Raw genomic sequence first — 57,671 nt, forward strand, 5'->3', positions numbered from 1 at the left:
AGTTGGGGCTTTGCCCCTGCAAGAGTAGGACGCCGCCAGGCATTTTTAATACATATTTATAAATAAGGTTTGTTATCTTATTTATATGACTATAAAAATTTTCAACCTATTCCACAGTAGCTCAGTGGTAGAGCTATCGGCTGTTAACCGATCGGTCGTAGGTTCGAATCCTACCTGTGGAGCCATTTTTATGCTTCCATAGCTCAGTCGGTAGAGCACCACCATGGTAAGGTGGGGGTCAGCGGTTCAAGTCCGCTTGGAAGCTCTCTTAAAAACCTTGATATACAAGGGATTAAATAAAGAACACCACTTTTGATTAGTGGTGTTCTTTTGTTTTGATACGAATTTGATACGAATGGGTTTTGGTCTTGATTGAACACAAACAATAAAGTTATTTAATTTTAAAAGCTCAAATAAGCATAACCTCGTTCTAAATCCCAATATCACTTACACCAAGACAAACAGTGTCAAGTCTTTCAAACAAACCCATTTATTACAACCTCCCAATAAATTCTGCTATTTACTTCGACAAAAATCCACCATTACCTTGTATTCCACATAATGGCCCTATTGTCCAACATTGATGATAATTCTTATTCAGGAAATACGCCCTATTATTGCATAAAATAATTAGCTACATTCATGATGAGTGCATTTCTTTTTTTGTAATTACCATTTCAATCAAAATCGCAGTAAATGACATTTTCCCCATACCAATAGCTGTATATTTAAAATCTGTATTTCCGCCACTCATAAAAAGAGCGTTTATCATAATAACTGCCACTAATATCGCCATTCCCAGCTGGATCATGATTTTATTATTTGAGTGTTTTCTTTTAAAAAACTGAGTTTTAGTAGCAGTTAAAAACAGTATTACAGTTAATGCTGCAAGTAAAATAATCATTCCTTTTCACCTCACTTTAATCCTCTAAATAGCCCCTTATATGTAATTTTGAGGCGATTCTTATTAGTTAATCGCGCCCTCTTCCAGAAGATCTTTATGTAAGATATTAAACTCCAAACTGTTTTAAATGATGGTCAAGGTGCTTGTATATTCCTTTTCCCCATTGCTCAGAAGTAAGTTTGCCGAAAAAAGGATGTGGATGAGTCGTACACTTCTCTGGACCATTATTTTGGAAAGTTATAATTTTTTGTTTCAGTTTTTCCTTCTCCGTTTCGAATTCTTTTTCATCTACAATCAAAATGGTCGGAATTGTGGACATATTTTGGGCTAATGGCTTGTCGTTATAAAAAATTGGTTTCACAAAGTTTCCTATTAATATCCCTAACCAACCTCTTGCAGGAAAAGAATTTCCCATTGCAATGTCTTGAAAGGATGAGCAATGTGCTAGCATTTGGGCGACATCCATTTTCCCCCATTGCTGTTTTGAATTTGGGCTTAATTTGTCAATACGGTTTAAGATTTCCTCTGAATGCAATTGATTAAAAATATTTTTCATTTGTGCACCTCCATTTACAAATCTACCTCTACACCATCACAAAAAATCCATTTATTCTATTCTGCCTCTTTAGACAGCAAATTTTTTCAAAATCTTATAGCAACAATAACATAATAATCCAATTTTGTTCGTAACCTTATTCCATTAAATGGCACGATTGCGTAACATCTTCATTAAAAGAAAAGTCTTTATTGTGACTTAACAACATCTTACTGAATTCATTGACTGTATCTTTTTGTAAATTTGGTAATAGGTGACTGTACGTATCGAGTGTTATACGCACATTAGCATGTCCTTGTTTTAGTGTTAAGCTAGCGTGTGATGACGAAGGTCATGGAATCTTATTTTTTTATTTTAGCTTTATCAATAATATTGTAAAAAGATCTCATTAAATTTCTTAGGGACAGAGGTGTACCAGTACTTGTTCCAACGACTAAATCATTTTCAGTATTATATATTCCTTATTCATCACCATTTCCTCTTTTTGGATCACTCGGTTCTTTAATACCTGAGAAAGTGTATTGGTATCTATAGAAATTCTCCTATTACCTGAGTAAGTTTTTGCACCTGTACTTAGTTCTTGACCTTTATGGGATAATGTCTGAACAATTGTTTCATATTCAGTATCGATATCCTTCCATCGTAATCCAAGTATTTCACCTTGTCTCACCCTGTTGTTAGTGCAAGGAGGAAAGCATGGTAATAATGTGAATTCTTAGCTTTATCTAGAAATTTATTGATTTCATCTTGATTCCATACCTCAACTTCCTTTTTAACAACTTTTGGTGCGTCTACTAGCGAAGCAGGATTCTTATTAATCATTCCCCATTTAAAAGCCTTAGTTAATGAATTGTTAATGATGGAATGAATTTTACGTAAATTTTCAGAAGATAACTTGTTATGTTCTTTTATATCATTATGCAGGGATTGGATATCTCTAGGAGTAATTTTCTGTAGTTCAATATCTCCAAGTTGATTAACTATGAATTTATCTACTAAATATTTATAGTTAAAGTAAGTATTCTTTTTTACATTTGTTTTTTTGTCTTGGATCCAACTATCCATAAAACCACTATATAAAGTTTTTGAAGGTCCGATATATGTTCCTTTATTCATTGAATCCATAGCTTCAACCATTGCGGATTCAGCTTCTTTTTTAGTATTAAATCCAAGTTTTAATTTCTTTTTGTGTTTATTACTCTCTTTGTAGCTGAATGAGTAATACCATTTGTTCATTTCCTTCTTAATATCTAGTAACCACATAGAATCCCCCAATACAAAAAATAGCAAAATGAATCATCCATCCACGTTATTCCCTCAATTATATAGGTATATTACCTGTTAAAAAATAAACGCTCAGATCTAGTTTGAATAAATAGACCTGGTCTATCACGAACTTCAAAGAATAATCCCCCAATACAAAACCCAACAAAAATATAGGAAAATGAAATAATAGATACAATAAATCTTTTAAGATGAGAGGTGATGAATACATAAAAGATAGATTTAGTTTACGATTATATCGACCACTAGAAGATACTTTACCTTAACCTCTATGAAACTACTTAGAATAGTATTTTCCACTTTAAAACGCATAGGAGTTGAAAGCACATGAAAAAATTGTTCCTAATTTTATTGATGTTCATTTTACTTTTAAGTGGTTTTGTATCCCCTGTTAGTGCAAAGTTCGATCTATCTACAGAAAATCAAAATCCTGCCAAAAAATTGGATGCAGCAATTTCTAATGATTTATACAACCAAAAGGATGGTGCTGCGGATACAATCTATAACAACGAATTTGAAACCATTGATTCGAATGAAAGTGTTCGTGTAATAATTGAAGCGGACATTAACAAAAAATCAAGAACAACACCTGAGGTACAGGTAGAACGATTAAAACAAGCATTAACGGAAAAGAAAAAGAGTGCTTCACAAATCATCCATACATTTTCCAAAGGGTTTTATGGATTCAGTATGGAAATGACGAGGAAACAAGCGAAGAAAATTCAGGATATGGATGGGGTCAAAGATATACGTATTGCTCAAACCTATGAACATATGGATGTTGAAAGTAATAAACTAGTAGAAGCTATGAAGGTATGGCAGGAATACAATTATACTGGAGACGGTATGGTTGTTGCTGTGGTAGATTCAGGAATCGATTATGAGCATGCGTCGTTGAAGCTTTCTGAAGAAGGAAGGGAAGAGGCGAGGTACAACGAAGATAACATCCAATCTACACTTGATGAAACAAAGGTTGAAGATGTATGGTACAACAGTAAGGTACCTACTGGATATGACTGGGCAGACCAAGATACTGAAGTCACTCCTGCCAGTGATTCTCATGGTACGCACGTTGCCGGGATTGTAGGAGCGTTTGACGAATCCGGAGATAACGCAATCGGCGTCGCACCGGATGTACAATTAATAGCAGAGAAAGTATTTTCGGATAGTCTTGGAATTGCTTATGATGATGATATTGCTGCAGGAATCTATCATGCTGTTGAAGTGGGTGCGGATGTCATTAATTTAAGCTTAGGAACCGGTGCAGGTTCGGTCAATTCTGAGAACCCTGTTCAACGTGCGGTAGAATATGCAACGGACCAAGGAGTACTGGTTGTCGCTGCTGCAGGAAATGCTTCTTACAGCACAGAACATAGCTTAACGCAAAGACCACAGCTGCCTTTAGCTGATAATCCAGATATTGGACTAGTAGGTGCACCAGGTGTCACTCCTTCTGCTCTTCAGGTCGCTTCTTCAGAGAACGATAAAATGAAAGTGGACGCCTTACTATTAAACGATGGCAGTAAGCTGGGGTATCAAACCCAATACACCTCCCAAAAATTAGTGGACGAATTAGAAGCAGGGAAAGAATATGAACTTATCTTTACCGGTGAAGGATTCGGTGATGATCTGGATGGATTGGACTTAGAAGGGAAGATAGCTGTGGCCCAGCCCAATCAGTCCTATTCTATTTATTCACCGTTACAGCGAGAGACAAAAGACAAGGGGGGAGTAGCTGTATTGATGGCCCCGCCTAATAATTATCCTGCCTATTCTCAATTGCGCTTTTCTCAAAATACGATCCCAGCAGTAACCTTGGATCATAACACATCTGCACAATTGATCGAACGACTGAAAAATGGGGAGAAAATAAAGGCCAAAGTGATAGATGATCGAATCTGGGTCGAAAACCCTGTAACCGAACCGATGTCGGATTTCTCATCTTACGGATCGCCAACCGACTTGAGCTTCAAACCTGAAGTTACAGCACCTGGGGGACAAATCAGTTCTACCGTGTTGAATAGCCAATATGAAACTATGAGCGGAACCTCTATGGCTAGCCCGCATGTAGCAGCTGGTGGTGCTCTCTTACTCGAGAAATATTATGAAGATTTGAACTTACCTAAAAATGAAGCAAGCGTTTTAAAGGCTAAGACAGCATTGATGAACACGTCACAGATCTTAACAAACCCAAATCATGATAACACACCATACTCGCCTAGACGCCAAGGCTCCGGATTGATGAAAATCGGCCAAGCGATTCAAACATCTTATATTGTTAAGCATGTTGGTGCCCCTGCTGAGAAGGCAGCATCCGTTGCATTGAAAGAAGTTGATCGCAGCTTCGATTTCACCTTAGACGTAGAACCGTTAGCAAAGAAACGTGAAAAGGCGAACCATCAATACAATATCGTCGTCGATGTATTAACAGATGAAACAGCTAAAAAAACGGAGAATGGAGTAGAGCGTGAATACTTAACATTAAACTCAATCCCGGTTGAAGATGCTATTGTGAAAATTAATGGAAAAAAAGTACAAGGCAATAAAAAATTTCAGTACAAACCAAAACGGGATGACGAAGTTACCATTTCTGTTGAACTTCCGGAAGAATTGAGTGAAAACCGTTTCGTCGAAGGGTTTGTACGATTTGTACCTAAGGGGAGTTCAGTCAAAGATTTAACCATTTTAACCGTTCCTTTCATGGGCTTCTATGGGGAGTGGGATTCCCTTGATAATATTGATAAAAGCCCCATCAATGGGGACGCATATTTAGGGTATACGGTATTATGGAATGATATGCTATCTCTCCCATTAGGTTACGATGCTGCTACGGATAGTTTTAACGAAAAGGCTGTCGGGTATTCGCCAGATGCGATCCCGAACGGAATTCTACCTTCGTTCACATCCTTTCGGAATTTAAAAGAGATGTCTCTGAAAATTGAAGATGAAGAAGGAAACACCATCTCCCATGTATCAGATTTCAGTGAATACTCAGCCGATGGACAACCTTTAGAGTTCAAGAAAAACATTATGAGTCAAGGAGATTACTATTACAAATTTGATGGGGTATTCTGGAGCGGGAAAGACGATGAAGGAAATACCCTTCCAAACGGGAAATATTACTATGTTTACCAAAGTGTATTAGATTATGAAGGCGCGGAACCACAGAAAACGAAAATTCCGTTCTATATTGATTCTGCTGAACCAGAAGTTGACAACATTCAGTTCAAAAAACAAGAGGACGGCACTTACAAAATTACTTGGGATGTTAAAGAAGAAGGAAGCGGTTATCTAGGAAGTTTCTTATGGATAAATGGAGAACTCAAAAAAGTGGACCAAGGAGTGACAGAATTCATTTCTGAAGTTGAACCTGAAACGGTTATGATCTCCGCTATCGATAACCTCCGAAATGTAGGAGTTGGCTACAAAGGTGATGAAGACCAGCTTACAATCGATCCATTCGTGAACTTTATGAACATCAGGGGAACTAATGTCAATGAAAACACCCCAGCGAAAATACTTATATTTGGTTATCAACGAATGGATTGGCATATTGAAATTTCTAACTCAGATGGAGATGTCATCGAATACGTCGATATTAAAAATGAGCATTCTATTTATAATTTGGAATGGTATGCTGGCCCTGAATATCAGGATGGAAACTATTATGTAACGGTAACGGGGACTGACGAAAAAGGGTTATCATTGACATCTGAACCTAAGAAAATAACAGTTAAACATTAATCCGCAAACGAGACCCAGACACAATAAAATAGGTATTAACTTAACGCGACTCCCGCGGAAAGCAAAGTGTTTTGATGGATCTAATAGTACCTGTTATTTGTAAATAAATAATCCGAACTGATTCGAGAGGAATCGTTCGGATTATTATTTTTGAAGATATTTTTGTCTCAGTCTCGTCATTTCTAATGGAAACTATGTTACGCTATTAAAAATACTATTTTCAGACACATAAACGGACGCCCCAATATTCCGCAGTGTGGGTTTTACGAGGAGACTTTGGCATTTATCCAAGGAATGGTCTGCGCTCCAGAAAAATATGGGATTTCTCTATAAGTGAAAGGTGCCTATTATGGCACCTTTAGCTTTTTCACGTATTTTCACGATTTTTAGTTTATTCTACCACTGACTGGTTTTAAACCCATCTTATCCAAATAATAGTTAAGATCTTTTTTCCCGATCGTTTCCATAGGAGATTTTCCTTTTGGAGCATCGGGACCTTTAGCCAAGAAATTCTTTTCAATGAAGCGAACATCTGTCTCATTAATAACACCATCTTGGTTCACATCATAGGTCTGTTTTTTAGGATCCTCTTCCCCATAGTATTTGGCAATGTCTTTTACATCTTTTATGTCAATAAAGCTGTCCTCATTGACATCTCCTGCAAGGTTCAACTTAGATCCTGGTTTGATGAATTTACCATAATAGTTTCCATCCAATTCATATCCAGATAGGAACGAAATATAGGATTTTAAATGACCTGGAACGTCTACTACTGCCTGATATTCTTTACCATCTGCAGGTACACCTAAAATGGTGTAGTTCCCCCTAGCATCAATTGTACCTTTGTATTTTTCTCCATTTGGAGATACTGCATAAACTTTTGCACCAATCTCTTGTGCTACTCCATTAGGTAAACGAGAGGATTCCGACAAAAATGCTTCTGGTTTGATATACCCATCTATTTCTGAATGATAAGAATGAAAGTCAAATTTAGATGTACTATAGTATGGAAGGGATACAGCCTCTGTTTGACCATCTTTCGTATAATTAGAAGCTGTTACTTCAAATTTGTCATAGTTGTAGTACCAATGATCATTGATAACTTTAAATGTAATATCAAGTAACGGCATATCACCATCCAAACCAGTGAATGATTCTCCTTCTATTGTAGTAGTCTCTAATTCAACAGAGCCAAGGTAATCACTGTCATTCACTTTTGGAGCTAGAAGCGTCCCCTCAAGATTCCTTTCTTCTAAATAATCTTTGAATGTCTCATTAAGTTCCGCGTTTTCAAACAAATATTGATCCGTTTTGAATTCAACGTTATATTTTCCAGAGGTAAGGTGTTTCACATTGTTTACACTCAATGTCATGGTTATTGTATCGCCCAATTTTACTTCTTCTTTATTGTAATCAGATGTAAGATATTCCGTTCCTTTTTTCATGAAAATATATCGTTGATAATTCACATTCAATGCAATATCTGATGCTGCCAACGAAACCCGTATAGGTTCATCTTCAATATCAGAAGCTTCAATTCCAAAATCTGCATTCCCTTCACTATCGACTGCCGGGAAACAACAGCCGAAGTACTCTCGATCCCCTTGAGAAAAATAAAATTTGTTTGAAGACTGATCGTAATCAAATCCTTGTGATTGCAATAGGTCTATTGCATCATCCTGGATGGTGCCATGTATCCAATAAGCCTTCTGTCCATATTCTTCAGTGTACATATCTTCATTTAACTCATATACACCAGGGGCCGTATCAAATTTCACTTCAGGCTGGGTATTATCCATAACAAACGGTGTGTCGATCGTATAAGAATTATTGCTTCCGTCATACCCGATAAATTCTAATAAATACTTCCCTTCAGGTAGATCAATCGGTTGGTTTGATATCGGATTGTCGCGATCTTGAGTAAATGGGTAAACTTTTCCACTAAACACGCCTGGTATATAATACCTGAAACCAGCCTCAGCCTCATTATCTTTCACGGAAGCAACAAAGCCAATCGCCGCTCCAGTTTGTCCGTCTTTCACAATAATATCAATCCTGCTCATCGGACTTTTCATTTGGAAAGCTGCTGTAAGCTGTGGGTTATAATGCTGCCATTTTGGTGTGTTATTTGCTAATGAAGGTCGGTCCGTTTCTAAATATTCGAACCCCTTTTCTGAAATGTAAATGGCAAACGGGACCTGATAGGCTTCATGTTGATCATTCGTGTTTTCAAAGTGAATGTAACCTTCATAACGTCCTGTTTCAGCGTTTTTAGGTACAGTGATTTTTGGCGTTACTTCTTCCGAACTCTCTCCATTAACAATGATATTTTCAGGTATTTCTAAATCAATTCCATTCCCCTCTGAATCTTCAATGTCTTCACGTTCCCCGTGGTACTCTACTTTCACTCTGAAGGTCTGGTCCTTTTTGTTATCATTTTCGATGATGATGTTCCCTTGATCCTCAATCTTTTCTCCTACTTTGTAATGAGTCCCAAAGGAAAGAGAAGCTGTTTCTTCTTCAATTTCTACCTCTTCACCATTTTCATCAAAGTTTTCTGTTGTATCCATCACTTTAACGGATACGTCTGCATGGACAGCATTATAGGCATCCACACGACCTGCACCTTGTTCATAAACCGAAGTATTCCCCTTTAAGTCTTCAGACGTATTCATCAAAGCCGCTTTTACATCAAATGGTGAATAATCGTTATGCTCTTGCAGAATTAATGCTGCTACCCCGGCCACATGAGGAGTCGCCATTGAAGTTCCTTGCATGCGGGTATAGGCTGTAGAGTAATCTTCTCCTTCTTCAGGACTGTGAATATATTCAGGAATGGTGGAGAAAATCGCCACACCAGGAGCCATTACATCAGGCTTAATATCATAGCTTTCACTGACTGGACCGCGTGAACTAAACTCTGCGAGATGATCCCCTTCCGTTTCCGTAGCATCTAGTTCACCAAAAGTAAGAGATACCTGATCCCCAAGTTCCTTTAAGCGCTCACCATCCGTCTTTGTCATACGGAAAGAGGGGATGTAATCGATTCCTCGCCCTAAGTAAGCGGGAATTTCACCCTCGGCGTTATTGTAGATGATGGCCGCCTCAGCCCCTGCTTCTTTTGCATGCATGATTTTATCAGCAAAAGGGATGGTTCCCCGTTCGACAAGGGCAATTTTCCCGTTGAAGTCTTTTCCTTCAAAATCAGAAGCATAACCTAGCCCGGCAGATACTACTGGTATAGACTGATGCTGAAGATCCATTAAATCATATGAAAAGTTGTTACCAAGTAACAGGATGTTTTCAAATGTTTGATCATTGGCTTTTATGGTTACGAATGTTGGAATATCCATTGCAAAATCACTAGCTCCAACTGTGATCCCCAAAGCTGCTGTTCCTGGAGAACTGAGCGTTTTTTCATCTGGACCACTGTTTCCAGCTGCCACTACTGTAACTACTCCTGAAAGCATCGCATTGTTAACAGCTACAGACGTCGGATATAAAGGGTCATTTGCTACTGCTCCCAAGGAGAGGTTCATCACATCCATTTGGTCAGCGATGGCTCGATCTATTCCCGCCAATATACCTGATGTCTCTCCAAATCCATAGGGGCCGAGCACTCGATAACTATACAAATCCACATCAGGGGCCACTCCTTTGACCGCATAATCTACGGCATTGTTTTTCTGTTCCCCTGCAATTGTTCCTGCGACATGTGTTCCATGCTCCGTATAGTAAGCGGTTCCCGAATTTGGATTCGTCTCAGGCAAGCCAGAGTCCTTCCAATCCTCGTAAGTGGTTTCCATGGGGTCACTATCGTTGTCTATAAAATCATACCCTCCACTATACGCATCCTGTAAATCAGGATGATGATAATCGATTCCTGTGTCGAGCACACCAACTTTTACGCCTTTACCAGTTATTTGTTCTTTGTGAAGTTTGTCCACGTTTATTTGTGGAATACTATCCATCATTTTGGATTCGGATTCAGCCTCAACCTCTTCATTTGGAGGGAGAGGCAGTTGAACCACTCCGTCCTTCCAAACACGTTTGACCACTCCAGAATCAAAAAGAGCTTCAATCTTATTCCCAGGAATAGTCATCGCTACCCCCGCCATAGCTAATCGATATTCTTTCTTTATTTCCGCATTCGTTAATTGTTGACTGTTATTTTTCGTTTTTTTCAATGATTTTAAGTGTTCTTTGAATAGATTATGAGCTTTCTCTACATTTCTTGACGCTTCTTTCTTTGATAAGCGCGACCCTTTTGACGCTTTCTTCATCAATTCAACCTTAGCTGGTTCTTGCTTGAATTCAACGATAACATCAACCAACTTTTCATTAGTTGTGTTGATGTTGGGAGCTATTTTAAAGGTAGGTTTTGCTTCTATCTGTTTCAAAGCCTCTCTTTGTTCTGGCGTAAGGTCCACTAGAATATCTTCTGCCTTTTTCACGGTTGTCAATTCAGATGTACCTTGAGCCATTGTTGATATTGGATTTGTTGATGATCCCAATAGACAAGCTGATAAGACGACCATCATCATTTTACTGAAACGTTTTCTCTTCATAGCTTTCCTCCTTTGAGCTATCTATATTTATGAAATGGACATAACTAAATTCTAAAATAGACTGATAAGAATGTTAATTGGGAAAATTTTAACTGCCAAATGTGATATCTTTTTTTTCCATATCTTGAAATGATATAGGAGATGCTTGTCAATAATAAAATCATAAGAAAACTTGGGAAAATTCAAAGAAAGTCTTTCATACATCTTACATTTGCTTTCCAAAGTTAAAACTCAACTTTTTTAATAGATCATTAGATTGTTGTAAAAAATAATTTGATAGAACTAGATTCCCTCCTTTTTTGTAAAATTCTGCTATTCTTTCGGAGTAGGTTATTGCCAAGTATAAATCATGCTCTTTCATAACTGGAAGGGCATGCTCTGTTATATAATCAACGAGTCTATTAAAATCCTTTTGCGCTTCTAAATATAACACTTTTAATTCAATATATTTCGTACTCTGGTGGTCCTTAAAATCTTTGAGGGCTCTTTGTAATAAAATGGTAGTTCGTTCGTATTCCTCCAGCTTGAGTAAAACATATGCTACTTCAGCTACGGTATTGTAATAATTGACCGTAGACTTGTCTTTCATTTCAAGGGAGCGCGTAAAGAATTTCAAAGCCTTTTGAAGATCCCCTTTTTTCTTATAGAGTAACCCGTAATTATGTAGTGCGCTTGCCTCAGTCGTATGATCCTTTAGCATTCTCGCATCGATCAATGAAGTCTGAAGCATCGACTCTGCGCGTTCCAAATCGTTAATGTGAATTAGGTTGGAGGAAAGACCTAGTTTAACATGCAAGATTCGTAAAATATTCCCTGTATTTTGGAAGATATTTAACGCTTTATAAGAATAGTGGAGAGACAATGTAAAGTGTTTTAAGAGCCCAAGATTAGCTGCTTTGTAATAGAAAAAATCGGTAACTGTATCACTATAAAGCTCAGCCTTATCCTCGATTTCATCCATTATGGCGATCGCTTGTCTGTGTTGCCGTTCCTTACTGTAGTAAATAGCTTGAAAAAAATTCCACAAGAATAGCTCAAACGAAGAAAACTTAGCCTTATACTTTTTCAGTTCTTGGGAAGCAGCCACAAATTCAGATGTATGATTTCTTAATAATAAGAAACGTGACATGTAAAGCTCATAAAGATAAACCATTTCCGTATATTGGATGAACGCTTTATGGCTAATAAGTACTTGATAGAGTTCATTGGCATTTTCTATATGCAATCTCTCCATTGCTTCATTAAATTGAGACAGTTGTTTCTTTAAAAACTGCGTCTTCTTATTTTCCTCTTCAATGGTTACATCCAGCCTTTTACAGAGTAGTTCTAATGTTTCAAGATTTCCTTCTTTGGAACTGTTTTCAATTTTACTTAAATGTGTTGTAGAGCAAATCCCTTCGCAGAGTTGTTCTTGTGTTTTCTTTTGTTTTTTTCGATGATAAAAAATAATCTTACCTATATTCATTACCATTCCCCCTTTAGGATTTTACTACAGTATCATCGTAAATGTAATAACGAAGAAGGTGTTAATGTTGGTGGAAGAAATTGCGAAATATGCCAGGCAAGTAATTGAAATAAACGAGAAAAATGATCAATCGAAAAGATACTTCTAAAATCATTATAAAAGAAAAAGCGCAAGAAAACTTTTACAAGATACTATACAATGAAAATAAATAAACAGTAAACCCGACTGACTATTAAGAAAGTCGGGTTTGTTCTACAGTTTCTTTTGTGTTATCCATCAGCATAGTTCTAAATAAGAAAATAGCCTCTCCCTTTACAAAAATATCTAACATTTGATGCGGTGTTTATATACTATAATAAACCTATATTAATTTGTTATATGTAAAAATTCGGAATTATATTGAAATAATTACCTTTTTATGAGATCATTCTATGTAAATAAATAGGAGAGGGAGATTTCATGAAAAAAGTTTATTCCATTTTAACTATTATGGCGATTTTATTATCATTTTCAGTAAATCAAGCATTTGCATCAACAAAAACTGAAAATGAATTAAACCAAGAGAAAATGTTAGCAGAATTAGATAATTTTGAAGAAATTCAAGATAAAAATAGCCTTGATGAGCTAAAATCAAAATTCGATGAATTTTCCACGACTTTAGAGATTGACAATAATTTATTCAAGTATGATAATGCAAAAGCATACAATGTTAAAGAATCCAATATTAAAGCTTTAACTATTCCAGTGACTGATGGGGAAAATTATAATGAAATTAGTAATATCTCCGTTTATTTTGATAGTAATGGAGAAGTATTACATTATACAGAGTTATACGTATCTAAATCTGATAAAGGTACATTTGAAATTGAACTACTACTAAACGGTAAAGTCCAAGCACAAAAAATTACAGATGAAAAATTTACAACTGCTAAAGAATACCAAGAAAAACATGGTGGAGAAATTCAACCAATGGGTGTAAACTGGGATAATTTCTTAGAATGTATGGGTATAACAGGGATAGCAGCTGGTTTCATTTCTTCCGTCTGTGGCTTTGCTTGTGCCCTTACCGCTGGAACTGCTTGTATAGTATGCGCAGCAGGCGTATTAGGGTTTAATTCTGGCGCTATTGGAGGTTGTTTAGCAGGAAGTTGGGAATAATAATAAATAAGTGGGTGAAATAAATGGAATTTATAGTATCAGCCGTATTAATCTTAATGATGATTTCCATTGGAGTTATTTCTAGAAGAAATAAACAAAAGAACAAAATTGCCGCAGCATATTTATTCTTAGTTGTAGCATCTACTTCCCTAGCTGTATACTTTAATAATATGTATTCTTTAGTATTATATGGGCTGGCTTTATTATCAAGCCTACTTGCATTTGTATTTGCTCTTAAAATGAAAAAAAATTATAGTACTCAATAGTGAATGTAATAAAACCTCACTCTACATTAGTAGAGTGAGGTTTTAGTATAACTATAAATAGTGAACATTGGAAAGTTTCTTTAAGTAAACCTTACATAAGTCCGATTAGCAGTAATGTACAAACCACTGTAAATATAGTCACCTCTATAAAGAAACTAATCAAATTGTGTCTGAACAATTAGATGATATTCTCCAATTAAATGCCATTAAAAACAAGTAAAAAAACATCAAAATATCCTAATAGAAACAGTCATGACTCCTAAGATACTACCCAATTGGTGTACAAGGTTCACTAAGGAGGATATAGTCAAGTTGAGCATAATAGTTTTATTATATTATCCCATGAAAAAAGGCTTTTGTTTATTTCACAAAAGCCTTTCCCTTTATTATTTAATCTTCATTATTTGTACGAATATATTCAAATGAATAAATATGCGTTTTTGTTAAATCAATAACTTCCTCTATAAATTCTTCTTGAGTTTCCTTGAAACCATTTAGAATCCAATTGTTGAACCGAATCCGATGAAACGCTTTGGAAAACCAGAAGAAGTGGGGTACTTGGTTGCATTTTTATTGTCTAATCAAGCTAGTTTTATTAATGCGGCTGTTGTTCCTATTGATGGAGGTCAATCGTATAAATATTAAAGATAAATTGAAGTAATATCAAGAACTCCCTATCTGTAAAAGATGGGGAGTTTTTTCTTAAGCTCAAAACTGGTTATCTTTTAATGTAAATGGCTTATTGGAATCATATAAGAGCTTATTCTCATACATTTCTAACCTATGGCATGCGAAGTCATACTCTACGTTAAATAATTCCATCATTTGATAAGGGGAAACCATGCCAATTTGTTGTAACATGAATGTTGGTATGCATAAATGATAGCTAAAATATTTTGCCTGCCATTCTTGCAGCTCAACAAATAAGTGAGGCATATGTTCTTGTCTTCCTGCGTGCCAAAGATTGTGAGCAATTTCATGAGTGAATTCCTGCCACTGTGTTTGTTTATTCTTGGTTTTATTTAAGAAAATCAAGTTTCTACCACCTTTACAAACACTTTCGCTGCTGAATTCCCAAAAATAAACGGAGATACCCAAGGTATTGGAGAGGGTTTTTATTTTTAATTCATGCGGTGTATGAATGCCTACTTCTGTTAAAAGACGCCTAATATAGTCTTCCGTTCTTGAGTAAATAATCATTGCTTCCCCCCTTTTAAAAGAATGTGTGTTCTTATTTCGTTAAAATTAATGGTGTACATTCATGTACACCGAAAGATAGATACATATTATGTCAATATTCTTCTTTAAATGCTTCCCAAATCCGTTTGAGGCGACGAAGATCTTCTTCGTTATTCTTTGGTAATTCCTTGTACCACCTTTCCAGTGATGGATCATTACGGAAGGCTGCAAATGCTTCTTCTTCGGATAATGTTGGCTGATCCGACCTTCCTAATAGAAAATCCGTAGTAACTCCTAATTTCGTCGCAAATCTGTCTAGTTTGTGGTCTTTAATGGATCGCTCTCCCAATTCAATTCGATTCATCACGCTAACATTTAAGCCAACTTGTTTGGCTAATTCACGCTGACTCCAATTTTGGTCTTCTCTTAATTCAATGATTCTCTTTCCTATATCCACGCAAACTCCGCTTTCTATGTAACAGTTACATCGTAACATTATTTCTAAAAGAGAAAAAAGTTCTGCTTAAAATGCAAGAACAGAATTTGACATTTCTATTTTAGCAATGTAATATGAGAACAAACGTTCTATAAGAAATATATGGTAATTGTAAAGGAGGGATGTCAATGAACAAAAATCATACAGACAATCATGATATTTGTTGGATTGTGAATGAATATCGAAATGATCAACGTACCGGTGCTTTATCTCCGATCGTTAGAAGTGATTATGCTCAATTACTTTTTGATAAGGGGGCTGGTTTTCATGAACAAAGAAGAAATCGAGAGCATCTTGAGGGATTACAATTGGATGATAAAAGAAATTAATAGGCAGCATGCTATAGTAAGTAATGGTGTAGAAACTAGAATGGTGGCTAAATCTGGAATTGAATCAACCCTTCCTCGTGCTAGAGGAGGTGTGAGTGATCCGGTTGCTAAAGAAGTCATTCGGAGAGAGAGGAAATATGCGTGGATCACGAAACTTGAACAGAAAGTTATCTATATTCAAGAGCGGTTATCTGCTATTGATGACCCTGAAGAGATAGCGGTATTAGAATGCATCCTAGATGGGATGACAATAACAGCAATTAGTAAATATATGGGATTACCGAGGAAGCGAATATATAACATCAAACGATCAATTATTTACAAGCTTTCCCAATTTACACAGACTCCCGAACATATGTAAAACTAGGAAAGGTAGATATAGAATACAGTTCAATGAAACAAGCTCCATGCCCATAACAACCGCTCTTGTCCGAAATGACATTAAACTAATAATTGTACGAATAAATTAGTAGTCGTAAATGCGTCCATACGTAATTTAGGGCTTTTTTTAATGGGGGTGAAAGAATAATGCTTTTGTAAACTATCAATTTGGTATTGTGATGATTCTTAATCCTCTTTAACCAATTTTGTCAGATAAGGAGGGGGAGTCGTTGAAAGAAAAGGTATCCTGGGAAGAAATAATCCAACAGGATATAGATGTAATTAAAACAGAGCAGAATGATCTAAAGCAAAGCATAAACGAATTAAAGCTCAAAGACCTAGAGCATGATAAAGAGATATTTGCGCTACGTCAGACATTAAATGAAATAAAGGAAGATACGAAATGGATTAGGAGAATGGTCACAAAGGCAATCGTGTCAGCTGTTGTTACTGGGCTGATCGGTGGTTCCTTAGCATTGTTTTTCACAAGTGTCTTTCAAGGAGGTTAAATGATGGACAAGGCTACATGGGTGCGTACCATAGTTTTGCTTTTGGCGTTAATAAACCAATTTCTTATCGCCTTTAACCTACATCCCATACCGGGCAGCCAAGAGAGGTGGGGAGAGGTCATTTCCTTGCTATTCACGGCAGTTGCAAGCGGATGGGCATGGTTTAAAAACAACTATGTAACTGTTAAGGGAAAGCAGCAACAACAAGTATTAAAACAATCAAAACTTATTTCGTAGTCAAACGGCTAGTTCACTTGGACAAGCCGTTTTTCTATATAAAAATACTAATTGGAGGAGATACTATGACAAAATTATTTATTGATGCAGGACATGGCGGCTCTGATCCAGGAGCTGTAGGGAATGGTTTACAAGAAAAGAACGTTACATTAGCTATTGCACTAAAACTAAGAGATATTTTAAATAGTGATTATGAGGGTCACTCTGTGATGCTATCCCGAACGACTGACCAGACGTTATCCCTAGATCAACGAACAGCAATGGCAAATAGTTGGGGGGCAGATTATCTTGTTTCCGTTCATATAAATGCTGGTGGGGGGACAGGATTTGAATCGTATACGTTTAATGGTAACTACGAAGGAAAGGAAGAAACAAATCGGTTACGTCGTTTGGTGCATCATGCGATAGTGGCTGAAACGGATTTTAGAGACCGTGGCATAAAAGAAGCAAATTTTCATATGTTGAGAGAATCAGCAATGCCAGCTGTGCTCACAGAAAATGGGTTCATTGATAATACTTCGGATGCTGCGGCATTAAAAAGTGATACCTTTCTTACAGCAATAGCCCGTGGACATGCAGTTGGGCTCGCTAACGCATTTGGTCTAGTAGAATCTACCAATGACAATGAGAAATTTGTTGAAGTGTTAGTAGATTCCCTTTGGACCTATCATACAGCGAATTGGGGTGATAAAGCAGTAGTAGTTAATCAAGGAGATGTTTTTACTGTCATTCAGGACAGGTTCCCAGTAGATGGCGGGTATATGTATCAGATTAAAAGTGGTTTATATATTACGGCGAATCCTAGTTATGTTCGCTATTACACGAGATAATTTATTGCCCCCACAGCAACGTGGGGGCTATTTTTTAGTTTTATCCTCTGGCTCGAAATATAGATCCAATCCCTTTAATTGTTCCCGTGTTGCTTTTATTTTTGCTAAATGCTGATATCGGTAAGTGTTTTGTTGTTTAATTGCTTTATGACGCCACCATAAAAATTTTAAATAGATAGGGTGCAAGAAAAACAGCTGTTTCGATGGCTGGGTTAACCTTTCCAAGTGTTTATAGTCATACGATTTTCGTCCCCTATGAACATTGCTTGCCAAATATTTATGGCCGAAAAAATCCATATAAACGAGCATATATTGAACATCATGTTCGAAACTCTCCTCTTTCGTAATGGTAAATTCTATTGCTGTATCAGGTTGTATTTCTCGTTCTGGTTTAGACATATAATATTGTGTTCGATTGTTTACGTCTTTTTCTTTTAATAATAAGAAGGAATCAATGCATACACCATTACCAAGGTTCTTTACTGTAATATTAAAGCGGCTTTCATCCATCTGATTAGATTGTCTCAATTTATTACTAGTTATTGTAATTACGGGTGCATGATTTGCTTGAAACTGCAAACGTGCTAAATATAGTGTGAGTAGTGAAATGGGATACAAGATAATGCTAATCAATTCAGTAGTTCCTAGATCTTGATTTTTCACACTGAAATAGAATAAAGCAGTTATCACACAAATTAAGATGAGTAATTTGAAAACTTGTATCACCCCATATTATATATATCATGCGAGAACAGGAAATATGTTCCAAAATGAAAAGGCTGTTGCCTATTCTTTCTTACAGCAAAAGCGCTTATCTTTTATTGGTATCCGTAGCCTAGATAATAATAATTAGGGTAGGGTTGCATGTATCCATATTGTGGAACAGTATACGGATAATTTGTATTAGTTTCAGGGTAATATGGCTGGGAATAACCTTGATGGTCTTCTCTTTCTCTTGTGCATTCATCCGTTGGTCCAATAATAACGGATTCGTTAATAGGAGCGATTGCTTCCTTCCAAGTTTCAGGATCTAAGCAATACGTATGTGCCATGATTTCAACAGGCGTTTTTGTAAGTATATCCGATCCAAGAATATATTCTGGATAAGGCGCATCAAAGATGGCAAAAAGATGCGTATTATTATTGGTTGCTTCCTCCCAATGCCACCATCCTTGAGGGATATTTGCTACTTGCCCAGGTGTTATAGGGATGTTAGAAACTTCATTATTGAAAGGATTAATTAGAGAGACAACAGCTGACCCACTGATACAATATACAAGCTCTGAAGCATTTTGATGATAATGAGGCTCAACAACACGTCCATTACTTAAGTAGATATCAAGCATCGACACATTACCTAGTGTATTTAATTCATTTCGTCCCAATTGATTAATGTAATTTTCATCATTTCTAGTAAATAAGCGGTTTTTGTTTACATCAGAAAAAAACGCTACACCTGGTTTTGTATAGTCCATATAAGAAGTTGGCATAAGTACGTTCAACTCCCTTTCATAATAATAGTTACAAACATATCCTATGTATGGGCGTTAAAAGTGTGACAGATGCCTAATAATTCGTATTTTAGTGGTTTCTTATGATTATTCGTCGATATATCACCATATAACAAACTACAAAAACTAGAAAAGCTAGAATACATAAACTCAGATAATACAACCACCCATCCCCAAGTAAATCTAATGGCGTTTTAGCTGTTGGAGAGGAGGATAGGTATAAATAGTTGGATTGAAATAGAGGATTAATGATAAAACCAATGAATATCGCATAAGCCAATAAATAACCATACGTTTCTAATACTGACCTAAATGTAATTGATTGTACTATAAATAACAGTAAAAATATACTTGTTAGCGATATGGCCATGTGATGAATAAAGAACTTCCAATAACGAAAATGGGGAAAATCATATGGGAGTTCAGGTGTAATTAATGCTAAAAGAGCTGGAATGAATCCAATATAAAAAGTAATGTAGGAGAGCTTCTGACTTTTCGTTGCCAAGGCAATAGCACCTGTAATACTAGCTATACCACAAAGATGAAGAGGTATATGCTCTTGTAAATTCCATATACCAGTTGTTAGTGTCCACCATTGGTAGCTGATTTCAGATAAAATTAAGATAGTGAATAAAAGCCAGCGTGTAAGTTGAACGAAGAATTTTTGGGTGTGTTGGTGATGGGATAAAGCAATAATCAAAACGAATTCCAACGATATAAATAACCAGTATAATTACATGACTAATACCAAATTGATTAAAGGGGGGAGTATGCATCTTCTATCCATCATTCCCTTCATTATGCCATTTCATCTTGACGTCGATAGCTAATAAAGGCGCTTTTCCCAGCTTGTAGGATGAAGCGCCTTTGTTCTCTGTTAACTATAAAAGTAAAAAGGATTAGCCTCCAATAATATGGTAACCGGAATCAACATGAAGTACTTCCCCTGTTATGCCTCTTGATAGTTCACTCATAAAGAATAATGTGGCATCTCCAACTTGATCTTGATCTACATTCTTACGAAGCGGAGCTTTTTCTTCAATCACTCCCATTTTTTCGTTAAAACCAGAGACTCCTTTTGCGGAAAGTGTACGAATTGGACCAGCTGAAACAGCATTTACACGAATCCCATACTTACCCATATCCTCAGCGAGGTAACGAACGCTTGCTTCAAGTGAAGCTTTTGCCACTCCCATCACATTATAGTTCTGGATAACTCGTTCTGCACCAAGGTAGGTTTGGGTAACAATGCTTCCACCTTCTGTCATTAATTCTTTCGCTGCCTTTGTTACGGCTACTAAGGAGTAGGCGCTAATTTCCTGTGCCAGTAAAAAGCCATCTCGCGAGGTGTCAGCATATTCCCCTTGTAATTCATCTCGATTGGCAAAAGCAACAGAGTGTACAACTCCGTGAATAGTTCCAATTTCATCTTTTATCGTGTTGAATGCACTCGTAATACTTTCGTCACTGGCAACATCACAGGATACGACTAATTGAGCTTCGATATCATGTTTCTCCAAAAGCTTTGTTAGCTTTTTGTATGACCGTTCTTGTCTATATGTAAATATAAGATTTGCTCCTGCTTTATGTAAGGATGATGTAATTCCCCAAGCAATACTTCTTTCACTTGCAACACCCATAATAACAATATTCTTTCCTTCTACTAAATGTCCCATCATCGAACCTCCATGATCATTTCTTTCATACATTATAACCTAATCCATATTTCGAAAGAAAGCCTTATCTATTTTGAAGTTATTTATCATCGTAACCTGCTTTATACTCGTCTATACAAACGAATAAAAAGAAATGATAAAAAAATAAAATTTACCCTTTACAAATGATATAGAACTGGGTATAATAAAATTCGTTGGTTTCGACGGAACTTAACAAAGACATCCAAGAATCGACATTTTTAAAAAGATATGGCCCGTTGGTCAAGTGGTTAAGACACCGCCCTTTCACGGCGGTAACACGGGTTCGAATCCCGTACGGGTCACCAATTTTTATTTTCTACATAATTGGTGCGGAGGATTAGCTCAGCTGGGAGAGCACTTGCCTTACAAGCAAGGGGTCGCAGGTTCGAGCCCTGCATCCTCCACCATATGCCGGCCTAGCTCAACTGGTAGAGCAACTGACTTGTAATCAGTAGGTTGGGGGTTCAAGTCCTCTGGCCGGCACCATTTTTTTAAAAAGCATGAATAAATAATAAATTGTGTGTTAACAATATGGAGGGGTAGCGAAGTGGCTAAACGCGGCGGACTGTAAATCCGCTCCCTCAGGGTTCGGGAGTTCGAATCTCTCCCCCTCCACCATATATATAGAATTGTTGGGCTATAGCCAAGCGGTAAGGCATCGGGTTTTGATCCCGTGTACCCCAGGTTCGAATCCTGGTAGCCCAGCCATTTTTTTGTTTCTAAAAGTTTTTTACATAATACAGTGTTTAATTTTATATGAGCCATTAGCTCAGTCGGTAGAGCAACGAGCAATATCTTCCACCGAATTAACTGCGAGTAACCCCGATGCACAATGCTTCCAAGAATAGGCTGGGAGAAGTAGGGGTAATTAAAGAATGATCTTATTTAGAAACAAATTAATTTCATATGAGCCATTAGCTCAGTCGGTAGAGCATCTGACTTTTAATCAGAGGGTCGGAGGTTCGAATCCTCCATGGCTCATCAAAGTATCATAACAATAAATAAGAATTAGAAATAAACAAGGTGTTATAACTGTAGCAGCCTTGTTTATTTGCATTTTACGGTGATTTTTTACATAATAGAAACAGTTATTTTTATATATAACATGTGGTATTATGTTACCATGTGCGAGGACTAGGGAATTCAGTAGAAAGATGAGTTTATATAACGAAAAAGTGTTAAATCGTGATATAATTTACTATAGATAAATGCCTTAAAAATTTTTTGACGTACGAAATTCTATGATAACGATATAAAGGATGATAGGCAATGGAAACCTCGAGGATTCCTGGTTTTTACAATAGATCGGTGGAAGGGCGCAGAGAACTTTTAAAAAGTATGGATGTGTTCTCGGAGGAAGAGCTGCAGGGTTTAGAAGCAAAAGAAGGTTTACCTACTGAAACAGCTGATAAGATGATTGAGAATGTAATTGGTACTTATCCCCTTCCGCTTGGATTAGGATTGAATTTCTTAATAAATGGGAAAGAATATGTAGTACCGATGGCAATTGAAGAGCCTTCCGTAGTCGCTTCTGCTAGTCATATAGCCAAAATTGTTAGAGATTCCGGCGGTTTTACTACTGAAGCAACCGAAAGAGTCATGATTGGTCAGATTCAGGTTGTAGGCTGCGAGGATTTTCAAAAAGCGAAGCAAGTATTAGTTAATCATAAAACATATTTGCTAAAACAAGCGAATGAAGCGTACCCAAGCATTGTTGCTAGGGGAGGGGGAGCTGAGGATTTGGATATTCGGATCCTAAATGAAGCATCGAATTCCTCTTATCAACAGATGCTAGTATTACATTTATACATTAATACATGTGATGCAATGGGAGCGAATATAATAAATACAATGGTTGAATCACTTGCTCCTTACATTGAAGAATTAACAGGCGGGAAAGTGTATTTGCGTATTTTGTCGAATTATGCTGATAAGTGTTTAGCTCGGGCAAAATGTGTTATTCCACCTGATATTCTTAAAACTGGGGATTTTACTGGGGAAGAGGTGCGTGATGGCGTTGTACATGCGTATGAGTTTGCTGCCTCTGATCCATATCGTGCTGTCACCCATAATAAAGGAATAATGAATGGGATTGATCCAATTGTAATTGCTACAGGTAATGACTGGAGGGCAGTGGAGGCTGGTGCCCATGCCTATGCTTCGCGCCATGGGCAATACAGTTCCATGACGTCGTGGTCCGTTGATCAAGAAGGGAATCTTGTCGGTGAATTAGAATTACCGATGTCGGTAGGGACAGTTGGAGGATCAATAAACGTACACCCGATTTCTAAGATTGCGCTACGCATGTTAAACGTCGAATCTGCCCAAGAGCTTGCACAGGTTATTATTGCCGTTGGATTAGCGCAAAACCTTGGAGCCCTAAAAGCGTTAGTTACAGATGGCATCCAAAAAGGACATATGGCATTACATTCTCGTTCTGTTGCCATAGCAGCAGGAGCTACTGGGGAGTTGATTGATATCGTTTCAGAAAAATTAGTAGAAGCAAAAGAAATCCGTGTCGGAAAAGCTAAAGAATTGGTGGAAGAGTATACAAAATGAGTGCAGAAAAAGCTACAACAACAGAAAAAACAGCTATAGGTATAGCTCATAGTAAACTAATTTTAATTGGAGAGCATGCAGTTGTACACGGGCAACCAGCTATTGCTATTCCATTTCCTTTAGTCGGTGTTGAAACTTCGGTAGAGTATATCCCTGGTTCAGTAATGATTGATACAACATTTTACCATGGCCCCCTTTCTACGGCACCTGAATCATTGCAGGGTATTGCACAATGTATTCAAGAGACGTTAAAACATATCAATATGCCGGCTGAGGACCTTGTTATTCGAATTAAATCTTCTATTCCTCCTGGTAAGGGACTTGGTTCAAGTGCATCTGTAGCTATTTCTGTAGTGCGATCGTTATTTGCTTACTTTGAAGAGGATTATACTGATGAAGATTTATTAACATTAGCTAATATATCCGAAACCTTTGCACATGGTGCACCTTCAGGAATCGACACATTGACGATTACATCACAGTCGCCGGTTTGGTATGAGAAAGAACATCCAATAGATTTTATAGAATTAAGTGATGATTTCCATTTTGTGGTCGCGGATTCTGGAAGAATCGGCGATACTCGTATGGCTGTAGAGTCAGTTGCCCAACTGTTAAAGATGGCTCCAAAGCGAATTCATCGCAAGCTTGAACGGATTGGCCAATTAACACACCATGCAAAACAGGCATTGGAGAAAAAAGGCAAACATATTCTAGGTCATATGTTAAACGAAGCTCAGAAAGAATTAGAGGCTTTAGGTGTAAGTGATGCAGGTTTAAATCGGTTAATACACTTCGCTCGTAGTGAAGGAGCATTAGGCGCAAAATTAACCGGAGGCGGTAATGGCGGTTGCATAATTGCACTTGCTCAAAATGAAGTACATTCAAGGCAATTAGCAGAAAAGCTGCGGAAGTTCGGTGCTCATGCAGTATGGCCATTTGTGCTAAAAGGAAATCAAGAGAAATAGTAGCTTGTGAATAGTGAAGGGGAATTATCATGAAGGCAACAGCTAAGGCACATACGAATATTGCCTTAATAAAATATTGGGGAAAGCGCAATGAACCCATTATATTACCGACAAATAATAGCTTGTCGCTTACCTTAGATGGATATTTTACGACAACGTCCGTAGAATTTGATGAAACACTTACAAAAGATCAATTTATCTTAGATGAACAAGTAATTACAGGTGAGCAATATGAGCGGGTTGCATCTTTTTTGGATATTATACGTAAGCTAGCGGGGAAGCAACTTTACGCAAGTATAACCTCTAAGAATGAAGTCCCTACGGCTGCAGGGTTCGCTTCTTCAGCATCTGGATTTGCTGCATTAGCAGCAGCGGGAACGAAAGCAATAGGATTAGGTTTAAGTAACATGGAGCTCTCCCGCCTAACTCGACAGGGGTCTGGTTCAGCATGTCGTTCGATTTACGGCGGTTTTGCTGAATGGCAAATGGGTAAGAAGGAAGATGGTTCCGATTCTTATGCGATTCCAATTGCTCCTGCAGAACATTGGGATATTCGAGTTGCTGCCGTTGTATTATCTTCGACAAAGAAAAAAGTTTCCAGCAGAGCTGGAATGAAACGAACGGTCGAAACTTCTCCATTCTTTCAAGGGTGGTTGGATAGCATTCCCCAAGATTTAACAACGATCAAAGAAGGTATTCGTCATCGTGACTTTCAAAAGGTGGGGGAAATAGCTGAGGCTAATTGCCTAAAAATGCATGCAACAACACTTGGAGCGAATCCCCCGTTTACCTATTGGCATGATACAACTATTGCTGTTATGCAAAAAATTCAAGAAATGCGTACACAGAATATACCAGTTTATTTCACCATTGATGCTGGTCCTAATGTAAAGGTGCTTTATTTGCCAGAATATGAGAAAATTGTCGAAGAAACGCTTCGTAGTCTATCTGGTGTAGCTGATATACGGTTAAGCAAGCCGGGACAAGGAGTAACCTATTTATAGGGGTTGAACATGTTGCAACAAACACCAATGACCATCAAAGTTCCAGGAAAGTTAATGGTAGCAGGCGAGTTTGCTGTATTACAGCCAAATAATCATTTGGTAGTAATGGCAGTAGATCGTTATGTGTATGCTACGATTCAACCAACGGAAACAAATGAAATTAGTCTACTCGATTTTCAATTAGAACAATTAGAATGGGAATTTACAAATGATCGTGTAAAGATTGACTGTGATGATATCCGAACAAGCTTTGTTGAAGAGGCGATGACGATTGCGATAAAGTATTTGAAGGAGCAGCGTATTGCAATAAAGCCGTTTCAATTAACGATTAAGAGTGAATTGGATGACACATCCGGTGTGAAATACGGACTAGGATCTAGTGCCGCAGTAGTAACTTCTGTAATTACTGCTATCCTGCATCAATCACTCCCCTATAGACCTAGCGCAAGATTAATCTTTCAACTTGCTGCTATCTCTCATGTGGTGACGCAAGGGAATGGCTCTGGGGCTGATGTAGCTGCATCATCCCATGGAGGCTTTCTTAACTATTCTTCGTTTCAGGCTGATTGGTTACGACATGCGTATCAAAATGCTTTATCACTAACTGACGTAGTAAATCAAAATTGGAAGTACTTATCCTTAGAACGCGTACAGCTGCCAGAAAATATACATATGTGTATCGGCTGGACTGGTAAACCGGCATCTACGGCGAGACTGGTCGATGAGATTTTGAAGTTAAAGACGGATAATTTAAGCCACTTTAATCAGTTTCTGTTGGAGAGTGAACAAGCGGTTACGAAGATTTTAAACGGAATGAAGGAAAATGATGCATCCTTATTTTTAAACGGTATTACGGAAAATCGTCATGCTTTAGCTAAAGTGGGGCGATATGCTAATGTGGATATCGAGACATCATTATTATCGAAGTTGTGTGACCTTGCCGAAGCTTATGGTGGTGCCGGAAAGCCTTCAGGTGCAGGAGGTGGTGATTGTGGAATCGCCTTTATGCCTTCGAAGCAACAAGCGGATCAATTGATTAAAGCTTGGGAAGAAGTGGGGATAAAACCACTTTCGCTTAAAGCAAACCCTTTTGGGGCAAGAAAAGTAGAGGTTTAAAAGAGATTCAGATAGTATCCGAATGGATAGTATCTGTTTTTTAGTTAAGAAGGAATAGTTACTGTCTGATATGAGTCGTTGACTAGATCACCAATAATCTAACACAAGCAAACCCATTTTATCTTGCTAATCCGACTCCATTGTATATATATACAGTCTAATGTTGAGTTGAGTCATCATGCGTATTTTGTCTACAATGGGAAAGGGAGGAGGCGATTACATGACAAAAAACAAAATTTCAATTATTGGTGTACCGATGGACTTAGGACAAAGCCGCCGTGGAGTCGATATGGGGCCAAGCGCACTGCGATATGCTGGAGCCATTGAGAAATTGGAGGAATTGAAATACCAAATTTATGATTTAGGGGACATTCCAATCATCCGTCCGGATAAGCCGAATACGGATCATGATAGTAAATTAAAGAATCTTAAACAAGTAGTAGAAGCCAACCAAAAGTTATCAGAAATGGTGGATCAAGAAGTAACAAAGGGGCATTTTCCACTTATTTTTGGTGGTGATCACAGTATTGCCATTGGAAGTTTAGCAGGCATTTCAAAACATTATGACAATCTTGGAGTAATCTGGTATGATGCTCATGGGGATTTAAACTCAAGTGAGACATCTCCATCAGGGAATATCCATGGGATGCCACTTGCAGTTAGCCTAGGGATAGGTGATGATAAATTAACTGCGATTGGAGATTATGTTCCAAAGGTAAAGCCAGAAAATATTGTTATCATTGGAGCTCGTTCTCTCGATCTAGGTGAAAGAGAATTGATTCGTAATAAAGGCATTCAGGTATATACGATGCATGAAATCGATCGCTTGGGAATGCCAGCTGTTATGGAAGAGGCAATTGGTTATTTACAAAACAGGACCGATGGTGTTCATTTAAGTCTGGACCTTGATGGACTTGACCCTTCAGAAGCACCGGGAGTAGGAACACCGGTAATAGGTGGAATTACATATCGGGAAAGCCATTTAGCGATGGAAATGTTAGAAGAGTCATCAATGCTGACATCAGCAGAATTTGTAGAAGTAAATCCAATACTTGATGAAAAAAACAAAACGGCAACCGTTGCAGTAGGGTTAATGGGATCGCTCTTTGGTGAAAAATTAAAATAACACAGTACGAAATTTGAAGCGTTATAAAAAAGACATTAAATTTCAAACTGGAAATTTGATGTCTTTTTTACCCTATTTCTATCTCTTTTTATAAAGTTGTGCGTTAATACGTGCCGTATTGTGAAGATCATGCATTCTAATCGTGTTTATTAAGATACTCATTAATAAGTTGATCTAGCTTGGTACTAGAGGAAATGACAACTTCTGAAGTCAATGCATGTGAGTCACTAAGTGAGATCATTTCTTCACGACATTTCTCAATTTCTTCCAATAATACATAATTACTCACAAAACTATCCTCCTATCTAGTATACTATAATAGGAGAGTATCCAAATTATTGCAATTATAAACTAATAATTTTTTTAATTTTTTTTGAAACCTTTTTGAGGTCTATTTCGTAACAGAAATACCGCATAGTTGGCGGAGGTACCAATATGGATGAAATGATACGAGAGAGAATAAAACAAGTGAAAAAAGGAGATCAATCTGCTTTTGAGGATGTGGTCTCATTCTTTCAGAATAAGATTTACCAGCATTGTTATCGGATGCTCGGTAATACACACGAGGCGGAAGATATAGCGCAGGAGGCTTTTATCCGTGCATATGTTAATATCCATTCATTTGATGAACGCAGAAAGTTTTCGACATGGCTTTATCGGATAGCTACGAATTTAACCATTGACCGAATTCGTAAACGAAAGCCTGATCATTATCTTGATGCAGAAGTAAAGGGAACAGAAGGATTAGATATGTACTCTCAATTGGCCGATAAGGGTCGAAAACCGGATGAAGAAGTTGAAGGTTTAGAGCTGCAACGCTATATTCAGTATGAAATTTCTAAGCTTCCACCGAAGTATCGAAGTATTATCATGCTTCGATATATTGAGGAATTTTCCCTTCAAGAGATTAGTGAAATCTTAGATATTCCATTAGGAACGGTAAAAACCCGTATCCATCGAGGAAGGGAAGCTCTACGGAAAAAGCTTCGTCACGTGTAAAAGGAGTGTGACTCACTTGAAATGTAATAAAGAAGCTGTAGAACTAATGCATCATTATTTAGATGGGGATATTACCAAAGAGCAGGAACAAGCTCTAAGCAAGCACTTAGAAGTTTGTGAAGCCTGTCAGGAGCATTTTCATGAATTAAAAAGGACGATAACTTTTATTCAAAGTGCAGAACAGGTGAAAGCCCCTGCCAATTTTACAGCGAACGTTATGGGAAAACTTCCTACAGAAAGAAAAAGATTAAAATATACAAGATGGTTAAAGGCGCATCCAATGATTACAGCGGCCGCCATCTTCTTCCTGTTTATGTTTAGTGGTATTTTTTCTGTTTGGAATCAAGATAATCAACTGGTTGTCTCAAAACAAGAAGACCTTATTATAAAAGGGGATACTGTAATTGTTCCAGCGGACGTTACAGTAGAAGGAGACTTACTTGTTAAAAATGGCAACTTAATTGTTAATGGAACGATTGATGGAGATGTAACCTTAGTAAATGGGAAATTTATTGAAAAGCCTCTAGAAGGTGAAGGTTTAATGGCTTCTGTTGGAGAAGTAAATGGAGAATTAAAACAAGTGGATCAGGTGTTTGAATGGATATGGTATAATCTAAAGCAATTGTTTCAACGTATTTTTGCATTATAATTTCAAATGGATTAACCTGAATCGTATTTTGTATTCAGGTTTTTTGTTGTCAAAAAAATAGTTACATGCTTTAGATCTCTTGCTATAGATGTGGAGCTTTTTATCGTATTTTTATAGGAACAAGCTTTCCGCTGTGCTCAGAGTTTGGCGATAAACACAGCTTGTGCGTTACATCCTTTGTGAACTTTTATTATTCGTGAGTGTTATCATACATGTTGTTGGTAAAATTATGTTATAATAATAATGTTATAATGCGATAAATTTGGGTATTACTGAAATTTTGTTGAAGAAGGATGTGTAATCATGCTTGATGGGGGATTCGACCTGATACAGCTTCTAAGGATAGGCGTAGATATTGCTCTCGTCTGGTATGTTCTATATAAATTAATCATGCTGATTAGAGGTACAAAAGCAATTCAGCTTTTAAAGGGAATTGCAGTCGTATTAGCTGTATGGCTTTTAAGTATTGTGCTAAATTTACAAACTGTCCAATGGATTACAAGTCAAGCAATTGACTGGGGTCTTATCGTAATTATTATTTTATTCCAACCAGAACTAAGACGTGCATTGGAGCAATTAGGTAGAGGGAATATATTTGGAAGGAGTTCCAGATCTGAAGAAGAGATTATTGAACAAAATATAGAATCGATTATTCAGTCTTGTAATTACATGGCGAAGCGTCGTATCGGTGCCCTCATCTCCATTGAACGGGAGACAGGAATTGGTGATTATGCTGAAACAGGAATCCCGATAAACGGTAAACTGACACATCAGCTTCTAACAAATATATTCACTCCAAATACCCCATTACATGATGGTGCGGTCATTTTAAAAGGAGATAATATCTTAGCTGCAGCTTGTTATCTTCCGTTATCAGAAAGTCCCTTTATTTCTAAGGAGTTAGGGACAAGGCACCGTGCTGCTATGGGAATTAGTGAAGTTACAGATGCATTAACGATTGTTGTATCCGAGGAAACAGGAAATATATCTTGTACAAAAAATGGTGAGCTACATAGAGAGCTTAATCAGGAAAGTCTCCGAGAACTATTACGGGAGAATTTATCATTAAGTATGAAAGCCCCTGATAAAAAGTCAAAAAAATGGAGGGGAAACAAAAATGGATAATTGGTTTAGAAGTAAGTGGTTTGTCCGTGTCGTTTCCTTAGCCTTTGCCGTTTTATTTTATGTTTTCGTATCCGTAGAAGTCAATAATGCACCAAATAATGCAGATTCAACTTTCCCATCTGGTGGGGATTCACAGAATTTAGAAACAATTGATGAGGTACCAGTCGATATACGTATCAATAATGATAAATATGTCGTTAGTGGCGTACCTGAGCATGTATCTGTGTCGATGGAGGGATCTTTGTCCATACTAACTCCAACAATTAAAAATAGAAACTTCAATGTATTTGTGGATCTTCAAGGATTAGAGGCTGGAAATCATACAGTTGAATTGCAGCATGATATACCTGAAAAATTGGATGTATTTATTGAACCAAAGCGAATTGAAGTCACCATTGAGGAAAAAGCAACACAAGAATTTGATGTTAATATCGACTTCTTACATGAAAATCAGCTTGCTGAAGGATTTGAGTTAGGTGATTATGAAGTAAGTCCACAAAAAGTAACCATTACAAGTGCGCAAAGCGTAATTGATAAAATAGGTATTGTGAAGGCGTATGTGGATTTAAATGGCTTGGATAAATCAATTAATAATCGAGAAGTTCCTGTCAATGTGTATGATAGCCAAGGTAATGAATTGAATGTAAATGTACAGCCGGAAAATGTAGTCGTCTCTGCCGATATTAATAATCCAAGTAAAAAAGTACCAATTAGTGTGGAGACAAGCGGTGAACTACCGAAGGGCTATGAATTAACTTCAATTTCTGCTAATGTAGAAGAAGTGGAGTTATTCGGTACAAATCATGTACTGGAAAATATTGAAGGAATTTCGACCGAAAAAATAGATCTATCTGAAATTACCGACTCAGGTACCATTGAAGCAGATCTTGCTTTACCTGATGGAACAAGTGCTAAAGATATCGAAAATGTTGAGGTAACGGTAGAGTTAAAACAGACAAAAACCATTAATGCTTTACCAATTAATGTAGAGTCCCTGGCAGAGGGACAGGAAATAACATTTGCTGATCCAGCAAACTCCGAAATGGATATTACTGTAACGGGTAATCCATCAGATATTAAAGAACTCACTGATGAAGATTTTCGTGCATATATAAATGTAGAAGAATTAGAAGTAGGGGAACATGATGTTCCTATCTCAGTTGAAGGACCTGAAGAGGTATCCGTAGAAGCTGAATTCGAACAAGCTACGATTGAAATTAGTGAACCCGAATAGGGGTTACTTCGCTTGATAAACGGTGGAAATGGATATAAAGGAGAGAAACTACATGGGAAAATATTTTGGAACAGATGGTGTGCGAGGAGTAGCTAATAAAGACCTTACTCCAGAATTAGCCTTTAAACTAGGTCGTGTTGGAGGATATGTACTAACAAAAGAAACGCAACGTCCAAAAATTATTATTGGACGCGATACACGAATTTCTGGACATATGCTTGAAGGAGCACTAGTAGCTGGTTTACTTTCCATCGGAGCAGAAGTGATGCGAGTTGGGATTATTTCTACACCAGGCGTTGCGTATCTAACAAAAGCAACAAGCTCGCAAGCAGGAGTAATGATTTCAGCGTCCCATAATCCTGTGGAGGATAACGGAATTAAATTCTTTGGTCCAGATGGCTTTAAATTAACAGATGCAGAGGAACATGAAATAGAAGCATTAATGGATGGAGAAGATGAATTACCTCGTCCAACTGGTGCTGATATTGGCAGCATCAATGACTATTTTGAAGGCGGGCAGAAATACCTTTCCTTCCTAAAAGACACAGTAGATAATGATTTCGATGGCTTAAAAATTGCTTTTGATTGTGCGCATGGTTCAACCTCAAGTTTGGCTACCCATCTATTTGCGGACTTAGAAGCAGATATTTATTCAATTGGCTCATCCCCGGACGGGTTAAATATCAATGATGGTGTGGGCTCAACCCACCCTGAGAAACTACAAGAATTTGTATCAGATAAGAATGCAGATGTCGGATTGGCTTTTGATGGAGATGGAGATCGGTTAATTGCTATAGATGAACGAGGAAACCTTGTTGATGGTGATCAAATCATGTTCATTTGTGCGAAGTATATGAATGAAAAAGGTGCTTTACGCCATAACACAGTAGTTTCTACAGTAATGAGTAATATTGGTTTTTATAAAGCATTAGAAAAAAATGGTATGCGCAGTGATAAGACGGCTGTAGGTGATCGGTATGTGATGGAAGAAATGCGTCAAGGCGGTTATAACCTGGGTGGAGAACAATCTGGTCACATTATCTTTTTGGATTATAATACAACTGGAGATGGAATGTTATCCGCATTACAGCTTGTTAATGTAATGAAGGAAACAGGAAAGCCATTATCAGAACTTGCTGACGAGATGACTATTTATCCGCAAATACTTAAAAATGTAAGAGTTACTGATAAAGAAAAAGCATTAAATCACCCAGACATTACTAAAGAAATAGAAGATGTTGAAAAAGAACTTGGTGATCAAGGACGTGTATTAGTGCGCCCTTCAGGTACAGAGCCATTAGTCCGTGTCATGGTTGAGTCACCTACAAAAGAAGATTGCGACAAATATGTAACTCGTATCGTTAATGTTATTGAAAAGCTACTTGGAGCAACGGAATAAGGAAATAAAGGATCTGCTCTTATTAACAGAGCGGTGCTTAGCTTGTAGAGAGCCCTGCGGTTTTCTACAAGCTTTTTTTGTTGTTTATAGTATCCGCTCGCTCGGTTTCGGTAAATGGACGTTCAAGTTGATTAAACAACAGCCTTTTTTCTTTTTCGCTTGTTCATGGTTAATTCTATAAACGATCAATTAAACAATGCTCGCTCATTCCTTGGTTATAAAGAATATGTCGTATTATCACATGAACGAGTCTATTAGATAAGCGCCTCATTTAGTAACTTTCTAAACAAATACCGCCACTTCCATGCTGTTGGTTCATAAAATGAATCATCAAGTAAAAGGAGGTGAGAGAATGTTAGGGTTCTCTATGGTTCAATTAACTAGGAAATATAGTGCAAAATTCGACAAAGGAATACGCCAAAGTCTACTTCATTTATATAAACCTATGCGTCGTACTCCTTGTTTCTTGCATCGACCGCTTGAAGGCATATTGAAAAAAACAAAGAAGTTCCCTGTTATTATTGAATTTGACCAAGAGAATACAATCTCACAAAAATCAGAAATAGATAAAGTGCATCAACTTGTTAAACCGCAACTTCGATCAAAAGTGAAACACCAATTTCCCAATGTATGTAGTTGTTCAGCAAACTTAACCGCCTCTGCCATTGAAAAGCTGATGGATAGCGATTGTAATATTAAGAAGATTTATTACGACCGTGAAGTCAAAGCTTTAATGGATGTTGCTTCTCCTTCTATTCATGCTCGGGAATTAAATGAACAGGGATTAACTGGTAAGAATGTTAATATTGCAGTGGTAGATACAGGTGTGCAGCCTCACAAGGATTTAACAGAGCCAACGAATCGTATCATTGCCTTTAAAGATTTTGTTAAAGATAAAACAGAACCTTATGATGATAATGGTCATGGGACGCACTGTGCCGGGGATGCTGCTGGTAACGGGTTTTTATCAGATGGTAAGTATCAGGGATCCGCTCCAGAAGCTGGAGTTATTGGTGTAAAGGTTCTTAACAAAATGGGCTCAGGTTCGCTTTCTACTATTATTGCCGGTATTCAATGGTGTATTGACCATAAAGATGAATACCAAATTGACATTATTTCCTTATCCTTAGGTGCAGAAGCGGATGAGTCCGATTGTAATGATCCCCTTGTGCAAATTGTAAACGCTGCGTGGGAAAACAATATAGTTGTCTGTGTAGCCGCTGGGAATTCTGGTCCAGATCAAAGAACCATTGGTACACCGGCCATTAGTTCGAAGGTTATAACTGTTGGAGCTATCGGTGACCAAAATACTGTTGAACGCGGTGATGATGAAATCGCCTCTTTCTCAAGCCGTGGACCAACATGTGGAGAAACATCTAAACCGGATCTATTAGCGCCCGGGGTAGATATAATCTCCTTACGAGCATCAGGATCTTTTCTTGATAAGACAAATAAAACTAGTCGAGTAGAGAATGATTATTTTTCTTTATCTGGTACTTCCATGGCAACTCCAATATGTGCCGGAGTAGCTGCCCTTGTATTACAAGCGCAACCAGAATTGTCTCCAGATGAAATGAAACAGCAATTGCTTCAAGCCTCTGTTGATATCGGTTTACCGGAGTACGCTCAAGGAGCTGGGTATTTAGATGCAAGTAAAGCAATAATAACGAATCCTTCAGGGAAGTAATCAAATGGGGATACGCATGATAATTGTGTATCCCCATTTCTCATCGATGGAAGTTTTTTATGGATAAGGTTGTTTGATAGATGTGATTTCGTGGTATAGAGTTAAAAGTAAATTTATTCCACTATGCTCTGATTAAATTTAAGGAGGAATTAATTTGAATTTATCGCCTCAAGCTCGCGAAAAGGTCTCACCTGTAACCACTGACAGGCAACGGATTAACGAGATTATCTCCCAACTTAGAAGCGCAAAGGCATTAATCCAGCAAGATGAAAAAGAATACTACAATGAAGAAGAGGATCAACAAACGATGGATCAGTACTACAAAACGATTGACTTTGATTCTTCCGATTATAATGCGATCATCCAATCATTAACCCAGCTGATTAAAGAAACCCACAATAATCAAGTTCGTTATGATCCAAGTGAATATGTTTATCCTTGGGTCGATTTGCGACCCGATGGAAATCTTATAAGTATTTATTCTGGGCAAACAAGGGATCCAGAAGAAACGATTCTAGAGGATCATTTGACTTCTATAAAGCGTGAGGAAGCGTTAAAATTAGTTAGCGATCATAATCAGAAACACCTCCTATCTACACTTCAACAAATTAGTAAGGATCTTAAATTTAATTGCGAGCATTCCGTACCCCAATCTTGGTTTAACGAACGAGAACCGATGCGTGGTGATATCCATCATCTATTTACGTGTGATCCAGTATGTAACTCTATTCGCAGTAACTACCCATACCATGATTTTTTAGATTATAATCCAAATGCAATAGATGGTCAGCGAATTGAGGAAGCTTGTGGAAAATCAGAGGAAGAACGATTTGAACCTGAGTATGGGAAGGGGACAGTAGCTAGAGCGATGCTCTATTTTATGATGAGATACCCTAATGAAATAGAGTCATCTCATAGAGAAAGCATTGATATAGACTTATTAATAGAATGGCACCAACAATTCCCCCCTGATTTATATGAGAAACACCGTAATCGAGCCATATATGAAATTCAAGGGAATCGTAATCCATTCATCGATTTCCCAGAAATACTCACTCAACCGTTTACCATATCAATTTAAAGAAAGAGACGAAGACAAAGGTATCTTATTCTAATCCGAACGATAATTCCGTTCGGATTATTTGCTTACATAAAACCGTCAACATACTTCGCTTTCCACGGGCACGGTTTCAGTTTCCTTGCCCCTCATTAGAACACTTTCCTGCGGGATCTTCAGTTCGTGCTGTCCCCACAGGATCCTACGTACGTTGACTGCACGTTTATCAGCATTTATTTCATTCCGATTTTATCGTTTGCTTTTTGGTTACCTCTTTTGGTTATTTATCATCCTCTTTCTTATTACCGATAGAATTGACAGGTTTACGATATCAATTTATAATTTGATTGATCAGTCAAACAACTAATGAATAGATAAACAAGAGGTGTTTTCATTGAGTGATATACCATCTTTTATTGGCAAGACAAGGAGAGAACAAATTATTACAGCAGCTATCGAAGTGCTCGAAGAAATTGGTTATATTCATATAAGTTTAGCTAAGATTGCCAAGAAAGCAAAGATAAGTACAGGACTTATTTCCTATCATTTCTCAGGTAAAGAGGATGTTATGAATCAAACATTGTATTATTTAATTCAAAAGGAATGGCAATTTATAAATGAGAAAGTACAGGAGAAAAAAGCACCCTTAGACCGTTTGTATATGTTTATTGAAGCAAGTTTGCTATATCAAAAGACACATCGGACTAATCAGATTGCTTTAATTGAGATTATTTTTCATGCACGTTCCGAAGATCATATTCCATATTATCTTATTGAAGGCAATGAAGAAGATGATTTATTACGACAATTATTAAAAGCTATTTTATTACAGGGGCAGGAATCAAAAGTGTTTGCTTCTTTTCATATTGATGCTGTTACAACAATTATTCAAGGCGCTATCTCGGAGTATATGTTTTCTACGGAAACAAAACTCGATGCAGATCGTTATGCTAGCGAATTGAAATATTTGGTGCATAAGATGACTACGTAAAGGAGAGAAAAACGGTGAACCATGATAAAACGATTATTGGTCTAAAACGTATGGAGAAAGCAATTGTTATCATTCTTCCTATTCTAAGCGGTGCGATTTTAGGCTGGTATATACCTGTGCTAGCAGATTGGGTGCTAACATTGCCGATTGTACCACTGGAAGATTTCATTTCATTGATCGCCTCGTTAAATAACTTTTGGGTATCTATTGTTTCGTTAATCCTTGGGATTATTGCTGCCATTGTATTTATTATTATTGTATTTAATGAAACCTTAAAGGTAGAAGTGTCAGATAGAATGGTAGAACTAATTATCGGTGAAAAGCAAGACAAATTTGAAAAACAACAGATATCAGCTATATATGTGGAGGGAAAGCAGCTTGTAATTTTAGGGTTATCAAGTGAAGAAAAATATAGAGAAGTAGTCGAATCAAAATTTGATTATGTAAAGGAAGTTTTTCTTGCTTATGGATATCCATTTAGAAACGAAGATCCATATATAAACTACTACCAACGATGGGAATTAGGTAATGGAGATCTGCCTTCGGATGTTAATTCAATTTTGTATGCAAGATCTAGAGCATTACGGGAAGATCAAAAAAAAGAAGCGAAACGATTACGTGAGGACTTAGCACAGCTAGGGGTAGTAATAAGAGATGAGCAAAACAGTCAATTTATACGAATGGTACAGAATAAATGATTATAAAGATGGGGCTAAGAAACTATCGGCTTGTTCATTAAAACCACATTCTCAACTAGGCATGTTTAACGTGGGTGAGTATTGCTAACTCGTATATATCAAAAACGCTAACCGATTGAATCTCTGTACCTGTGCTGTACCTGCATAAGACAGGCCTTTTTCAGTTGCTATAATCTACAGACAATATCAGGTTATCCTATTCCTTTTAGTAGTAATTATAACTATAATTTAACAAATCGAACAGAAAAAATTTGAACTATTGTTTATAAAAGTCACTTTATTATCAAAATCTATGAATTCAACTAGGATAGGATAGACTAAGTAATGTCAGGAGGAAACGCGGAAATGGTTACAATATTACTTGTCGATGATGATGCTCATATTAGAGAACTATTACGATTCTATCTGCAAAAGGAAGGGTATCAAACAGTAGAAGCAATTGATGGAGAAGAAGCTTTGGACAAGCTAGAACAAACTCCATGTAGCATAGCTATTGTGGATATTATGATGCCAAAAGTAGATGGCTATCAGTTGTGTGAGGAAATTAGAAGTAGTTATGATATTCCAGTTATAATGCTTACCGCTAAAGGTGAAATAGCAGATAAAGAAAAAGCGTACATAGCAGGAACAGATGACTATATTGTAAAACCCTTTGAACCGAAAGAGGTGTTATTTCGTATTCGGGCATTGCTCAGGCGTTTTCGTATGGTACATGATGAAAAAATTCAAGTTGGGGATACGATAATTGATCGAAAAAGCTATGAAGTCTATATTAACGGGGGAGTCATCATTCTTCCTTTAAAAGAATTTGAATTATTAGCACAGCTTGCAAGTTACCCTAATCAAATTTTTTCTAGGGAAAAACTGATTGAGTTGGTTTGGGGATCTGATTATGAAGGAAATGATCGTACGGTGGATGTACACATTAAGCGACTACGAAAGCGATTTTTAGATCTCCATCCTAATTTTATGATTCAGACAATACGTGGACGTGGTTATAAGTTAGATATCGTGGAATAGAGGTATGGAGGGAGTATATGAATGCGAACCCTATACGTTCGAATAATTGTAACCACCATACTTATTATGATAGCAAGTGCAGTCATAGCATTTGTCGTAAGTAATGGTTACTATCAATATGTTTTAAAACCGCAAAATGATGAGAAAGTTACGCATATTGCTAAGAATATTGTGGACTTATACAACAGCAGTGAGCAGTCGATTGACGACTATTTAACGGAGGTTACGGATTTAGGTTATTCTTTTTATTTAGTGCATAATAATGGTGATACGCAGGCGTTTGGTAAATCCTTCGAATCGAAGGATTTACCTTCGAATGTTATTAAGGATGTACTTGCAGGTGAGGTATATCATGGTATCGCTAACTACCCCTGGCGTCTATTTATAACTGGCTTTTTTGATCATACACTTTCCAATACAATAGGTGTTCCTATTAATGAAAACCAGCAAAATTACGCGTTGTTTGTACGCCCGTACGCATCCCAACAATTTGGTGAAATGCGTGTTTTCTTTGCTATAATTATTGGCTTAATCCTTATTCTTAGCTTTTTGTTTGTTCTTATTAGTACACGTTGGATTGTAAAGCCAATTCAAATATTGAAAGAAGCTACGAATAAGGTAGCTGCTGGTAATTACCATTTACAACTCCCAGTTACGCGTAAAGATGAATTTGGACAATTGGCAAAAGACTTTGCAACAATGAGTAAAAGTTTACAACAAACGGAGCAACGAAGGCAAGCGTTTGTATCAAATGTTTCACATGAAATTCAATCACCATTAACCTCAATTCAAGGTTTTTCGCAAGCGCTTCAGGAAGCAAATCTAACGAAGGATGAAAGGGACCACTATTTAGCTATTATCGAAAAGGAAAGCAAGCGATTGTCCATCCTTAGTAGACAATTACTTACACTATCTCAACTTGATCGAGAAGATGAGAAAATAGAACGGACTCCTTTTGAGTTAGAAGAACAGCTGAGGGATGTTTTGTCTACGTTGGAATGGCAGTGGCGTCAGAAGGAGTTAACGGTAGAATGGAAGGTGCAGAAAACAATTATAAATGGTGATCCAAGACTATTGCATCAAGTTTGGATGAACGTGATGACAAATGCAATTCGCTATACACCAGAAGAAGGAGCGATAACCATAGCTGTAGAAAAGACAAAGTCTGAAGTAGAGGTTACTGTGACGGATACAGGTATCGGCATTGCTGCAGAGGACCTTTCTCAAATATTTGATCGTTTCTATAAGGTGGATAAGGCAAGAACAAGAAAAGAAAGTGGAACGGGGCTAGGTTTATCCATTACAAAGAAAATAGTAGAAATACATCAAGGAACGATTATAGTGGATAGTAAACTTGCTTCAGGGACAACAGTTACGATAACACTCCCGCAATAGTAATGATTCGTTCATCTTCTGTTCATATAAAGGAGTTATAGTAGGGACAGTAGAGGAGGGAATCAAATGTTTCTTGCAATTCGGGAATTACTATTTGCAAAGACAAAATATATTTTAATTGGGCTAATTATGGTGTTAACTGCAAGCCTTATCTTTATTATTTCTGGATTGGCACAAGGGCTATCTTCGGATAATGCCTCAGTAATTCAAGACCTTCAAGCAGATGCTCTGATTATAGAAGAAGGAGCTGAAGGGGAGATTGGTAATTCATTTATTCCTGCTGATGAAAGAGAAAAAATGATAGAAGCTCAAGGAGGAAACAATAATGCCAGTACACTTGCAATTCGCATGATGAATACAACCATAAATGACGCTGATCAGCAAATTGATATTGCTCTATTTGCAACCGAGCGTAATGGAATTTTAATGCCGGATGTTGCTGAGGGAATGTTTCCTCAAAAGGCGGATGAAGTATTAGCTGATGCTACCTTGAAGCAAGAAGGTGTTCGATTAGGAGATCAATTACAAGTTGAAGAGAATACATCTTATACGGTTACAGGATTTACGGCAGATCAACGCTATAGCCATACACCTGTTGTCTTTATTAGCAATGATGAATTAGAACAGTTCAATGCTGTTGCTGTCCAAGGTGAAGCTAATACGGATGGATCCTATGAAGTCATCACGAAAGAGACAGCATTAAACGGGATTCCTAGTTATTCCCAAGAACAAGCATCCTTAAATATGATGATTATTTTCTTGTATGTTATTGCTGCTTTTGTTCTAGCAGTGTTTTTCTATGTGATGACCTTACAGAAGCGGGAACAATTTGGCGTCTTAAAAGCTTTAGGTGCGAAAAGCATGTACTTAATTCGTGGGTTAATTGGTCAGGTCATTCTATTGTCACTTATTAGCATTAGTATCGCAGTAGTCGTTACCTTTGGTATTGGTGCCCTGTTTCCAGCCGATATGCCATTTACATTAGAATTAGAGACAATGCTTCAGCCTGCAATCATTATCATAGTTGTTTCCACGATTGGAGCCATTGTATCTCTTTATCAGGTAATTCAAATTGACCCAATAGAAGCTATTGAGGGGGCTGCATATTGACACTTATTTTAGATCATATTACCAAAGCATATACAGACGGACCGAATGAATTTAAAGCATTAGATAATGCATCATTAGAAGTGAAAGCTGGTGAATTTATAGCAATTGTTGGCCCCTCAGGTTCAGGTAAAAGTACCATGCTATCTATTGCCGGTGCACTATTATCACCAACAAGCGGAAAGGTACTGTTAGATGGAGAAAATATTGCTGGTCTTTCTTCCAAGGAAGTAACCAAACGACGTCTTGATAAAATCGGATTTGTTTTTCAAGCTGCTCATCTAGTACCTTATTTGAAAGTCAAAGATCAATTAAACATTATTCAAGTACTTGCAAAAAAAGGGAAGAAGCACGGAAATGATTTACTTGCACACTTTGGTTTAAAGCATCGGATGAACAATTTTCCAAATGAACTATCTGGGGGAGAACGTCAGCGTGTAGCAATTGCCCGTGCACTCATGAATGATCCGCAGTTAATTCTTGCTGATGAACCGACAGCAAGTCTTGATTCAAAGCGGGGACAGGAGGTTGTCAAACTACTTGCAGATGAAATTAAAAACCGAAATAAAGCAGGAATTATGGTGACTCACGATGAACGCGTGTTGTCGTTTGCAGACCACATCGTAACAATAAGAGATGGGAAAATTGAATAAGGTATAGAGCTGTAGAAATTTATTTTCTACAGCTTTCTTTGTTTATAGGCAGATTACATCTAATTAATTATATTCTATAGTATTAGCCTAGGTCATAAGGTATAATTGGACTGTAAATAGTAAGACTAATTCGAATTTGCTAATAACCGAAGGGAGAGTGATGAGGATCAAATTTCCAAAGCCGACCGTAGAGCAGTTTTTCAGAACTTATGTCATTACTAATTTTTCAGTTAGTAATGATGAAAAACGCCTTGTGTTTAGTACGAATTTAAATGGAAAGATGAACTTATGGGCAATGGATTTGCCTGATGAATTCCCGTATTTATTTGCCCATCACGATGAATCATGCAGCTTTATTAAGTTTGATTCCGAGAATCGATTTGTATTAGCTGGATTTGATAAAGCTGGCGATGAAAATCATCAAATCTATGCATTACCTATGGAAGGAGGGCTACCTCAGCCATTAGTCACCGGTGATCCAAATGAAAAATATTTCTTTGCCCACCTAAGTGGGGATGGGGAACGACTTTATTATGTAACTTCCGTTGGCAATCCTTCATTTTTGAATACACATATTCGGCATCTGCAAGATGGGAAGGATGAGTTAATTAATAAGGGAGATCTTTCTCCAACTGAATTAGCGGCAGTTTCTGATGATGAGAATAGCTTTGTTTATACGCGGGTTTTTGCCAATACTTATATAACAGGGGTTGTAAAGGTGGGGAATAAGACATTACATTTAACACCTGATCCAAATAAGGTACATGTCGTATTTGATCCTATCTTTGTCGATAATTCCACCATTTATTTTATAACAGATTATGAAAGCGAATATAGTTATGTGGCGAAATTTGACTTGGAGACTGAGGACTTTGAACAAATCATATCGGTTGATCAAGAAAGCATCCAAACATTGAAATGGAATAAAGACAAAGAAACCCTCTATTTTATAACAGAGAAAGGTGTAATTGATCAATTATATCGTTATAATCTACAGACAAAGCAGTTGCAAGCATTGGATGCGCCAGTAGATGTGATTGACCAATTGCAAGTAACGAAATCGGGTTCCCTTTATGTTTTAGGAAGAAGTGCTACTGTTCCGCACAATATCTATCAATCTATCGATGGAGAAACGTGGAAACGGTTAACAAATAATCCTGTGCTAGGAGTAAGTAATGATGCTATGGTCGATCCGGAAGTTGTTTCGTATGCGTCATTTGATGGAATGAAGATCGAAGCACTCCTCTTTAAAGCACATCCGGAATATGATAACGGCCATACCATATTCTGGCCGCATGGTGGACCACAAGCTTCTGAAAGAAAGATGTTTCGATCGATGTTTCAATGCTTTTTAAATCGTGGATATTCTATATTCGCACCTAATTTCCGCGGGAGTTCAGGATACGGCTCCTCATTTGTGAAAATGGTTGAACAAGACTGGGGAGAAGGTCCTCGTTTAGACTGTATCGCTGGAATTGAATGGCTATTTGAAAATAATATTAGTTCCCAGGACAAACTATTTTTGGTAGGCGGCAGCTACGGTGGATATATGGCGTTATTATTACATGGGCGCCATCCAGAATACTTTAAGGCAGTAGTGGATATCTTTGGCCCGTCTGATTTATTTACATTTGTTACATCGGTTCCTCCTCATTGGAAACCGATTATGGATCGTTGGTTAGGGGATCCGGAACGTGATAAAGAGCGGTTTATTAAAGACTCACCGGTAACCTATTTGGATGGAATGAAAAAGCCGATGCTTGTTATACAAGGGGCTAAAGACCCCCGTGTAGTAAAAGAAGAGTCTGATCAAATTGTAGCCAAATTAGAAAAGGAAGGCCGTGACGTCGAATACCTTGTCTTAGAGGATGAAGGGCATGGCTTTTCTAAAAAAGAAAATGAAATTAAGGTTTATCAACGCATGCTTGATTTTCTACAAAAACATCAAGGGTAGTTGTGCCAAAAAACACAGGGATACGGTTCCTGTGTTTTTTAGCAAATATGTTAGATAAGGAGATATAAACAATGGATTTGATTAAAGAACAATATGATTGGGTACGAATGACAAGAGAAAAATTATTTGATTTTCTTGAGAATATATCTGTTAAGGACTTTCAAACGGAGTTAGAGGATTTTGGGTGGGGCTCTATGAAGCATGCACATTTACATGCTGCTATGTGTTACCATGCTTGGCTAGAGGGATTTGCATGGAAGCGGGAGGTGAAACATGTTTCACCGGAACAAATAACAAAACCAGCGGATATGAAAACAGTCTTTACAGAAGTGGATCAACTTGTTTATGAATTTATCAAGTCGAGTAAGGGAAGATGGAATACCAAAATAGCAGGAACGGTACCATGGCATGAAGAGGAAGTGGAATTTACTAATCTCTGGTTAGTTACGCATATAATGACGCATGAATTTCATCATAAAGGGCAAATTGTTTCGATGGGCAGAAAATTGGGATATGTACCTACCGATACGGATTTAATCGATCCCGTAGAAATAAATCAATACAATAATTAATTTACCCTTTCAAAAAATGTAATTTTTCGGCAAACCATGCCATATAAATGAATAAAGGGGGAAGTAACTTCAACAGTTTGGCAAAGGAAGGAGGTTAAGTTTAGATGAAACGAATCTTCAGGCCATTTTGGAGTTATGATGTAAAGAGAACAGAAAGCTGGCTAAATAACAAGGCCTTATCAGGGTATCAATTAACAGAGATTCATCCGAGTAAAGGCTTATTTTTATTTGAAGCTGGAAACGATCCCCAATCCATTCATTATCATATTGGATATGCCAAATCAGAAGTGCATTCTTTACCTGCCAGCATATCTCATGATGGTTGGAAAGAAGTATGCTGCCAAGGGAATTGGTTCATTCTTTCCAATGAAAAACCGGCGGTTCAGTTGAAGTGTTATCCAATCCGTGAAGGTATTATTAAGCGTAACCGTAATTTGCTATATGTTCATGGCGTGCTCTCTGTGTACATTATTCTAACGGCTTTATTATTCCTTATTCTAGGCGCAACGACGGTGCTCTTTTATGGAGGTGCTTTAAGTTTTAATCCATTTTCGCTTTGGATAACGATCCTCATAATAGGCAGTATTCTCTTGATCGTTGCTCCTTTTCTAACTGTACGGCTATATAAAGCAAATAAACAGTTTTGGTAAAAGCACTTCTATCGAGGTGCTTTTCCTTGTGTCTATTTCATGAACATTACATGTTTGTAAACATATATTAAAATGAAACACCACAAAAAAGGATTGACTGAATTTGGGAATTAGGGTTAAAATGTGGTGTATCCTATTAAGGATGATTTAAAAATAGAAAGGAGCTTTAGCGAAGTTTTATTCGGTTCATAAAGCGCCAGGACTATTTTGCCGAACGGTGGGAAAATAGTTGACGAGGTTGGAGGTTATCGAGTATTCGGCGGGTGCCTCCCGATTGTACATCTCAATTGTTATGCTGTTTCTTAAAACAACAAGGCAACTTGTTGGCCAAAGGAAATGAGCAAGATGATTATACAACAATCACGAGAAAGGGGCAGAACAGCGCCCCTATAACCAAATTTATTGGATCGTTTGTCTGCCCCTTGAATAAGGAGGCCACAAACATGTGTGGAATAGTAGGATATATCGGACAAAATGATACAAAGGAAATTTTATTAGACGGTTTACAAAAACTAGAATATCGTGGCTATGACTCAGCAGGTATTGCAATGCTTAATGAAAATGGTGTCAACCTTTTTAAAGTAAAAGGACGTATTGCAACACTTAGAGAGCGCGTAGATCATTCAATTCATGCAACAATGGGAATCGGCCATACCCGTTGGGCGACACATGGTGTGCCAAGTGAAGAAAATGCACACCCGCACCAAAGCGCGTCTGGAAGATTCACACTTGTTCATAATGGAGTAATTGAAAATTATCAAGCAATTAAAGATGCTTATTTAAGTGATGTTGACTTTGCAAGTGAAACCGATACGGAAATTGTTGTTCAACTAATTGAAAAATTATTTGCTGAATTAGGTGACACACCAGCGGCTTTCCGCAAAGCAATGGGCTTATTAAAAGGATCGTATGCTATTGGTATGATTGATAATAAAGATAAAGAAACCTTCTATGTTGCAAAAAACAAGAGTCCATTATTAGTAGGTTTAGGTGATGGATTTAACGTAGTTGCAAGTGATGCGATGGCAACATTGAAAGTTACTGATCAATACTTGGAAATTCATGATCAAGAAATAGTTCTTGTGCATCGTGATCAAGTTGAAATCCAAGATTTAAGTGGTACGGTATTAGAACGTGAACCTTATACAGCGCAAATTGATGCTAGTGACATTGAAAAAGGAACGTATCCTCATTTCATGTTAAAAGAAATCGATGAGCAACCATTTGTTATGCGTAAAATTATTAATGAATACCAAACGGAAGATAGTGAATTAAAGCTTGATAAAAACGTACGACAGGCAATGAAAGACTGCGATCGTATTTATATTATTGCAGCAGGTACCAGCTACCATGCTGGTTTAGTTGGAAAAGCGTTCATTGAGAAATTAGCCAATATTCCAGTTGAAGTTCACATCGCTAGTGAATTTTCCTATAATATGCCATTACTATCAGTGAAACCACTATTTATTTTTATTTCACAAAGTGGAGAAACAGCAGATAGTCGTGCAGTATTAGTACGTATTAAAGAAATGGGACATCCAGCATTAACGATTACAAATGTACCAGGATCAACCCTTTCTCGTGAAGCAGATTACACGTTGAATTTATATGCAGGACCAGAGATTGCTGTAGCATCAACAAAAGCCTATACAGCACAAATTGCAGTGCTAGCTATTTTAGCAGTAGATACTGCAAAAGCAAAATGCCTAGAATTAGATTTCGATCCAATGCAGGAGCTAGCCATCGTTGCAAATGCAATGGAAGTACTAACCGATCAAAAAGAAACAATTGAAGAATTGGCTCGTGATTATTTAAGCAAGACCCGTAATGCCTTCTTCATTGGTCGTAGTACAGACTACTATGTATGTATGGAAGCAGCTCTAAAATTAAAAGAAATCTCCTATATTCAAGCAGAAGGTTTTGCTGGAGGAGAATTGAAGCATGGAACAATTGCTCTAATTGAAGAAGGTACACCTGTGATTGCCATTTCAACACAAGAGAACGTAAATTATTCCATTCGTGGTAATGTGCAAGAAGTAGTTGCCCGTGGAGCCAATGATATGGTTATCAGCATGAAAGGATTAGAGCAAGATACAGATGCGTTTGTCATTCCACAGGTGCATGAATTATTGACACCACTCGTCAGTGTTGTGCCAATGCAGTTGTTAGCATATTACGCTGCACTTCACCGTGACTGTGACGTAGATAAACCACGTAACTTAGCAAAGAGTGTGACAGTGGAGTAAGGTTAACTGTTTATAAAAAAGTTGCTATAGACTGGAAATAAAGTTGTTTACTTTAGCTGTTACTATGAGTTAATCATAGTAACAGCTTTTCTTATATTTTTATTTGGAGGAATAACATGTCGAAATGCTCAAATAAATGGACAGAGGAGCAAACAGAAATTTCTGGCTGACCATTTATAATTCAAACCGGTCCAGTTTAATTGAATAAACGTCTAAAATTCAAGAATTGGTTTCCATGTTAGAGCGTTTATTTCCTCTGTAAATGAAATAAATAGCAATAATCATAAATAGTAGTGCAACAAGCCGCTTCCAGTCTAAAGGTATTACTAAACTATCGAACCAGCCAAAATGATCAATAATCATACTAATTGAAAGCTGTCCGCTGATAACGGCAACATTGGTCGCTATGACCCCAATTCTTGGAACAGCTATGACAGAGAGAAGTAAGAACGCCGTACCTAAGAATGCAGCGCTTAACTGCCATACTGGTGCCGAAAGTATCCGGAGCACATTACCTTGACCGAAAAATATAATAATAATTGTCAGAAATACTAACCCAGTTAACATGGTTAAAAACGTCGTTTCAATTGTTCCGGCTTTCCGGCTGAATGTTCCATGGACGGATGATTGTGCGCTTAATGTGATACCAGCTAATAAGGTAAATAGAATCATTAATATATCCATTATTAGACCTCCTAGTTAATTAATATAAGGGCAATTATCATGGAAATAACTGCAAATACTTTTTCTTTATTAATTTTGGTTTGCTGAATACCAAGCCAACCAAAATGTTCAATAACCATACTCATAATCAGTTGACCGATAATTACTGTAACCATCGTTATACCAACACCAACAAAAGGCACACTAATAACGATAGCTGTTAAATATACGACTCCTAAGATTCCGCCAAGAAGTGACCATTTTGGTGCTTCCATCGTATAGGAAAGTTTCCCCTTCCCAAAGAATAACCATAATAATCCCATGATGAGAGTACCCATAAAGAAGTTATAAAAACTGGTTTCCAGCTCTCCTATTGTTTCTCCAAGTTGACCGTATATTGCACTTTCGAAGCTAAGTGCTGTCCCTGCTAATACGGCTAAAATATATGCTAAGTAACGCATGACATAACATCCTCCTTAATCCCTATATTTAAATATCTAAAATAACCGATATATCGATTTGTAAAAAAAACAGAAATCTACAATCAATTTAGATTTCCGTTTTAAAATATTCAGCTAACCGAGATAAGATTTCTTCATTTCGCCGATAATAGGTCCATTGACCATAACGAACAGATTCCAGGATTCCTGCATTCTGCATCATATTTAGGTATTGGGAAACCGTAGATTGAGAAGCTTTAGCTTTTTCCTGAATATCTCCTACACATACTCCTCCTTTGATACTTACCCCCTTTGGTAGATGAGCGCCTTGTTTAGGAAAATGCTTCTCTGGTTCCTTCAACCACTTCAAAATGTTAAGTCGAGTTTCATTTGATAATGCTTTAAATACACGAATAGGTTCCATAAACATAATTGTATATCTGGATTTCTCGATATGTCAAGCAGATAAAGAAAGAACATAGTACCAAAAATGAAGTGAAACTTATTTCTTATCTTATTCCTCTTGAATATTGAAAAGGTGAGTTTACTTTATGAGTTAATCTCTTTTCTGCATGTAAACTCCAATAAGGATCATTAAGCATGCCTCTTGCAATGGCCACAAGTTCTGCATCTCCATTTGAAATGGTTGCTTCTGCCAGTTCTGGGCTGCTTAATTTACCAACAGCGATAACCGGAAGGTCTAATTGTTTTTTAAACTCACGTGCAAAGGGCACTTGATAACCCGGCGTATTTTGTGGTTTACGTTCTCCGGGGGGCCCTTCCCCACCACTTGAAACGTGAAAAACATCTACACCAGCTTTTTTAAAACGTTTTGCCATATCAATAGAGTATGGTAAGTCATAGCCCCCATCTATATACTCAATAGCAGACATTCGCATGATTAGTGGCATATCTGCTGGCATTACACTTTTGACCGCCTTTATAACTTCTTCCCCAAAGAGCGCTAGGTCTTCCCCATACTCATCTGTACGATTGTTGCTGCTTGGTGACATAAACTGATGCAAGAGATAACCATGAGCGCCGTGTAATTCAATTGTATCAAAACCTGCTTTTATAGCTCTTTCAGCAGCGAGTTTAAATTTCTGAACGGTTTCTTTCACTTCTTGGTTTGTTAAAGCCCTTGGGGGGCTAAGTTCACCATTCATGGTTTCCTCTGGTAATACTTCTACAGGTATATCGGAAGCTCCTACAGGTTGAACGGCATCTTCTGCTTTTCTGCCTGCATGAGCAATTTGAATTCCAACCTTGGTGTCGTACTTTTTTAATTCATTAACAAGTCGTTGGTAATGTGGTATTTGTTCATCAGACCAAAGACCAAGATCTCCATTTGTAATACGCCCCTCGGGGGTAACACTAGTCATCTCCATAATAATTAGACCTGTTCCTCCAATCGCTCTTGAAACATAGTGAACAAAGTGCCAATCGTTTGGGGCACCATCTTCTTTAGTGACTGAGTACTGACACATCGGAGACATAACAATACGATTTTTCAATGTTAGATTTTTAATTGTATATGGGCTGAATAAACGACTCATAACAGAAAAACTCCTTATTTTTTAGGATTGCTTTCAGAAAAAGGCAGCCAGCCAGGTCGACTTTGAACATATTCCCACATCGCATCAGGGAAACATAAATCTTTATAATCTTTTGGTTTGATTTCAGTACGAATGGAGGTTTCATTACCATCTTTAATTTTGCGTATCCAATCTGGCTCAACGAGTAATCCTCTGCCAATGGCTACTAATGGAAGCCCAAGTTCCAGAGTGTTTAAAGCATCATCAGGAGTTTGAATCTTACCAACGCCTATCAAAGGTATATCTTGTCCAATTTCTTCTTGAATATTGGCTAGTACGGCATCCTTAGATTCTTTATTTCGAATGGAAGACTGCTGCGCATCTCCAACAGATACATGGATATAATCTAAGCCTTCTTTTTTAAGTTTGCTCATTAATGCAAGGGTATCATCTAAGGTAATGCCCGGTTCTTCAATCTCTTCTGGGGAAATACGGTATCCAAACAAAAATGGCTTTTTGGAATAAGTGTCAATCATTTCTTTTGCTGATTGGACCACTGCCAAAGGAAATCTCATTCTTTTTTCTAATGTTCCGCCCCATTCATCATTTCTGCGATTAGAATGTGGAGAAAAGAATTGTTGGATTAGATAAGTGTTAGCTCCATGAATTTCAACACCATCAAATCCTGCTTCAATTGCTCTTCGAGTAGCTTCTCCAAATGCCTTAACCATTTCATGAACTTCTTCAGTGCTTAATTCTCTTGGTGTCTCAGCATCCTTTCGGGGGGCAGGTATAGCACTGGCGCTTACCGTTTGTTCACCAATTGCTGCGCTCATTCCCATTCTCCCAACATGAAAAATCTGTAAAATAGCCTTCGTTCCACAACTCTTTATTGACTCAGCTAATTTAGATAGACTTTCGATGTGTTTGTCTGAAGACACACTAAGTGAACCTGGAAACTTTCCGTTCTCCATCACTTGAGCACAAGAAGTAATGACCATACCAACGCCAGTTGCTCTTCGTTTGTAATAAAGGTATTCATCTGTGGTGACCATGCCATTTTCAAATGATGATTGAGTTGTCATTGGTGCCATAATTATGCGGTTGTCTAGACGAAATCCAGATTTAAACGTAAATGGTTCAAAGAGACTTGAATATTTCACATTCATTTTTGTTCTCACTCCTTTCATATGTTTGCGCATGAAATATCATATTCTAGTTCAGGGAAAAAACTAAAAAAACATTTGTATGCACATGCATATAATATAACTTATGATATAATGATGTCAATAAAAAGAATTGGAAAGGGTTATTATCATGAATAATAATGAGTTGTTTAATGCTTGGATTAATCTGACAAAATATCACGACCGTATACTGAAATCAATGGATTATACACTTCAAGATCAATTCCAATTAGGGATTAAAGAATTTTATCTTATGTATTACTTGGTACAATCAGAACAAAAGAAGATGAGGTTATCAGATTTAGTTTCAAAAGTGGGCCTTAGTCATAGTGCTCTATCACGCTTAGTTACAAGACTGGAACAACATCGAGGCGAGTCGTTAGTTGAACGCCAAACGGATGCAATTGATAAACGATCAGTGGATATCTTTCTCATGAAAAAAGGAGAAGAACTTTTTAATGAAATGCAAATGGTAATTAATAATAGCTTACGATCTCAAATGAGTGAAAAGGATATACAAAATATTAAAAGGCTTGTTGAATAAGTCGGCAATACGGATTGAAATAACCTAATGCTATTCCATTTTGTTTAATAAAAGTAAATATTTTCTTATTACAGTTACTGTAGACGTGAAGTAAAGTTCTTTAAAAAAAACTTAAAAATCCCCCATCAATTAAAATAATAGCTAAGTGTTTAATTTGAAATACATATATGTGAAGAGCCTATGGTTTTTCTATATATTTTAAGTCATGTGAACTTTGAAATGGTTATGTGAACGCAATTGGGAACTGAATCATTATCATTGTAGAATCATCATCTTAAGTACAAATTTTTCCAAACGTTATAATACTTTTAATAAAGTATTCTCGTTTTTGAATGCTCCTTTTCTGTAAGAGACTACGTGTTTACTGCAGAGTTTACATTTAAATATAATGAGGATGTTCGGTGGCCAGCTTATGAAAGATAAGAAAGTCGTACTGTTAAACGCGCGCGTAGGTTTTTATTCTGCTCTGGAAACAGAGATGTCCGTCAACTACAAGGAGATCATGGAAGAAGTCGTGATTGAATGTCATAATGTAAAGCGAGGTCAGGCGACTAAGATTACCGAATTCGGACTAAAAAAGCAGCAGAAGTGCCGGGGAAATTGGTTTGTAAATTCGCTCAAACGGATATTCACTATTTTTTCCAGAAACTTTCCTTTTGAAAATAAGACAAAAGAAGAAATCCCATATTGCACAATTAAGCTAGATCTTAGATAGAAAATACACAAAGTGTGAGCATAATTACTTCTTTTTATACAAATTTCTTTCCCTAAAGATTTGAAGCATATAGTTGCATTCGGTATTCATGTTAGTTATTATGTAATTGATCAATCAATAAATAAACATGAGTAGGTGTTTCCGTATGGCTAGACCAAAAAAAGAAAAACGTAAGGAAGATATTCTTGAAGCAGGGTTGGAAGTTTTTGCAAAAAGAGGTTACTATAATACAACTACTGCACTCATTGCAGAAAAGGCGGGCATTTCTCAACCTTATGTCTTTAAATTTTTTAAAACAAAAGAAGAGTTGTTTATCGCTGCGTTAGATAGAGCTTTTGAAAGAATCCTTCAGACTTTTGAAAATGTTGAGGCTAACCAAGATAATCTGGTTGCCAAAATGATTGATGCGTATGAGGAGTTGTCTGAATCAAATCCCAATGAAATTGCGTTACAGGTTATAGGTTTATCGGTGATGGAAGAGTCCATTCAAAAATCAATGAGAAAAGGCTTATCAAATATTAGAAATTATACACTAGAAAGGTTTCGATCTAAAGGAATACCAAACGGGGAAAGGGAAGTCACGACCTTTATGGCAAGGGGGATGCTCTGTAATATTTCCTTTTTCATAGAGTTACCCGAGCTTATTGGTGGTGAACAAGACCGATGACGAATTATCATCGGTTTTTTCACACTATGTTATTTATTGATTGATCACTAATTAAAAAAGGATGAGATTATGAAAACTGCAATTGTATTAGGGGCGACGGGTGGAACAGGTCAGGTTATCGTTTCAGAATTGCTGGAGAGGCAAGTCGAAGTTATTGCTTTCGGACGTTCCGAAAATAAATTGAAATCATTAATGAAGGAGCACGATTTTGATCAACGGTTGTCATACAAAATAGGTGATATATTCGATTACCAATCTATTGTTGATGCAGCAAGAGACGCAGAAGTTATATTTCAATGTGCCAACGTTAAATATCAAGAAATGGAGGGGAAGCTTCATTTGCTTGGAGAAAGTGTAATGAAAGCAGCAGATATTCTGGGGAAAAAGATTGTTATTGTAGATGGGATTTATGTTTATGGACATCAAATTGCGAAGGGGGATGAGAATCATCCACAACAGCCACATACTAAAAAAGGTGAATTACGAGTAAAATTTGAGAAATTAATATTTAGTAACAAATGGGAGAATGCAAAAGCATTAATTGTAAGGCTACCGGATTATTATGGTGTGACTTCACAGAATTCTTATTTACAACCCACCTTGGAAGGAATGGCTGCTCAAAAAGTTACCTTTTTTATTGGGAATTTAGCAACACCACGAGAATATGTATATTTACCAGATGCAGCTATGATGATTATAAATATAGCAGAAAAAGAAGATGCTTATGGAGAAAATTGGAATATACCTGGATCAGGATTGATATCAGGTAAGGAAATTATCCAGATTGCTCGTAAGGTAACTGGAAACAGAAAAATAGTCATCCCTTTAAATAAAAGTATTATTCGTTTAATTGGATTGTTTGACCCGTTTATGAGGGAAGTGGTTGAGATTATGTACCTCACTAAAGAAGGGTTTGTTTTAAGTGGGGAAAAATACGAAAAACGTATCGGACCCGTTCCTGCAACTCCCTTCCAAAAAGGCCTTGAAGAAACGTTACGACTTTTAATGCATAAAAAAAATTAGAGGTTCAATGATGTAAACAGAAGAATGGTTTAGATGAAAGCTGGTGAAATGATTTGTGTTAAACCTTATTCAGAAATCGGCGTAGTTCAAACAAGAACTATGCCTGTTCTGGATAAACATTTAGTTTTTCTTCATTAGCAACATTGAATAATCTTAAAGGAAAAGCATGAAGGTTACTAAGTAAAAAGGAATGTTAAAAATAATTTTAATATAATACATAGGATTATAAGTTTCTACACTATACTTTAAGTTCTTACACAGACCCCAATCGTAAGGAAAACAGATTTTCTTACTAACTTTATTTGAAGATATTAGAACTGGAAATCAATAGCTTTATTAAAATTGAACAACTTTATTTATTCACAGTCTGCAAAGGCGACGAAGATATGCATGGTGTCGTGTCAAATTAAGTAACTTTATTCTCATATGATCCGTTTCCCCCCTTTGGATATGATTGTCCAAAGGGGTGTTTTTATGTCCGAAAAAAGAAGATCTAAAGTTGATAAGTAGATTAAAGAAGGGAATCGGGTAGTGGAACATTAAACCGTATTGGCGCAACCATAACTGCAGGAAGTACGCTATCTTCTTCAACCTAATACAGCTACCCCTTTAAGGAATGCATAAAACGCATTTCTATATTTTAAATATAATGGTACTGTTTTACCCCTTTGGATGTTATTTGTCTAAAGGGGTTTGTTATGGTAAAAGTAATATAGGTCATGGATATTATAAGAAGTTTTAAGATGAATGAAAATGGCATTATATCAAGTTAGTAGAACATACAGTGAAATACGATGAACTATATTGTTTAGTAGAAATAATCTCTTTTAAATTTACCACCATTTCAAAAGCAAGTGAACCAGTAACAGGCTGTCACTTTTATTGAAACTTCGTAAAAAGAAAGGGAAAGGATGTTTGAAATGGCAGATTTTACAATTAATCAGGAGAATATAAGCGATGCTGCTCTCCCTTTATTTTCCCTTACCATCTACGATTCACATGTGACAGCTGTTTACAGCGATACGGATATGCAAGCTGAGCTGATGAGGGTCCTTCGCGGCGATTCCAATATCTCGGTTTTTGATAAGCAGGAGGGATTGTACAGCCGCATATCGGTGGAAAGCAATGTCGCCTTTTATCATAAATGGTTCGGATGTCACACGCCGTTGCCAGAGATTCTCGTACAGTTTGAACTGCAAAGCTGTGCAAAACAACCTTTGCATCAGTGTTCGGAATCGGAAATCCGACGGATCTATTTTGCAAAATATTATATGAGCGGCGTTAAGCCAATGGTATTCCATGAACCAATACACGGTGTTGATGTCAGGACAGTTAATACCTTTATTACGATGCTTCAAAAAATTAAAGACGTTGCAACACCTGTACTCATTTTAGTATCCAACATGGAACATGCATTGTTACTTGGTGACATTGCATATAAGCTGCAACAAACTGGAATGAAGCAAGTTGAAATTGATGAAGAGGACATAGTAACTTCAGAAATGGAGGGTACTGATCTCCCAACTACTGCAAACCTATTCAAGATCTCTGCAAAGGTGGATGATAAAATGATTTTATTTGATCCGCCTGAGATCGACTATATCGAAAGCCAGGATGGAAAGGCGATGATTGTCATCAATGAGGAATCATATGCGATGGATGCCACACTGGCAGAAGTTGAGCAGAAATTGAAGGTTTACGGCTTTTACCGTTGTCATCGGTCCTACATTGTGAATCTGCAAAAGGTACGTGAAATCATTACATGGTCGAAAAACACATATTCACTCAGAATTAATAATAAAATTCAGTCGACTATTCCGTTGTCGCGAACCAAAATTCAAGATATTCAAGAGAAATTAAGCCTTAAATGAGTACAGTTCATTTTTAATAGCAGGTACAGGGGGCTTTCAAACGTTATTTTTTAACCGAAATTCAGTACAGTTCACCCTCTTTTTGGTACATTCCATTGGGATTTGACTGTGCCCTCAAGCATCAGCCGCTATGATTGAAGCAGTTGATCAAGGGAGGTTTTTCAGTTGAAAAATATCATTGAAGTAAAAGGAATGCAGAAAGTTTTTGGCTCAAATACCGCTATTAAACATGTTAATTTTGGTATTAATCAAGGGGAGATTTTTGGGTTGCTTGGTCCAAGTGGATCTGGCAAAACAACAACAGTTAAGATTTTAACCGGAGAACTATCGCAAACTACTGGTGACGTGAAAGTGCTCGGTATCGATTCAGAGCGTTTTGATACATCCGATTTCAAATCTAAGATTGGGATATTATCGGATAATAGCTCGTTGTATGAGCGGCTGACCGTCTATGATAACCTGAAATTATTTTGTAAATTATATCGTGCATCATTGAATCAAATTGACGTCATCCTGCGGGAGGTTAATTTGCAAGATGATCGTTCCAAAACGGTTTCGAAGCTGTCAAAAGGGATGAAGCAACGTGTACTGCTTGCCAAAGCGCTCATCCATAAGCCTAAACTGGTATTTCTGGATGAACCAACATCAGCTCTGGATCCCGCCAATATGGCACATATACACCGTGGGCTGCAAAAGCTGAATGATGCCGGTACAACGATTTTTTTGACAACGCATAATATGGAGGAAGCAACTGAACTATGTGACCGTGTAGCATTTCTGCACAATGGCGAACTAAAGGAACTAGATAGTCCTGCCGCACTACGATATAAATACTCAACACATGCTTTTCATGTGGAAACTTTTGATGGTGATCAATTGGTCATTGAAAACCAACCGGAGAAAGCCAATCAAATAAAGGACTTAATTGCAAACGGACAAGTAAAAGCAATGCATACCGATAATCCAACACTTGGTCAGATTTTTTTAAAAGTGACCGGAAAGGAGCTGGTATAGATGAACATTCAACGTATATCTGCCATATTTGAAAAAGACATAAAAGATTTCATGAAGAACATGATGCTGTTGGTGTTACCGGTAATACCAATTGTCACTGCGTTAATGTTCGACGGCATTGGTGAAGATAAGCTTCCACTGGCGTTAAGCTATGTAATTGTTGGAGGGACATTTTCAACGGTTACATCAAGCTGTATAATGACCATGATGGCAGAAGAAAATGAGAAAAAGACATTGCGTGGTTTGATACAGTCTCCTGCTTCCCTTTTGGATATTATTGTAGGTAAAAGTCTGGTCACTGGACTCATAACATTGATTTCCCTTGTTGTGTCATTGATGATTATTGGCATAGAACCGTTTCTGAACTTCAGGGTATTCGTTGGATTAATCTTGCTGTTTTTGTTCTTTTTACTGCTTGGTATCGGTATTGGGTTATTTTCAAAGTCGCTTGCTGCAACATCCGCTTACCTGATGCCAGTCATATTCCTATTCGGTTTCACACCGATGTTAAATGCGTTTGGTTTTGCAGAAGACAGTATGGCCATTAAAATTACGGATATGTTTCCAGTTATGCAAGCAATTGAAATACATGATACTAACTCCTGGCTGCCAATGGGGATACTGGCTGTTTGGATCATCGGTGCAGGATTGTTTACGTATGTTTGTTTTCGAAAGTCCATGACGGATGATTA

At 37.3% G+C, this 57,671-nt stretch carries 54 protein-coding genes, 8 tRNA genes and 1 pseudogene (1 of these 63 running past the window's edge); 46 read left to right on the forward strand and 17 right to left on the reverse strand.

All coding sequences use genetic code 11. From position 1 onward, the window contains the following. Positions 1–110 precede the first annotated feature (110 nt). Together M948_RS31170 and M948_RS31175 are read left to right on the forward strand one after the other, a co-directional pair. Positions 111–185, forward strand: a tRNA-Asn gene (locus tag M948_RS31170). Positions 186–192: 7 nt separating this feature from the next. Then, a tRNA-Thr gene (locus M948_RS31175) sits at positions 193–265 on the forward strand. A 375-nt stretch (positions 266–640) separates the two neighbouring features. Here the strand turns inward: M948_RS31175 and M948_RS31180 are convergent. From M948_RS31180 to M948_RS43615, 3 genes are all read right to left on the reverse strand, one after another. Further along, the gene (locus tag M948_RS31180; protein ID WP_021290383.1) at positions 641–904 is read right to left on the reverse strand and encodes a hypothetical protein; all 264 of its coding nucleotides are present in this window, start codon (positions 902–904) and stop codon (positions 641–643) included. A 106-nt stretch (positions 905–1,010) separates the two neighbouring features. Further along, positions 1,011–1,460 carry a DUF1569 domain-containing protein gene (locus M948_RS31185; protein WP_021290384.1) on the reverse strand — a complete coding sequence of 150 codons (450 nt, stop codon included), beginning with the start codon at positions 1,458–1,460 and terminating at the stop codon, positions 1,011–1,013. A gap of 666 nt (positions 1,461–2,126) precedes the next feature. After that, on the reverse strand, positions 2,127–2,723 hold the full coding sequence (locus M948_RS43615; protein WP_021290386.1) for an Arm DNA-binding domain-containing protein: 597 nt from the start codon (positions 2,721–2,723) through the stop codon (positions 2,127–2,129). Between the two features lie 348 nt (positions 2,724–3,071). On the opposite strand from M948_RS43615, the gene M948_RS31195 reads away from it, so the two are divergent. Continuing rightward, a complete protein-coding gene (locus tag M948_RS31195) occupies positions 3,072–6,488 on the forward strand; it encodes a S8 family serine peptidase (RefSeq protein ID WP_021290387.1) in 3,417 nt (1,138 codons plus the stop codon). 386 nt (positions 6,489–6,874) lie between these two features. Here M948_RS31195 and M948_RS31200 read toward each other — a convergent pair whose 3' ends face one another. Beyond that, positions 6,875–11,056 (reverse strand): S8 family serine peptidase, encoded by a 4,182-nt coding sequence (locus M948_RS31200; protein WP_021290388.1) that lies wholly within the window; start codon positions 11,054–11,056, stop codon positions 6,875–6,877. A 205-nt stretch (positions 11,057–11,261) separates the two neighbouring features. Beyond that, positions 11,262–12,521: a helix-turn-helix domain-containing protein gene (locus M948_RS31205; protein ID WP_021290389.1), complete on the reverse strand. Its 1,260-nt coding sequence runs from the start codon at positions 12,519–12,521 to the stop codon at positions 11,262–11,264. A 459-nt stretch (positions 12,522–12,980) separates the two neighbouring features. On the opposite strand from M948_RS31205, the gene M948_RS31210 reads away from it, so the two are divergent. The 3 genes and pseudogenes from M948_RS31210 to M948_RS42805 all read left to right on the forward strand — a co-directional run. Continuing rightward, on the forward strand, positions 12,981–13,679 hold the full coding sequence (locus M948_RS31210) for a hypothetical protein (protein WP_021290390.1): 699 nt from the start codon (positions 12,981–12,983) through the stop codon (positions 13,677–13,679). 23 nt (positions 13,680–13,702) lie between these two features. Beyond that, positions 13,703–13,945 carry a hypothetical protein gene (locus M948_RS31215; protein ID WP_021290391.1) on the forward strand — a complete coding sequence of 81 codons (243 nt, stop codon included), beginning with the start codon at positions 13,703–13,705 and terminating at the stop codon, positions 13,943–13,945. A gap of 507 nt (positions 13,946–14,452) precedes the next feature. Beyond that, a pseudogene (locus M948_RS42805) lies at positions 14,453–14,590 on the forward strand (SDR family oxidoreductase); the annotation flags it as partial. A 63-nt stretch (positions 14,591–14,653) separates the two neighbouring features. Here the strand turns inward: M948_RS42805 and M948_RS31220 are convergent. Next, the gene (locus M948_RS31220) at positions 14,654–15,145 is read right to left on the reverse strand and encodes an ImmA/IrrE family metallo-endopeptidase (protein WP_021290392.1); all 492 of its coding nucleotides are present in this window, start codon (positions 15,143–15,145) and stop codon (positions 14,654–14,656) included. A gap of 91 nt (positions 15,146–15,236) precedes the next feature. Beyond that, positions 15,237–15,581: a helix-turn-helix domain-containing protein gene (locus tag M948_RS31225; protein WP_021290393.1), complete on the reverse strand. Its 345-nt coding sequence runs from the start codon at positions 15,579–15,581 to the stop codon at positions 15,237–15,239. A gap of 167 nt (positions 15,582–15,748) precedes the next feature. On the opposite strand from M948_RS31225, the gene M948_RS31230 reads away from it, so the two are divergent. From M948_RS31230 to M948_RS31250, 5 genes are all read left to right on the forward strand, one after another. Further along, the gene (locus tag M948_RS31230; protein ID WP_021290394.1) at positions 15,749–15,949 is read left to right on the forward strand and encodes a hypothetical protein; all 201 of its coding nucleotides are present in this window, start codon (positions 15,749–15,751) and stop codon (positions 15,947–15,949) included. Continuing rightward, a complete protein-coding gene (locus M948_RS31235; RefSeq protein WP_031335339.1) occupies positions 15,888–16,310 on the forward strand; it encodes a hypothetical protein in 423 nt (140 codons plus the stop codon). The genes M948_RS31230 and M948_RS31235 overlap by 62 nt, the downstream gene beginning before the upstream one ends. Before the next feature lie 250 nt (positions 16,311–16,560). Then, a complete protein-coding gene (locus M948_RS31240; protein ID WP_021290396.1) occupies positions 16,561–16,839 on the forward strand; it encodes a hemolysin XhlA family protein in 279 nt (92 codons plus the stop codon). Between the two features lie 3 nt (positions 16,840–16,842). Then, entirely contained in the window at positions 16,843–17,076 is a 234-nt protein-coding gene (locus M948_RS31245) for a phage holin (RefSeq protein WP_021290397.1), read from the forward strand. A gap of 65 nt (positions 17,077–17,141) precedes the next feature. Then, positions 17,142–17,906, forward strand: a complete 765-nt coding sequence (locus M948_RS31250; protein ID WP_021290398.1) for an N-acetylmuramoyl-L-alanine amidase — start codon at positions 17,142–17,144, stop codon at positions 17,904–17,906. 27 nt (positions 17,907–17,933) lie between these two features. Here M948_RS31250 and M948_RS31255 read toward each other — a convergent pair whose 3' ends face one another. From M948_RS31255 to fabI, 4 genes are all read right to left on the reverse strand, one after another. After that, positions 17,934–18,539 carry a hypothetical protein gene (locus tag M948_RS31255; RefSeq protein WP_155974789.1) on the reverse strand — a complete coding sequence of 202 codons (606 nt, stop codon included), beginning with the start codon at positions 18,537–18,539 and terminating at the stop codon, positions 17,934–17,936. Between the two features lie 185 nt (positions 18,540–18,724). Continuing rightward, positions 18,725–19,396 (reverse strand): cupin domain-containing protein, encoded by a 672-nt coding sequence (locus M948_RS31260; protein WP_021290400.1) that lies wholly within the window; start codon positions 19,394–19,396, stop codon positions 18,725–18,727. Positions 19,397–19,487: 91 nt separating this feature from the next. After that, positions 19,488–20,129, reverse strand: a complete 642-nt coding sequence (locus M948_RS31265; RefSeq protein ID WP_074436693.1) for a YwaF family protein — start codon at positions 20,127–20,129, stop codon at positions 19,488–19,490. 187 nt (positions 20,130–20,316) lie between these two features. Then, positions 20,317–21,093, reverse strand: a complete 777-nt coding sequence (gene fabI, locus M948_RS31270) for an enoyl-ACP reductase FabI (RefSeq protein ID WP_021290402.1) — start codon at positions 21,091–21,093, stop codon at positions 20,317–20,319. A gap of 251 nt (positions 21,094–21,344) precedes the next feature. On the opposite strand from fabI, the gene M948_RS31275 reads away from it, so the two are divergent. From M948_RS31275 to rocF, 11 genes are all read left to right on the forward strand, one after another. After that, positions 21,345–21,419, forward strand: a tRNA-Glu gene (locus tag M948_RS31275). Between the two features lie 26 nt (positions 21,420–21,445). Then, positions 21,446–21,521, forward strand: a tRNA-Val gene (locus tag M948_RS31280). Between the two features lie 3 nt (positions 21,522–21,524). Continuing rightward, positions 21,525–21,600: transfer RNA gene (locus M948_RS31285), tRNA-Thr, on the forward strand. A gap of 47 nt (positions 21,601–21,647) precedes the next feature. Next, positions 21,648–21,732 (forward strand) — tRNA-Tyr (locus M948_RS31290). 15 nt (positions 21,733–21,747) lie between these two features. Next, positions 21,748–21,822: transfer RNA gene (locus tag M948_RS31295), tRNA-Gln, on the forward strand. A 200-nt stretch (positions 21,823–22,022) separates the two neighbouring features. Next, positions 22,023–22,095, forward strand: a tRNA-Lys gene (locus M948_RS31300). Positions 22,096–22,383: 288 nt separating this feature from the next. Then, a complete protein-coding gene (locus M948_RS31305; RefSeq protein ID WP_021290403.1) occupies positions 22,384–23,673 on the forward strand; it encodes a hydroxymethylglutaryl-CoA reductase, degradative in 1,290 nt (429 codons plus the stop codon). Continuing rightward, the gene (gene mvk / locus M948_RS31310; RefSeq protein WP_021290404.1) at positions 23,670–24,638 is read left to right on the forward strand and encodes a mevalonate kinase; all 969 of its coding nucleotides are present in this window, start codon (positions 23,670–23,672) and stop codon (positions 24,636–24,638) included. The genes M948_RS31305 and mvk overlap by 4 nt, the downstream gene beginning before the upstream one ends. A gap of 29 nt (positions 24,639–24,667) precedes the next feature. Continuing rightward, on the forward strand, positions 24,668–25,642 hold the full coding sequence (gene mvaD / locus M948_RS31315) for a diphosphomevalonate decarboxylase (RefSeq protein ID WP_021290405.1): 975 nt from the start codon (positions 24,668–24,670) through the stop codon (positions 25,640–25,642). 9 nt (positions 25,643–25,651) lie between these two features. Beyond that, on the forward strand, positions 25,652–26,758 hold the full coding sequence (locus tag M948_RS31320) for a phosphomevalonate kinase (RefSeq protein ID WP_021290406.1): 1,107 nt from the start codon (positions 25,652–25,654) through the stop codon (positions 26,756–26,758). A 220-nt stretch (positions 26,759–26,978) separates the two neighbouring features. Next, entirely contained in the window at positions 26,979–27,884 is a 906-nt protein-coding gene (rocF, locus tag M948_RS31325) for an arginase (RefSeq protein WP_021290407.1), read from the forward strand. A gap of 136 nt (positions 27,885–28,020) precedes the next feature. On the opposite strand, the gene M948_RS42810 is transcribed toward rocF, so the two are convergent. Continuing rightward, positions 28,021–28,173 (reverse strand): aspartyl-phosphate phosphatase Spo0E family protein, encoded by a 153-nt coding sequence (locus tag M948_RS42810; RefSeq protein ID WP_021290408.1) that lies wholly within the window; start codon positions 28,171–28,173, stop codon positions 28,021–28,023. 146 nt (positions 28,174–28,319) lie between these two features. Between M948_RS42810 and sigW the strand changes: the two genes are divergently transcribed. The 17 genes from sigW (at position 28,320) to glmS (ending at position 47,320) form a co-directional block, all read left to right on the forward strand. After that, positions 28,320–28,883: an RNA polymerase sigma factor SigW gene (gene sigW, locus M948_RS31330; protein WP_021290409.1), complete on the forward strand. Its 564-nt coding sequence runs from the start codon at positions 28,320–28,322 to the stop codon at positions 28,881–28,883. Between the two features lie 16 nt (positions 28,884–28,899). Beyond that, positions 28,900–29,532 carry an anti-sigma-W factor RsiW gene (gene rsiW / locus M948_RS31335; protein ID WP_021290410.1) on the forward strand — a complete coding sequence of 211 codons (633 nt, stop codon included), beginning with the start codon at positions 28,900–28,902 and terminating at the stop codon, positions 29,530–29,532. Positions 29,533–29,835: 303 nt separating this feature from the next. After that, on the forward strand, positions 29,836–30,657 hold the full coding sequence (gene cdaA / locus M948_RS31340; protein WP_021290411.1) for a diadenylate cyclase CdaA: 822 nt from the start codon (positions 29,836–29,838) through the stop codon (positions 30,655–30,657). Beyond that, positions 30,650–31,891 carry a CdaR family protein gene (locus M948_RS31345; protein ID WP_021290412.1) on the forward strand — a complete coding sequence of 414 codons (1,242 nt, stop codon included), beginning with the start codon at positions 30,650–30,652 and terminating at the stop codon, positions 31,889–31,891. Before cdaA ends, M948_RS31345 begins: the two co-directional genes overlap by 8 nt. Before the next feature lie 52 nt (positions 31,892–31,943). Beyond that, positions 31,944–33,290: a phosphoglucosamine mutase gene (glmM, locus tag M948_RS31350; protein WP_021290413.1), complete on the forward strand. Its 1,347-nt coding sequence runs from the start codon at positions 31,944–31,946 to the stop codon at positions 33,288–33,290. A gap of 352 nt (positions 33,291–33,642) precedes the next feature. Beyond that, a complete protein-coding gene (locus tag M948_RS31355) occupies positions 33,643–34,977 on the forward strand; it encodes a S8 family peptidase (protein WP_021290414.1) in 1,335 nt (444 codons plus the stop codon). 154 nt (positions 34,978–35,131) lie between these two features. Beyond that, positions 35,132–36,058, forward strand: coding sequence for an endonuclease I family protein (locus tag M948_RS31360; protein ID WP_021290415.1), 927 nt, complete (start codon positions 35,132–35,134; stop codon positions 36,056–36,058). Between the two features lie 370 nt (positions 36,059–36,428). Then, on the forward strand, positions 36,429–37,025 hold the full coding sequence (locus M948_RS31365; RefSeq protein ID WP_021290416.1) for a TetR/AcrR family transcriptional regulator: 597 nt from the start codon (positions 36,429–36,431) through the stop codon (positions 37,023–37,025). Positions 37,026–37,039: 14 nt separating this feature from the next. Continuing rightward, complete coding sequence (locus M948_RS31370) at positions 37,040–37,723, forward strand: YqeB family protein (protein WP_021290417.1); 684 nt, start codon at positions 37,040–37,042, stop codon at positions 37,721–37,723. A gap of 345 nt (positions 37,724–38,068) precedes the next feature. Next, on the forward strand, positions 38,069–38,743 hold the full coding sequence (locus M948_RS31375) for a response regulator transcription factor (protein WP_021290418.1): 675 nt from the start codon (positions 38,069–38,071) through the stop codon (positions 38,741–38,743). A 21-nt stretch (positions 38,744–38,764) separates the two neighbouring features. Continuing rightward, positions 38,765–40,138 (forward strand): HAMP domain-containing sensor histidine kinase, encoded by a 1,374-nt coding sequence (locus M948_RS31380; RefSeq protein ID WP_021290419.1) that lies wholly within the window; start codon positions 38,765–38,767, stop codon positions 40,136–40,138. 66 nt (positions 40,139–40,204) lie between these two features. Continuing rightward, positions 40,205–41,248, forward strand: coding sequence for an ABC transporter permease (locus M948_RS31385; RefSeq protein ID WP_021290420.1), 1,044 nt, complete (start codon positions 40,205–40,207; stop codon positions 41,246–41,248). Continuing rightward, positions 41,245–41,898 (forward strand): ABC transporter ATP-binding protein, encoded by a 654-nt coding sequence (locus tag M948_RS31390; protein WP_021290421.1) that lies wholly within the window; start codon positions 41,245–41,247, stop codon positions 41,896–41,898. Before M948_RS31385 ends, M948_RS31390 begins: the two co-directional genes overlap by 4 nt. Positions 41,899–42,058: 160 nt before the next feature. Beyond that, positions 42,059–43,852: a S9 family peptidase gene (locus tag M948_RS31395; protein WP_021290422.1), complete on the forward strand. Its 1,794-nt coding sequence runs from the start codon at positions 42,059–42,061 to the stop codon at positions 43,850–43,852. A 71-nt stretch (positions 43,853–43,923) separates the two neighbouring features. Further along, on the forward strand, positions 43,924–44,424 hold the full coding sequence (locus M948_RS31400; RefSeq protein WP_021290423.1) for a DinB family protein: 501 nt from the start codon (positions 43,924–43,926) through the stop codon (positions 44,422–44,424). A gap of 104 nt (positions 44,425–44,528) precedes the next feature. Next, positions 44,529–45,074 carry a DUF2812 domain-containing protein gene (locus tag M948_RS31405; protein ID WP_021290424.1) on the forward strand — a complete coding sequence of 182 codons (546 nt, stop codon included), beginning with the start codon at positions 44,529–44,531 and terminating at the stop codon, positions 45,072–45,074. 443 nt (positions 45,075–45,517) lie between these two features. Continuing rightward, positions 45,518–47,320 carry a glutamine--fructose-6-phosphate transaminase (isomerizing) gene (gene glmS / locus M948_RS31410; protein ID WP_021290425.1) on the forward strand — a complete coding sequence of 601 codons (1,803 nt, stop codon included), beginning with the start codon at positions 45,518–45,520 and terminating at the stop codon, positions 47,318–47,320. Positions 47,321–47,539: 219 nt separating this feature from the next. Here glmS and M948_RS31415 read toward each other — a convergent pair whose 3' ends face one another. From M948_RS31415 to M948_RS31435, 5 genes are all read right to left on the reverse strand, one after another. Then, entirely contained in the window at positions 47,540–48,004 is a 465-nt protein-coding gene (locus tag M948_RS31415) for a DMT family transporter (RefSeq protein ID WP_021290426.1), read from the reverse strand. A gap of 11 nt (positions 48,005–48,015) precedes the next feature. Then, positions 48,016–48,444: a DMT family transporter gene (locus M948_RS31420; protein ID WP_021290427.1), complete on the reverse strand. Its 429-nt coding sequence runs from the start codon at positions 48,442–48,444 to the stop codon at positions 48,016–48,018. 88 nt (positions 48,445–48,532) lie between these two features. Further along, complete coding sequence (locus M948_RS31425) at positions 48,533–48,847, reverse strand: ArsR/SmtB family transcription factor (RefSeq protein ID WP_031335345.1); 315 nt, start codon at positions 48,845–48,847, stop codon at positions 48,533–48,535. Between the two features lie 85 nt (positions 48,848–48,932). Further along, positions 48,933–49,979, reverse strand: coding sequence for an NADH:flavin oxidoreductase/NADH oxidase (locus M948_RS31430; protein WP_021290429.1), 1,047 nt, complete (start codon positions 49,977–49,979; stop codon positions 48,933–48,935). A gap of 14 nt (positions 49,980–49,993) precedes the next feature. After that, positions 49,994–51,127 carry an NADH-dependent flavin oxidoreductase gene (locus tag M948_RS31435; RefSeq protein WP_021290430.1) on the reverse strand — a complete coding sequence of 378 codons (1,134 nt, stop codon included), beginning with the start codon at positions 51,125–51,127 and terminating at the stop codon, positions 49,994–49,996. Between the two features lie 148 nt (positions 51,128–51,275). On the opposite strand from M948_RS31435, the gene M948_RS0121775 reads away from it, so the two are divergent. From M948_RS0121775 to M948_RS31465, 7 genes are all read left to right on the forward strand, one after another. Beyond that, the gene (locus M948_RS0121775) at positions 51,276–51,689 is read left to right on the forward strand and encodes a MarR family winged helix-turn-helix transcriptional regulator (RefSeq protein ID WP_021290431.1); all 414 of its coding nucleotides are present in this window, start codon (positions 51,276–51,278) and stop codon (positions 51,687–51,689) included. A gap of 412 nt (positions 51,690–52,101) precedes the next feature. Further along, complete coding sequence (locus tag M948_RS31440; RefSeq protein WP_021290432.1) at positions 52,102–52,404, forward strand: hypothetical protein; 303 nt, start codon at positions 52,102–52,104, stop codon at positions 52,402–52,404. Positions 52,405–52,549: 145 nt separating this feature from the next. After that, positions 52,550–53,071, forward strand: coding sequence for a TetR/AcrR family transcriptional regulator (locus M948_RS31445; RefSeq protein ID WP_021290433.1), 522 nt, complete (start codon positions 52,550–52,552; stop codon positions 53,069–53,071). 69 nt (positions 53,072–53,140) lie between these two features. After that, positions 53,141–54,094, forward strand: a complete 954-nt coding sequence (locus M948_RS31450; RefSeq protein ID WP_021290434.1) for an SDR family NAD(P)-dependent oxidoreductase — start codon at positions 53,141–53,143, stop codon at positions 54,092–54,094. Between the two features lie 920 nt (positions 54,095–55,014). After that, entirely contained in the window at positions 55,015–55,965 is a 951-nt protein-coding gene (locus tag M948_RS31455) for a response regulator transcription factor (protein ID WP_021290436.1), read from the forward strand. 165 nt (positions 55,966–56,130) lie between these two features. Next, a complete protein-coding gene (locus tag M948_RS31460) occupies positions 56,131–56,979 on the forward strand; it encodes an ABC transporter ATP-binding protein (protein ID WP_021290437.1) in 849 nt (282 codons plus the stop codon). After that, positions 56,980–57,671, forward strand: partial view of an ABC transporter permease gene (locus M948_RS31465; protein WP_021290438.1) — the 5' portion only. 1 nt of this gene lie beyond the right edge of the window; only the first 692 of its 693 coding nucleotides appear in the window; its start codon is at positions 56,980–56,982; the stop codon is cut by the window's right edge — 2 of its three bases fall inside, at positions 57,670–57,671. It abuts the gene before it with no gap.

The sequence above is a fragment of the Virgibacillus sp. CM-4 genome (genome assembly GCF_000445495.1).
GTDB lineage: Bacteria > Bacillota > Bacilli > Bacillales > Amphibacillaceae > Virgibacillus > Virgibacillus salexigens.

What these genes read in the sequence shown, in the direction of transcription:
- M948_RS31180 (WP_021290383.1), bottom strand. Translation starts at nt 904, where the DNA reads ATGATTATTTTACTTGCAGCATTAACTGTAATACTGTTTTTAACTGCT.
- M948_RS31185 (WP_021290384.1), bottom strand. Translation starts at nt 1,460, where the DNA reads ATGAAAAATATTTTTAATCAATTGCATTCAGAGGAAATCTTAAACCGT.
- M948_RS43615 (WP_021290386.1), bottom strand. Translation starts at nt 2,723, where the DNA reads ATGTGGTTACTAGATATTAAGAAGGAAATGAACAAATGGTATTACTCA.
- M948_RS31195 (WP_021290387.1), top strand. Translation starts at nt 3,072, where the DNA reads ATGAAAAAATTGTTCCTAATTTTATTGATGTTCATTTTACTTTTAAGT.
- M948_RS31200 (WP_021290388.1), bottom strand. Translation starts at nt 11,056, where the DNA reads ATGAAGAGAAAACGTTTCAGTAAAATGATGATGGTCGTCTTATCAGCT.
- M948_RS31205 (WP_021290389.1), bottom strand. Translation starts at nt 12,521, where the DNA reads ATGAATATAGGTAAGATTATTTTTTATCATCGAAAAAAACAAAAGAAA.
- M948_RS31210 (WP_021290390.1), top strand. Translation starts at nt 12,981, where the DNA reads ATGAAAAAAGTTTATTCCATTTTAACTATTATGGCGATTTTATTATCA.
- M948_RS31215 (WP_021290391.1), top strand. Translation starts at nt 13,703, where the DNA reads ATGGAATTTATAGTATCAGCCGTATTAATCTTAATGATGATTTCCATT.
- M948_RS31220 (WP_021290392.1), bottom strand. Translation starts at nt 15,145, where the DNA reads ATGATTATTTACTCAAGAACGGAAGACTATATTAGGCGTCTTTTAACA.
- M948_RS31230 (WP_021290394.1), top strand. Translation starts at nt 15,749, where the DNA reads ATGAACAAAAATCATACAGACAATCATGATATTTGTTGGATTGTGAAT.
- M948_RS31235 (WP_031335339.1), top strand. Translation starts at nt 15,888, where the DNA reads ATGAACAAAGAAGAAATCGAGAGCATCTTGAGGGATTACAATTGGATG.
- M948_RS31245 (WP_021290397.1), top strand. Translation starts at nt 16,843, where the DNA reads ATGGACAAGGCTACATGGGTGCGTACCATAGTTTTGCTTTTGGCGTTA.
- M948_RS31250 (WP_021290398.1), top strand. Translation starts at nt 17,142, where the DNA reads ATGACAAAATTATTTATTGATGCAGGACATGGCGGCTCTGATCCAGGA.
- M948_RS31260 (WP_021290400.1), bottom strand. Translation starts at nt 19,396, where the DNA reads ATGCCAACTTCTTATATGGACTATACAAAACCAGGTGTAGCGTTTTTT.
- fabI (WP_021290402.1), bottom strand. Translation starts at nt 21,093, where the DNA reads ATGGGACATTTAGTAGAAGGAAAGAATATTGTTATTATGGGTGTTGCA.
- M948_RS31305 (WP_021290403.1), top strand. Translation starts at nt 22,384, where the DNA reads ATGGAAACCTCGAGGATTCCTGGTTTTTACAATAGATCGGTGGAAGGG.
- mvk (WP_021290404.1), top strand. Translation starts at nt 23,670, where the DNA reads ATGAGTGCAGAAAAAGCTACAACAACAGAAAAAACAGCTATAGGTATA.
- mvaD (WP_021290405.1), top strand. Translation starts at nt 24,668, where the DNA reads ATGAAGGCAACAGCTAAGGCACATACGAATATTGCCTTAATAAAATAT.
- M948_RS31320 (WP_021290406.1), top strand. Translation starts at nt 25,652, where the DNA reads ATGTTGCAACAAACACCAATGACCATCAAAGTTCCAGGAAAGTTAATG.
- rocF (WP_021290407.1), top strand. Translation starts at nt 26,979, where the DNA reads ATGACAAAAAACAAAATTTCAATTATTGGTGTACCGATGGACTTAGGA.
- sigW (WP_021290409.1), top strand. Translation starts at nt 28,320, where the DNA reads ATGGATGAAATGATACGAGAGAGAATAAAACAAGTGAAAAAAGGAGAT.
- cdaA (WP_021290411.1), top strand. Translation starts at nt 29,836, where the DNA reads ATGCTTGATGGGGGATTCGACCTGATACAGCTTCTAAGGATAGGCGTA.
- M948_RS31345 (WP_021290412.1), top strand. Translation starts at nt 30,650, where the DNA reads ATGGATAATTGGTTTAGAAGTAAGTGGTTTGTCCGTGTCGTTTCCTTA.
- glmM (WP_021290413.1), top strand. Translation starts at nt 31,944, where the DNA reads ATGGGAAAATATTTTGGAACAGATGGTGTGCGAGGAGTAGCTAATAAA.
- M948_RS31355 (WP_021290414.1), top strand. Translation starts at nt 33,643, where the DNA reads ATGTTAGGGTTCTCTATGGTTCAATTAACTAGGAAATATAGTGCAAAA.
- M948_RS31375 (WP_021290418.1), top strand. Translation starts at nt 38,069, where the DNA reads ATGGTTACAATATTACTTGTCGATGATGATGCTCATATTAGAGAACTA.
- M948_RS31380 (WP_021290419.1), top strand. Translation starts at nt 38,765, where the DNA reads ATGCGAACCCTATACGTTCGAATAATTGTAACCACCATACTTATTATG.
- M948_RS31385 (WP_021290420.1), top strand. Translation starts at nt 40,205, where the DNA reads ATGTTTCTTGCAATTCGGGAATTACTATTTGCAAAGACAAAATATATT.
- M948_RS31395 (WP_021290422.1), top strand. Translation starts at nt 42,059, where the DNA reads ATGAGGATCAAATTTCCAAAGCCGACCGTAGAGCAGTTTTTCAGAACT.
- M948_RS31400 (WP_021290423.1), top strand. Translation starts at nt 43,924, where the DNA reads ATGGATTTGATTAAAGAACAATATGATTGGGTACGAATGACAAGAGAA.
- M948_RS31405 (WP_021290424.1), top strand. Translation starts at nt 44,529, where the DNA reads ATGAAACGAATCTTCAGGCCATTTTGGAGTTATGATGTAAAGAGAACA.
- glmS (WP_021290425.1), top strand. Translation starts at nt 45,518, where the DNA reads ATGTGTGGAATAGTAGGATATATCGGACAAAATGATACAAAGGAAATT.
- M948_RS31415 (WP_021290426.1), bottom strand. Translation starts at nt 48,004, where the DNA reads ATGGATATATTAATGATTCTATTTACCTTATTAGCTGGTATCACATTA.
- M948_RS31420 (WP_021290427.1), bottom strand. Translation starts at nt 48,444, where the DNA reads ATGCGTTACTTAGCATATATTTTAGCCGTATTAGCAGGGACAGCACTT.
- M948_RS31425 (WP_031335345.1), bottom strand. Translation starts at nt 48,847, where the DNA reads ATGGAACCTATTCGTGTATTTAAAGCATTATCAAATGAAACTCGACTT.
- M948_RS31430 (WP_021290429.1), bottom strand. Translation starts at nt 49,979, where the DNA reads ATGAGTCGTTTATTCAGCCCATATACAATTAAAAATCTAACATTGAAA.
- M948_RS31435 (WP_021290430.1), bottom strand. Translation starts at nt 51,127, where the DNA reads ATGAATGTGAAATATTCAAGTCTCTTTGAACCATTTACGTTTAAATCT.
- M948_RS0121775 (WP_021290431.1), top strand. Translation starts at nt 51,276, where the DNA reads ATGAATAATAATGAGTTGTTTAATGCTTGGATTAATCTGACAAAATAT.
- M948_RS31440 (WP_021290432.1), top strand. Translation starts at nt 52,102, where the DNA reads ATGAAAGATAAGAAAGTCGTACTGTTAAACGCGCGCGTAGGTTTTTAT.
- M948_RS31445 (WP_021290433.1), top strand. Translation starts at nt 52,550, where the DNA reads ATGGCTAGACCAAAAAAAGAAAAACGTAAGGAAGATATTCTTGAAGCA.
- M948_RS31450 (WP_021290434.1), top strand. Translation starts at nt 53,141, where the DNA reads ATGAAAACTGCAATTGTATTAGGGGCGACGGGTGGAACAGGTCAGGTT.
- M948_RS31455 (WP_021290436.1), top strand. Translation starts at nt 55,015, where the DNA reads ATGGCAGATTTTACAATTAATCAGGAGAATATAAGCGATGCTGCTCTC.